The sequence below is a fragment of the Novosphingobium sediminicola genome (assembly GCF_014196525.1).
Classification (GTDB): Bacteria; Pseudomonadota; Alphaproteobacteria; order Sphingomonadales; family Sphingomonadaceae; genus Novosphingobium; species Novosphingobium sediminicola.
The window spans coordinates 1-55,797 of the sequence record NZ_JACIDX010000001.1 but is presented as its reverse complement, the minus strand read 5'-3'; the positions used below and the strand labels follow the sequence as shown (position 1 = coordinate 55,797).

At 63.3% G+C, this 55,797-nt stretch carries 51 protein-coding genes and 2 tRNA genes (1 of these 53 only partly in view); 24 read left to right on the top strand and 29 right to left on the bottom strand.

What is annotated here, in order from left to right; all coding sequences use genetic code 11:
- The 7 genes from GGR38_RS24510 to GGR38_RS00235 all read right to left on the bottom strand — a co-directional run.
- Window positions 1–333, bottom strand: the 5' end (the start) of a protein-coding gene (locus GGR38_RS24510; protein WP_183621581.1) for a TonB family protein. Its footprint begins 429 nt before the window's first position; only the first 333 of its 762 coding nucleotides appear in the window; it begins with the start codon at window positions 331–333; its stop codon lies beyond the left edge, outside the window.
- Window positions 334–428: 95 nt separating this feature from the next.
- Window positions 429–1,388 carry an FAD:protein FMN transferase gene (locus tag GGR38_RS00260; RefSeq protein ID WP_246404146.1) on the bottom strand — a complete coding sequence of 320 codons (960 nt, stop codon included), beginning with the start codon at window positions 1,386–1,388 and terminating at the stop codon, window positions 429–431.
- A gap of 29 nt (window positions 1,389–1,417) precedes the next feature.
- Window positions 1,418–2,395 (bottom strand): DUF4198 domain-containing protein, encoded by a 978-nt coding sequence (locus GGR38_RS00255; RefSeq protein WP_246404145.1) that lies wholly within the window; start codon window positions 2,393–2,395, stop codon window positions 1,418–1,420.
- A gap of 56 nt (window positions 2,396–2,451) precedes the next feature.
- Entirely contained in the window at window positions 2,452–2,928 is a 477-nt protein-coding gene (locus tag GGR38_RS00250) for a DUF2271 domain-containing protein (RefSeq protein ID WP_183621579.1), read from the bottom strand.
- An 11-nt stretch (window positions 2,929–2,939) separates the two neighbouring features.
- Window positions 2,940–3,563, bottom strand: a complete 624-nt coding sequence (locus tag GGR38_RS00245) for a PepSY-associated TM helix domain-containing protein (protein WP_183621578.1) — start codon at window positions 3,561–3,563, stop codon at window positions 2,940–2,942.
- Window positions 3,560–4,294 carry a tetratricopeptide repeat protein gene (locus tag GGR38_RS00240; protein WP_183621576.1) on the bottom strand — a complete coding sequence of 245 codons (735 nt, stop codon included), beginning with the start codon at window positions 4,292–4,294 and terminating at the stop codon, window positions 3,560–3,562. Before GGR38_RS00240 ends, GGR38_RS00245 begins: the two co-directional genes overlap by 4 nt.
- Window positions 4,295–4,296: 2 nt before the next feature.
- Window positions 4,297–6,636 (bottom strand): TonB-dependent receptor, encoded by a 2,340-nt coding sequence (locus tag GGR38_RS00235; protein ID WP_183621574.1) that lies wholly within the window; start codon window positions 6,634–6,636, stop codon window positions 4,297–4,299.
- 305 nt (window positions 6,637–6,941) lie between these two features.
- Here GGR38_RS00235 and GGR38_RS00230 point away from each other — a divergent pair, with 305 nt between their 5' ends.
- Window positions 6,942–8,201, top strand: coding sequence for an HD-GYP domain-containing protein (locus GGR38_RS00230; protein WP_281379332.1), 1,260 nt, complete (start codon window positions 6,942–6,944; stop codon window positions 8,199–8,201).
- A gap of 5 nt (window positions 8,202–8,206) precedes the next feature.
- On the opposite strand, the gene GGR38_RS00225 is transcribed toward GGR38_RS00230, so the two are convergent.
- The gene (locus GGR38_RS00225) at window positions 8,207–9,118 is read right to left on the bottom strand and encodes a LysR family transcriptional regulator (RefSeq protein WP_183621572.1); all 912 of its coding nucleotides are present in this window, start codon (window positions 9,116–9,118) and stop codon (window positions 8,207–8,209) included.
- Window positions 9,119–9,245: 127 nt separating this feature from the next.
- Between GGR38_RS00225 and GGR38_RS00220 the strand changes: the two genes are divergently transcribed.
- The 3 genes from GGR38_RS00220 to GGR38_RS00210 all read left to right on the top strand — a co-directional run bounded on the left by GGR38_RS00220 (window position 9,246) and on the right by GGR38_RS00210 (window position 14,449).
- Complete coding sequence (locus GGR38_RS00220) at window positions 9,246–10,757, top strand: amidohydrolase family protein (RefSeq protein WP_183621570.1); 1,512 nt, start codon at window positions 9,246–9,248, stop codon at window positions 10,755–10,757.
- A gap of 110 nt (window positions 10,758–10,867) precedes the next feature.
- Window positions 10,868–13,264, top strand: coding sequence for a TonB-dependent siderophore receptor (locus tag GGR38_RS00215; protein WP_246404144.1), 2,397 nt, complete (start codon window positions 10,868–10,870; stop codon window positions 13,262–13,264).
- A 48-nt stretch (window positions 13,265–13,312) separates the two neighbouring features.
- Complete coding sequence (locus GGR38_RS00210) at window positions 13,313–14,449, top strand: purine nucleoside permease (RefSeq protein ID WP_246404143.1); 1,137 nt, start codon at window positions 13,313–13,315, stop codon at window positions 14,447–14,449.
- On the opposite strand, the gene GGR38_RS00205 is transcribed toward GGR38_RS00210, so the two are convergent.
- Together GGR38_RS00205 and GGR38_RS00200 are read right to left on the bottom strand one after the other, a co-directional pair.
- Window positions 14,446–15,183 carry an enoyl-CoA hydratase/isomerase family protein gene (locus GGR38_RS00205; RefSeq protein WP_183621566.1) on the bottom strand — a complete coding sequence of 246 codons (738 nt, stop codon included), beginning with the start codon at window positions 15,181–15,183 and terminating at the stop codon, window positions 14,446–14,448. The genes GGR38_RS00210 and GGR38_RS00205 overlap by 4 nt on opposite strands.
- Before the next feature lie 77 nt (window positions 15,184–15,260).
- Window positions 15,261–16,481 carry a polyhydroxyalkanoate depolymerase gene (locus tag GGR38_RS00200; RefSeq protein ID WP_183621564.1) on the bottom strand — a complete coding sequence of 407 codons (1,221 nt, stop codon included), beginning with the start codon at window positions 16,479–16,481 and terminating at the stop codon, window positions 15,261–15,263.
- 145 nt (window positions 16,482–16,626) lie between these two features.
- Here GGR38_RS00200 and GGR38_RS00195 point away from each other — a divergent pair, with 145 nt between their 5' ends.
- From GGR38_RS00195 to GGR38_RS00185, 3 genes are all read left to right on the top strand, one after another.
- Window positions 16,627–17,280, top strand: coding sequence for a glutathione S-transferase (locus GGR38_RS00195; RefSeq protein ID WP_183621562.1), 654 nt, complete (start codon window positions 16,627–16,629; stop codon window positions 17,278–17,280).
- Window positions 17,281–17,388: 108 nt separating this feature from the next.
- Entirely contained in the window at window positions 17,389–18,717 is a 1,329-nt protein-coding gene (locus tag GGR38_RS00190; protein WP_221226943.1) for an alginate export family protein, read from the top strand.
- Window positions 18,718–18,763: 46 nt separating this feature from the next.
- Window positions 18,764–19,696 (top strand): DUF808 domain-containing protein, encoded by a 933-nt coding sequence (locus tag GGR38_RS00185; RefSeq protein ID WP_183621560.1) that lies wholly within the window; start codon window positions 18,764–18,766, stop codon window positions 19,694–19,696.
- Between the two features lie 10 nt (window positions 19,697–19,706).
- On the opposite strand, the gene GGR38_RS00180 is transcribed toward GGR38_RS00185, so the two are convergent.
- Together GGR38_RS00180 and GGR38_RS00175 are read right to left on the bottom strand one after the other, a co-directional pair.
- Window positions 19,707–20,102 carry a hypothetical protein gene (locus GGR38_RS00180; RefSeq protein ID WP_183621559.1) on the bottom strand — a complete coding sequence of 132 codons (396 nt, stop codon included), beginning with the start codon at window positions 20,100–20,102 and terminating at the stop codon, window positions 19,707–19,709.
- 99 nt (window positions 20,103–20,201) lie between these two features.
- A complete protein-coding gene (locus tag GGR38_RS00175) occupies window positions 20,202–21,803 on the bottom strand; it encodes a methyl-accepting chemotaxis protein (protein ID WP_183621557.1) in 1,602 nt (533 codons plus the stop codon).
- A gap of 267 nt (window positions 21,804–22,070) precedes the next feature.
- Here GGR38_RS00175 and GGR38_RS00170 point away from each other — a divergent pair, with 267 nt between their 5' ends.
- Complete coding sequence (locus GGR38_RS00170; RefSeq protein ID WP_168603636.1) at window positions 22,071–22,286, top strand: hypothetical protein; 216 nt, start codon at window positions 22,071–22,073, stop codon at window positions 22,284–22,286.
- Window positions 22,258–23,286 carry a DUF6976 family protein gene (locus tag GGR38_RS00165; RefSeq protein ID WP_221226942.1) on the top strand — a complete coding sequence of 343 codons (1,029 nt, stop codon included), beginning with the start codon at window positions 22,258–22,260 and terminating at the stop codon, window positions 23,284–23,286. Before GGR38_RS00170 ends, GGR38_RS00165 begins: the two co-directional genes overlap by 29 nt.
- 61 nt (window positions 23,287–23,347) lie before the next feature.
- Here GGR38_RS00165 and GGR38_RS00160 read toward each other — a convergent pair whose 3' ends face one another.
- On the bottom strand, window positions 23,348–24,754 hold the full coding sequence (locus tag GGR38_RS00160) for a glutamate ligase domain-containing protein (protein WP_183621555.1): 1,407 nt from the start codon (window positions 24,752–24,754) through the stop codon (window positions 23,348–23,350).
- A 114-nt stretch (window positions 24,755–24,868) separates the two neighbouring features.
- Between GGR38_RS00160 and GGR38_RS00155 the strand changes: the two genes are divergently transcribed.
- From GGR38_RS00155 to fabG, 3 genes are read left to right on the top strand one after another with little or no spacing between them, the layout of a single operon-like run.
- Window positions 24,869–25,696, top strand: a complete 828-nt coding sequence (locus GGR38_RS00155) for an LD-carboxypeptidase (protein ID WP_183621553.1) — start codon at window positions 24,869–24,871, stop codon at window positions 25,694–25,696.
- 38 nt (window positions 25,697–25,734) lie between these two features.
- Complete coding sequence (fabD, locus tag GGR38_RS00150; RefSeq protein WP_183621551.1) at window positions 25,735–26,670, top strand: ACP S-malonyltransferase; 936 nt, start codon at window positions 25,735–25,737, stop codon at window positions 26,668–26,670.
- 3 nt (window positions 26,671–26,673) lie between these two features.
- On the top strand, window positions 26,674–27,426 hold the full coding sequence (gene fabG, locus GGR38_RS00145) for a 3-oxoacyl-[acyl-carrier-protein] reductase (protein ID WP_183621549.1): 753 nt from the start codon (window positions 26,674–26,676) through the stop codon (window positions 27,424–27,426).
- Window positions 27,427–27,459: 33 nt separating this feature from the next.
- Here fabG and recF read toward each other — a convergent pair whose 3' ends face one another.
- Window positions 27,460–28,542: a DNA replication/repair protein RecF gene (gene recF / locus GGR38_RS00140; RefSeq protein ID WP_183621547.1), complete on the bottom strand. Its 1,083-nt coding sequence runs from the start codon at window positions 28,540–28,542 to the stop codon at window positions 27,460–27,462.
- 191 nt (window positions 28,543–28,733) lie between these two features.
- Here recF and GGR38_RS00135 point away from each other — a divergent pair, with 191 nt between their 5' ends.
- Complete coding sequence (locus GGR38_RS00135) at window positions 28,734–28,937, top strand: PspC domain-containing protein (RefSeq protein ID WP_183621546.1); 204 nt, start codon at window positions 28,734–28,736, stop codon at window positions 28,935–28,937.
- A gap of 267 nt (window positions 28,938–29,204) precedes the next feature.
- Here the strand turns inward: GGR38_RS00135 and GGR38_RS00130 are convergent, their stop codons facing one another.
- Window positions 29,205–29,951, bottom strand: a complete 747-nt coding sequence (locus tag GGR38_RS00130) for a queuosine precursor transporter (protein ID WP_183621544.1) — start codon at window positions 29,949–29,951, stop codon at window positions 29,205–29,207.
- Between the two features lie 90 nt (window positions 29,952–30,041).
- Entirely contained in the window at window positions 30,042–32,858 is a 2,817-nt protein-coding gene (locus GGR38_RS00125) for a TonB-dependent receptor (RefSeq protein ID WP_246404142.1), read from the bottom strand.
- 249 nt (window positions 32,859–33,107) lie between these two features.
- Between GGR38_RS00125 and GGR38_RS00120 the strand changes: the two genes are divergently transcribed.
- A tRNA-Arg gene (locus tag GGR38_RS00120) sits at window positions 33,108–33,184 on the top strand.
- A gap of 18 nt (window positions 33,185–33,202) precedes the next feature.
- On the opposite strand, the gene GGR38_RS00115 is transcribed toward GGR38_RS00120, so the two are convergent.
- From GGR38_RS00115 to GGR38_RS00105, 3 genes are all read right to left on the bottom strand, one after another.
- Entirely contained in the window at window positions 33,203–34,132 is a 930-nt protein-coding gene (locus GGR38_RS00115) for an extracellular catalytic domain type 2 short-chain-length polyhydroxyalkanoate depolymerase (protein WP_221226941.1), read from the bottom strand.
- A 197-nt stretch (window positions 34,133–34,329) separates the two neighbouring features.
- Window positions 34,330–35,616, bottom strand: a complete 1,287-nt coding sequence (locus GGR38_RS00110) for a HAMP domain-containing sensor histidine kinase (protein ID WP_183621540.1) — start codon at window positions 35,614–35,616, stop codon at window positions 34,330–34,332.
- Entirely contained in the window at window positions 35,613–36,308 is a 696-nt protein-coding gene (locus tag GGR38_RS00105) for a response regulator transcription factor (protein WP_183621538.1), read from the bottom strand. The genes GGR38_RS00110 and GGR38_RS00105 overlap by 4 nt, the downstream gene beginning before the upstream one ends.
- Before the next feature lie 117 nt (window positions 36,309–36,425).
- Between GGR38_RS00105 and GGR38_RS00100 the strand changes: the two genes are divergently transcribed.
- The 3 genes from GGR38_RS00100 to GGR38_RS00090 are packed head-to-tail and all read left to right on the top strand — an operon-like array spanning window position 36,426 to window position 42,083.
- Complete coding sequence (locus GGR38_RS00100) at window positions 36,426–37,889, top strand: efflux transporter outer membrane subunit (RefSeq protein WP_183621536.1); 1,464 nt, start codon at window positions 36,426–36,428, stop codon at window positions 37,887–37,889.
- On the top strand, window positions 37,886–38,953 hold the full coding sequence (locus GGR38_RS00095; RefSeq protein ID WP_183621534.1) for an efflux RND transporter periplasmic adaptor subunit: 1,068 nt from the start codon (window positions 37,886–37,888) through the stop codon (window positions 38,951–38,953). Before GGR38_RS00100 ends, GGR38_RS00095 begins: the two co-directional genes overlap by 4 nt.
- A gap of 4 nt (window positions 38,954–38,957) precedes the next feature.
- Window positions 38,958–42,083 (top strand): efflux RND transporter permease subunit, encoded by a 3,126-nt coding sequence (locus GGR38_RS00090; protein ID WP_183621532.1) that lies wholly within the window; start codon window positions 38,958–38,960, stop codon window positions 42,081–42,083.
- A 10-nt stretch (window positions 42,084–42,093) separates the two neighbouring features.
- On the opposite strand, the gene GGR38_RS00085 is transcribed toward GGR38_RS00090, so the two are convergent.
- On the bottom strand, window positions 42,094–43,326 hold the full coding sequence (locus tag GGR38_RS00085; protein WP_183621530.1) for a diguanylate cyclase: 1,233 nt from the start codon (window positions 43,324–43,326) through the stop codon (window positions 42,094–42,096).
- A 340-nt stretch (window positions 43,327–43,666) separates the two neighbouring features.
- Here GGR38_RS00085 and GGR38_RS00080 point away from each other — a divergent pair, with 340 nt between their 5' ends.
- Window positions 43,667–44,308: an HIRAN domain-containing protein gene (locus GGR38_RS00080; protein WP_183621526.1), complete on the top strand. Its 642-nt coding sequence runs from the start codon at window positions 43,667–43,669 to the stop codon at window positions 44,306–44,308.
- A 125-nt stretch (window positions 44,309–44,433) separates the two neighbouring features.
- On the opposite strand, the gene GGR38_RS00075 is transcribed toward GGR38_RS00080, so the two are convergent.
- The 3 genes from GGR38_RS00075 to GGR38_RS00065 form a co-directional block, all read right to left on the bottom strand.
- Window positions 44,434–46,806, bottom strand: coding sequence for a TonB-dependent receptor plug domain-containing protein (locus GGR38_RS00075; RefSeq protein WP_183621525.1), 2,373 nt, complete (start codon window positions 46,804–46,806; stop codon window positions 44,434–44,436).
- Window positions 46,807–47,102: 296 nt separating this feature from the next.
- The gene (locus GGR38_RS00070; protein WP_183621524.1) at window positions 47,103–48,212 is read right to left on the bottom strand and encodes a CapA family protein; all 1,110 of its coding nucleotides are present in this window, start codon (window positions 48,210–48,212) and stop codon (window positions 47,103–47,105) included.
- A 16-nt stretch (window positions 48,213–48,228) separates the two neighbouring features.
- On the bottom strand, window positions 48,229–49,251 hold the full coding sequence (locus GGR38_RS00065; protein WP_343058931.1) for a hypothetical protein: 1,023 nt from the start codon (window positions 49,249–49,251) through the stop codon (window positions 48,229–48,231).
- A gap of 175 nt (window positions 49,252–49,426) precedes the next feature.
- Between GGR38_RS00065 and GGR38_RS00060 the strand changes: the two genes are divergently transcribed.
- A complete protein-coding gene (locus GGR38_RS00060; RefSeq protein ID WP_183621523.1) occupies window positions 49,427–49,792 on the top strand; it encodes a glutathione S-transferase N-terminal domain-containing protein in 366 nt (121 codons plus the stop codon).
- Here the strand turns inward: GGR38_RS00060 and GGR38_RS00055 are convergent.
- On the bottom strand, window positions 49,789–50,667 hold the full coding sequence (locus tag GGR38_RS00055; RefSeq protein WP_183621522.1) for an alpha/beta fold hydrolase: 879 nt from the start codon (window positions 50,665–50,667) through the stop codon (window positions 49,789–49,791). The genes GGR38_RS00060 and GGR38_RS00055 overlap by 4 nt on opposite strands.
- Here GGR38_RS00055 and GGR38_RS00050 point away from each other — a divergent pair.
- A complete protein-coding gene (locus tag GGR38_RS00050) occupies window positions 50,666–51,913 on the top strand; it encodes a helix-turn-helix transcriptional regulator (protein WP_183621521.1) in 1,248 nt (415 codons plus the stop codon). The genes GGR38_RS00055 and GGR38_RS00050 overlap by 2 nt on opposite strands.
- Before the next feature lie 68 nt (window positions 51,914–51,981).
- Here GGR38_RS00050 and GGR38_RS00045 read toward each other — a convergent pair whose 3' ends face one another.
- Window positions 51,982–52,452, bottom strand: a complete 471-nt coding sequence (locus tag GGR38_RS00045; protein WP_183621520.1) for an Hsp20 family protein — start codon at window positions 52,450–52,452, stop codon at window positions 51,982–51,984.
- 165 nt (window positions 52,453–52,617) lie between these two features.
- Here GGR38_RS00045 and grxC point away from each other — a divergent pair, with 165 nt between their 5' ends.
- The 4 genes from grxC (at window position 52,618) to GGR38_RS00025 (ending at window position 54,359) form a co-directional block, all read left to right on the top strand.
- Window positions 52,618–52,881, top strand: a complete 264-nt coding sequence (gene grxC, locus GGR38_RS00040) for a glutaredoxin 3 (RefSeq protein ID WP_183621519.1) — start codon at window positions 52,618–52,620, stop codon at window positions 52,879–52,881.
- Between the two features lies 1 nt (window position 52,882).
- Window positions 52,883–53,722, top strand: coding sequence for a carbon-nitrogen hydrolase family protein (locus tag GGR38_RS00035; RefSeq protein WP_183621518.1), 840 nt, complete (start codon window positions 52,883–52,885; stop codon window positions 53,720–53,722).
- Window positions 53,701–54,222 carry a DUF1178 family protein gene (locus GGR38_RS00030; protein ID WP_425497033.1) on the top strand — a complete coding sequence of 174 codons (522 nt, stop codon included), beginning with the start codon at window positions 53,701–53,703 and terminating at the stop codon, window positions 54,220–54,222. The genes GGR38_RS00035 and GGR38_RS00030 overlap by 22 nt, the downstream gene beginning before the upstream one ends.
- 60 nt (window positions 54,223–54,282) lie before the next feature.
- A tRNA-Arg gene (locus tag GGR38_RS00025) sits at window positions 54,283–54,359 on the top strand.
- Window positions 54,360–54,416: 57 nt separating this feature from the next.
- Here GGR38_RS00025 and GGR38_RS00020 read toward each other — a convergent pair.
- From GGR38_RS00020 to GGR38_RS23955, 4 genes are all read right to left on the bottom strand, one after another.
- Window positions 54,417–54,650, bottom strand: coding sequence for a hypothetical protein (locus tag GGR38_RS00020; RefSeq protein WP_183621517.1), 234 nt, complete (start codon window positions 54,648–54,650; stop codon window positions 54,417–54,419).
- Window positions 54,640–54,891 (bottom strand): hypothetical protein, encoded by a 252-nt coding sequence (locus GGR38_RS00015; RefSeq protein WP_183621516.1) that lies wholly within the window; start codon window positions 54,889–54,891, stop codon window positions 54,640–54,642. The genes GGR38_RS00020 and GGR38_RS00015 overlap by 11 nt, the downstream gene beginning before the upstream one ends.
- The gene (locus GGR38_RS00010; protein ID WP_183621515.1) at window positions 54,888–55,331 is read right to left on the bottom strand and encodes a hypothetical protein; all 444 of its coding nucleotides are present in this window, start codon (window positions 55,329–55,331) and stop codon (window positions 54,888–54,890) included. The genes GGR38_RS00015 and GGR38_RS00010 overlap by 4 nt, the downstream gene beginning before the upstream one ends.
- A gap of 269 nt (window positions 55,332–55,600) precedes the next feature.
- The coding region (locus GGR38_RS23955) for a hypothetical protein (RefSeq protein WP_221226940.1) at window positions 55,601–55,797 on the bottom strand (197 nt) is incomplete at its 5' end.

Genomic DNA, 55,797 nt, shown 5'->3' with positions numbered 1-55,797 from the left:
CACGGCTTGCGGCAATTGCGGCATGTCGACCGTCTTGGCCACCGGCTTGCTCTCGGGCGTTGAGGGCGGCGGCGGGGCGGTCAGGTCCATCGTCACGACATGATGTTCGCGCTTGGCATGGGGGGCGACATTCATCCACACCATCGCGGAAAACAGCGCGCCGACCGCCAGCGCCGAGGCCAGCATCGCGCCGCCGCGCGGGCGTTGCGATTGCTGGGCATAGCGGGCGCTGGGAATGAAGGGAGCGTTGGGAGCAAGGCTGACCGCCGCCGCAGGAGCAAAGCTGAGTCGCGTATCCCCGTAATGGGCGGAAAACTCGGCTTCGTCAGTCACTCGGAAGGCGTACATGGAATGCCTCGCAGGGTCGTTAATGCTCGCTATTGCTAACGATTAGCAAAAGGAGGCTGTCCCGGCAAGGCTTATTGCATCTAATTCGCAATCAGATCGTTCAGCGCCGCGCTCAACACCTCGGCCCCGTCTTCCATCACCCAGCGCACCGCAAGCCCCCGCCGATCCGCCATTTCCCGGCCCCGATCCGGCCCCGACACGCTCAACGCGCTGGCCCAGCCATCGGCGATCATCGCTTGGGGATGGATCACGCTGCACGCCAGCACGCCATTATGCGCCGGACGCCCGGTGGCCGGATCAAGATTATGCCCGCCGCGAACATAGGTGCCCGACGTCGCCACCGCCAGACCATGCAGCGCGATTCGCAAGGGAGCCAGACCTGCCGGATTTTCCAGATCGACCCACCATGGCTGGCCATCGCTCTGCACGCCCCAGCCGGACAATTCGCCGCCAACCTCGACCAGCCCATGCCGCACGCCCATTGCCCGCAGCATCGCGGCCAGCGCATCCACAGCATAGCCCTTGGCAATGCCCGAAAGATCGAGCGCCACGCCGCCCGGCTGGCGCAACCGCCCCGCCGCGCCATCCCATGCCAGACGCAAAACATCGCAGAAGGGGCGCAGCGCGGCCACTTCATCATCACCGGGGGGCGTTGCCACCTGCCCGGGCGGACCAAAGCCCCAGCGATCTACCAGCCGCCCCATCGCCGGGCTGAACGCGCCTCCGCTGGCCTGCGCCAGATCGAGCGAGGCCTCGATCACATGGGCGAAATCGGGCGAGAGCGAGGCCCATTCGCCGCCGGGTAAATTGTTGAAAAGGCAAAGCTCACTGTCGGCCTGCCAATGGCTCATCTGGCGCACCAGATCATCGAGCCGCGCGGCAATAGCCCCGTGCAAATCATCGCCCGCCCAAACTGCGCGAACCCGCCAGACCGTCCCCATGGTCTGACCCGAAAGCGCCACCACGGGCGCCTTCGGGTCCAGACCGCACAGGGCATCGCCATCAATGACCGAGGGCAGGGCGACACGCACCTGCGCCATCCCTGTTGCTGGCCCCGCCCCCGTCATCATCAGGGCGCCATCACCTCGACCGTGGCGGTATAGGTCATGCGGCGCTCGGTGGCGCGCGGGGTGGCGGGGTGGTTGTCGGTGGCGCTGATAGTCATCCAATACATGCCCGCGCCGGTCCACTTGACGGTGGCCACGCCATTGGCATCGGTGATGACATCATAGCCACCCTCGGCGTCGCGATAGCGCTTGCCGCCTGGAATGACCGTCAGCTTGAGGCCCTTGGCGGGCTTGCCGTCGATCAGGAAGCGGAACTTGCCCGGCTCGTTTGACACCAGATCGTCGGGATGGGTGACGGGATCGAATTCCAGCCCCTTGCCGGTGGGCTTGAACAGGGTTGTGGTGGGCGCGCCGCGCGTGACGAAGATCTCGTTGCGGCTGATCGCTTCGGTCAGTTTGAGATCGGTGGCATTGGCCGGAATGGCATCGAGCGCCACGGTTTCCACCGGAGCGCCGCCCGGACCACCGGGACCGCGACCCTCACCGCCCGGACCACCGGGCCCGCGTCCTTCACCAGCCGGACCGCCGGGGCCACGGCCTTCACCACCGGGACCACCGGGACCACCGGGACCCATCGCGCCCGCAGGCGGACCGGGGCGGCGGCCAACGCGTTTTTCGACGCCATCGACCTTGAAGCTGCCCATCACGTTAAAGCCCTCGGTGCCGATCTTCCATGTGCCCGGCTGGGTCAGGTGAACGTCGAAACTGCTGCGATAGCGGGCGGTGACGCCATGCTCGATCTTGCCCGGCGTGCCGTCGGGCGCGGTCACTTTGACCTGCGCCAATTGCATCGGGAAATGGTCGGGGAAGAACAGGTCGTTCGACACGGCGGCATCGACGCCGGCCCAGGGATCTTCGTCCGAATAATTGGTGGCGACCGGCAGCAGCCACTGGCGATGCGCCCAAGCCGTGATCGGCAGTGCAAGGGCAGAAGCACCGGCCAGCAGGGCAAGCGACTTGAAAATCATCTTTTTGGCCATGGGGAGGCTCCTTGATGTTTTGGGGGCAGGAAGGGAGGTCAGGAAAGCGTGGGGGATCAGGGGAGGGTGACGGCGACCGCGCCGATTTCGCCGGTTCCAGCCGATTTGCCGCCGGTCTTGGCCATGGTGAAGGGCACGCTGACCAGTTCACGGCCGCCGGTTTCGCGCGCGGCCTCGACCTTGAGCGTATAGGCGCCGGGCTTCAGGTCGGCCGGCAAGGGGATCGTGTGGTGGCCCGGCGCGCGGGTGGCGCCCGAAATGCCCGCAGGCGGGGTGCCGATGTTGCGCCCGGCCACGCGCCACCATCCGCGCAGGTCCGAGAGCCATTTCGTGCCCGGATCGCCGCGATGGTCGGCGTCATACCAGATGGCGACGGTGCGTGGCTGGATGCCCGCCCCCTCGATCCAGATGGCGACATAGGGGCGGTGATATTCGGCAACGGGCAGGCGCGGCAGGTCGATCGAGATCGAACCGGCCATCGCCGCGCCCGGCGCCAAGGCCAGAACAGGGGCAAGCAGGGAGGAGGGTTTCATCAAATCTTCCTTCAGGGAACAAGGAAATGGATAAGCAGCAGCGGGGCGATCAGACCCAACCCCACCAGGGGCCATGTCGAACGGCGGCGCTTGGAATGGAGGTGCAGCAGCAGCAGGCCGGTGAGCGTGAAGACCACGCAGGCCACCGCGAAAATGTCGAGGAACCACACCCACGGGCCGCCCGCATTGCGCCCCTTGTGCAGATCATTGGCCAGCGAGAGCAGGCCACGGTCGGTCATTTCCGCCGTGATCGCGCCATCGGCCGGGTTGATCGAAACAAAGCCGTCGCCGCCCGGACGGGGCAGGTTGACCGTGATTGCATCCTCGGCCCATTCGGCATCGCGGCCCGAAACATCGATATGGACGGCCTGTTCGACCGCGCTGGCCACGGGCGCAGGCAGGGGGCCGGTGGTGGCATGATGCGCGCGCAGCAGAACCAGCGCGCCTGCCGACAATTGCCCATTGCGATCCACCACGACCGGCTGGGCGGCAAAGGCGCCCGCATGGTTCAGCGTGATCCCGGTGATCGCGAAAAACAGCATGCCGATCAGCGAGATCGCCGCGCTGATCCAGTGCCATGTGTGGAACTGGCGCTGCCACCATTGTTTGGCCGCGCCATTCTTCTTCTTGCTCATGCCGGGGTCATGTCCGTCGATAAAATCTGGTCGGCAAACCGGCGCAGGCTTTCTTCCTCGCGCCTGATCAGCCATTGGGCCATCTGATGGCGGAACCGGGCATGGCCAAGGCGCGCGGCCTCGGCAAGCCAGCGCTGCGCCACTTCCAATCGCCCATGCGCTATTTCCATTCGGGCATGGTTGAAGCAGCCGCGAAAATCACCGCCCTCGGCCGCGCGGGCATAGTGATAGGCGGCGATGTTCAGATTGACCGGAACTTCCCAGCCGTCCTCGTGGAACGACCCGATCATGTTTTGCGACTTGGCATGGCCCATCGCGGCCGCGCGGCGGAACAGGTCCAGCGCGCGCGCGCAATCCTGCTCAACACCACGCCCAAGGGTGAGCGCGGTGGCGTAATTGTAGAGGCCCCAGACATCGCCCTTGTCGGAGGCGGCGGCAAACCATGATGCGGCAAGGCGCGGGGTCTGATCCACGCCCCAGCCCTGATCGAGGCAGCGGCCCACCATGTTCATCGCGGGGGCCAGACCCGATTGGGCGGCCTGAACGAACCAGCGGAACGCGCCCTGAGGGTCGGTGTCCACACCATGCCCATCCAGCAGGCATTGCCCGTAATGCAGCGCGGCGAGCCGGTCGCCGCCTTGCGCCGCATCAAACAGCGCAGCGGCGGCGCCGGCGGGGTCCCCCGCCAGCACCGCCCGCCACTCTTCCACCGATAGCGGGGAATGGCTCATGCTCAATACTTCAGGCTCAGGCTGGCCAGCAGGGTGCGGCCTGCCGCCTGATGGGCATAGTGGCTGGTATAGGCCTGATCGTAATACAGTTTGTTGGTCAGGTTGAGCGCCGAGAGCTTGACGCCGACATGATCGGTCAACTGATACGAGGCATTGGCGTCAAAGCGCCAGTAGGAAGGCACATAGACCGCGCGCACCGTGGCGGCCGTGCTGCCATAGCTGTATCCGCCATAGACCTTGGACATATAGATCGCGCCGCCGCCGATCGTGAACTTGGGCGTGACCTTATAGGTGGTGTTGAGCGTGAAGCTGTCGAGCGGCGTGTTGGGCGCGCGCTTGCCGGTGGTGGCCGATGTGACATAGACCCCGGCGACCAGCGTCGAGCCGCTGTTGAGCATGACCGAGGGCATATGCGCCCAGCCGCCGAACAGGCTCCACTTGTCGGTGACATTGCCGCTGACGCCCAGCTCGATGCCGCGCACGCGCTTGTCGCCGATGAAGGTGGCGGCGCCCGAGTCGCTCGTCACGCGCAGATTGGTGGTGCGCGTCTGGAACACCGCCAGCGAGACCGAGAGGTTCTCGTCAAACAGGTTCCACTTGGTGCCCGCTTCATAGGTGGTGGTCTTTTGCACCTTGAGGCTGTTGGGGTCCAGGTTCGCCGTGGTCAGCGTATTGTCTTCGGTGCCCTGGGCCAGGAACGTGCCCGGAGCAACGGCCGAGGTCGAGGTGCTAATATAGAAGCTGCCGTTCGGGCGGGGCTTGTAAACCAGACCGGCCTGATAGGTGAACAGGTTGTCCACCCGGCGCTGCCACGTGCGGGCGGCGGTGAAGGGGACGGCCACGGCCGCGCTGGCATGGGTCAGATAGCGGTCATAGCGCCCGCCAAGGTTGAGCAGCAGCTTGTCGGTCAGCGTAATCGTGTCGAACGCATAGGCCGACAGCGTCGTCCAGTCGGCAAAGGTCATCGAGGCGGTGCCCGCCTTTACAACGCTGCCGGTCCAGGGGTCGAGCGGGTTGGGGTTCGATGCGCTGGTGCAGATATAGTTGCTGCCGGTGGTGGCGGTGGCGCAGGCTTGGGCGGCGGCGATGGCGGTGCCGCTGGTGTCGGCGTAATAATTGCCGATGGCCGACTTCTGCCAGTTATATTCAAGGCCCGCGGCAAACGAGTGCTGGATGCCGCCGGTGTTGAACTTGCCCGACAGATCAAGCTGTTCGACCAGACCGTCCTGCGTGCTGTAGCGCGCGTTGGAACGGCGCGCGATCGTGCCATAGGTATAGAGGTTGCCGCGCGAATCGTCGGGCTGGGTCCAGAGATAGTTCTGTTCGGTGTTGGTATAGCGCAGCGTGTTGCGCAGCTTCAGATCCTTGGCCAGTTGCGTTTCAAACCGCGCGCCAAAGCCGTCAGTGTTGGTGGTGCGGAAATCGCGGTCGGTCAGGCCGTAGAACGTGCCGCGGCTGCGCTGGACCGTGCCACCGCTGGCGGTGGTGAAGGCCGAGGTGCCCAGCGGGGCGATTTCGGTGTAGCCAGCGGGCAGCGAGGTGGCGATGCGCGTATAGGGGATGCCCTGATCGGGCAGCTCGCTCGACTGCATGTGATAGAAGTCGAGCGTCAGGCTGGTGGGGCCGGTCATGCCGATTTTCAGCGAGGGCGCGATGCCCCAGCGGCGCTGCCACACATAGTCGCGGCCCGCCACGCCCTGATCGTGATACATGGCGGCAACGCGCGCGCCGACGAAATCGCTGATCGGCTGGTTGATGTCCAGCGTGAAGCGCTTGTAATCCTTGGTGCCATAGGAAGCGTCAGCATTGATGAAGCGACGCTTTTCCGGGCGCTTGGACACGATGTTGATCGAACCGCCCGCATTGCCTGAACCATTGGTGATGCCGTCCGAACCCTTGGTGATTTCGATGGCTTCAACCGCGAATGTTTCGCGGCTGGTGGCGGCAATATCACGCACACCGTCCAGATAGATCGAGTTCTGGCTGTCCGAGCCGCGCAGGAAGGGGCGGTCGCCCAGCGGATTGCCGCCTTCGCCAGCCCCCAGCGTGATGCCCGGCACCGTGCGCAGCGCTTCGGCCAGCGTGGTCGAAGACGTGTCCTCCAGCACCTGACGCGTCACCACCGTGATCGAGCGGGGGGTGTCGACCAGATCGGCGGTTGCCTTGGGCGAGGACTGGCGCTCGGTCTTATAGGTGCCGCCCGTGACGGCGGTGTCGGTGACGGCAAAGCTGCCCAGATCGGCCTGCTGGGGGGTCTTTTCGGCGGCCAGCGCGGGATTGGCAATGGCCGGTGCGATCAGCGATGCGGCGCCGAGCAGAAGGGGTTTGCTGCCGGAGGTCATGGGCTTTCCTTATTGCGATTAAGTTGCAAGAGCCTATTGAGCAAATGCGAATGCGTTGCAATAGGAAAAATGAATAAAAATTCATGGCCTTTTCCCTCAATCAGGCCCGCGCGAAATTTAAACCGGCGATAACCAGCGCCGCCCGCGCTCTGGGCGAAAATCGCAAGGATTCAGCCCGATTCCCGCTCTTTTTCTGTGGGGCTGGCCAAGGGATTTTGCCTAGATCCCGACGCTTTGGATTTTAGAAATTTGCCGCCAATTGCAGGGGTTCGCGTCGTAACTCAGACAAAAGCCTGCACAGACCCATGCTCAAACGGATTGACCCCCATAACGCGCAACTTGGTATGTTCATCCACAAGCTGGAGGGCAACTGGTTCAGCCATCCCTTCTGGCGCGGCCGCTTTTTGCTGACCGACGAGGACCGACTCGCGCGGCTGCGTGCCAGCGATGTGGCCGCAGTGATCATCGACACGGAGCGCGGATGCGATGTGGAGGATGGCGAGCCGGTGGCGTTCATGGCGCCCATCACACCCCGGCGGCGGCGTCAGATGCTGCTGGAGGAACAGAAGGCCGCCCAGCGCCAGCCCAACGCGCTGACCCCGCGCAGCATGGCGCGCGAATTTGGCCGCGCCGAACAGGTGGCCGACATGGGCGTCAAGGTCATCTCGCGCGCCTTTATCGAGGCGCGGCTGGGCAAGGCGATCCAGCCCGAGGTGGTGGCCCCTGTGGTCGAAGCGGTGTTCGCCTCGGTCCAGCGCTATCCCCATGCCTTCAACGGGCTGATGCGGTGCAAGCGCGATATGGAATATCTGTTCCGCCATGCGCTGGCGACGGCGGCGCTGATGATCTCGCTGGGGCGCCAGATGAAGCTGACGCATGAACAGATGCATGATGCGGGCCTTGTCGGCCTGTTGATGGACAGCGGCATTGCGCTGCTGCCCGTGCCTGATGGGTGGCAGGGCGATTGGCGGGATTTGCCCGAGCGGGCGGTGCGCGAGCATGTGTTGTTCGGGCGCGATTTCGTGGCGACGGGCGGTTTTGACGAAGCGGTCGTGCGCGCCTGCTATGAGCATCACGAGCGGATGGACGGCACGGGCTATCCCGAAGGCGTGGCGGGCGAGGGGATCAGCCTGCTGGGCCGGATGGCGGCGATCTGCGATACCTATGACGATCTGGCCAATCCGTTTGACGGGGATGGCGTGTCCGACCCGGCCCGCGTGATCGAGATGATGCAGGGCGATGCGGGGGCGTATGATCCCGATATTCTGCGCGAGTTCATTGTTGCGGTGGGGGTCTATCCGGTGGGGTCGATCGTGCTGCTGGCCTCGCATCGGCTGGCGATGGTGGTGGACCAAAACCCCGACGATCCGGCCATGCCCACCGTGCGCTGCTTCTATTCGCTTAAACTGGGCCGGGCGGTGGCGCAGGAGACGGTCGATCTGGGCAATTGCTACGGCAAGGACCGCATCGTGGGCGCGGCCGACAGCGCGCTGCTTGCGCAGGCCAATCTGCCCAATCTGAGCCAGATGCGGATGAAATTGCTGGCGGCGGCCTGCGCTGGATAAACGCGCTATTCCTGATAGGCCAGTGCGGCAAACCCCTGCTGGATTTCGCCCAGCACCAGATCGGCGGCGTAGGACAGCGTGCGCGATGTGGCCGTGGTCATGGCCAGCACCAGAGGTTTCAGGATCGGATCGGCCAGAGGGGTAAAACAGAGCGTTCCGGCGCGCACCTCGCTGGCCACATCGACCCATGACAGGACGCCCACGCCGACACCTTCCTGCACCAGACTGGCGATCATCTGGATATTGTCGGATGTGAAGATGCGGTTGAGCGGCACCTGCGCCGCGCCTTGCAGAACGGCCACCTGATCGTGAACCGCCAGAGGCCGCGCGGGCAGGATGATGGGCAGATCGGCGGCCATTGAAAAGCGCGCGCGTGGCAATTGCGAAATCGGGTGTCCGGGCAGGCTGATGAAGCCCAGCGGCACTTCGGCAAAGGCCCGCACGGTCAGATCGCGGATCGATTGCGGTTCAAAACCGATGCCGAAATCGACATCGCCATCGGCCACTGCATCGCGCATCGCCGCACTGTCCAGGATGCGCAGCGCCACCGTGATGCCCGGATAGCGCCGGTGCAGCGCACACAGGACCTGTGGGATATAGCCCTTGGTCAGCGCATGGATGACGGCAATCTCGACATGGCCGCGTTTCAGCCCGCGCAGATCCTCGATCCGCGCCCGCGCATCGGCCAGCGATTTCTGCCAGTTGCCGCCCGCCGCCATCATGATCTCGCCCGCCGCCGTCAGGCGCAGGCCCGAGGGCAGGCGTTCGAACAGGGGCATACCGATCTCGGCCTCGGCGTTCAGGATTTGCCGGTCGATGGCCGAGGCCGAGACGTGCAATTCATCGGCCGCTTTGCGGATCGAGCCGGTGCGGCCCACCACCATGAAATAGCGCAGGAAACGGGAAAAGGCGGGCATGGGATAGCTCCATAAGGGTGCGCTCATTTTTGCAACGCTGCGTCTGAATCATTGCGTTTGATTGTTGCAGGTCAAGCCCTAAATTCACCGCCGAAGGGGTCAGGGGACCCTTTGACGGGGACCAATCTTGAACATTTCCGGTGGCAGGCGGCGGTTGGGCGCCTCGACCTTGCGTATGCGCCGGTCTTTGGGTCTTTGCATGCTGGCCGGGGCCGCGCTCCTCCCTCACGCGGTTCTGGCCGGAACCACCGCCGCCCGCGCCAATTCCTCTCCGGGGCGCGAGGCGGCGGTGGCGCAGATGATGGCGCGCGCGGCGCAGAGCCCGACCGAATTGCGCGTGTTTTTGCGCGCCATGCCCAAGGGCGGCGATCTGCATAATCACCTGTCGGGGGCGATCTGGGCGGAGGATTATCTGCTCTGGGCGGCGCAAGCGGGCTTTTGCGCCACCGCCGATGGGCTGAGCGTCGAGCCGCCCCCGCCGGGCGGATGCGCGAGCGAACGCCGGATCGAGCGCCGCGACGGGCAGGAATCGCCTTCCTATGCGCGGCTGGTCGACAGTTTTTCGACGCGCGGCTGGCAGGCGGGCGTGGGGCGCAATGAGCGCTCTGGCCATGCGCAATTCTTTCAGACCTTTGCCCGCTTTGCCCCGATCGCTGCCATCTCGACCGCGCCCATGCTGGCCTCGGTGCGCCGCCATGCCGCGCTGGACCGGGTAAGCTATCTGGAGCTGGATCACAACACCAACGCCTTTTCGCAGGCCATCATGGCGGCGGGCGATGGGCCGATGGGCGAGGGCGATATTGCCGACACCTTCGAGGCTGATCGCGCCTTGATCGAGCCTTTGCTGGCGCGGGCCAGCGCGGAATTGACCGGTGATGAGGCGGCGGCGGCCAAGGCCATGCAATGCGCCACGCCGCAGGCCGAAGCCGGATGCCGGGTGCGGGTGCATTATCTGTTTCAGGCCTTGCGGGCGCTGCCGCCGCGCATGGTGTTTCGCTCGCTGGTGGCCGCTTTCATGATGGCCGACCAGGATCCCCGCTTTGTCGGCATCAACATCGTCATGCCCGAAGATCACCCGCTGGCCCTGCGCGATTACCCGCTGCATATGGCGATGATCCGCTTTCTGGCGGCGCGCTATCCGCGCGTTCATCGCACGCTGCACGCGGGCGAATTGGGCGCAACGCAGGTGCCGCCCCTCCATCGCACCGACCATATCGCACAGGCCATTGCGGCGGGCGCCCAGCGCATCGGCCATGGCGTCGATATTGCCGGTGAGGAACATGCCGCCGCCACCATGGCGCACATGGCCCGCGAAGGCATTGCGGTGGAAATCAACCTGACCAGCAATGATGTGATCCTTGGCGTAAAGGGCGAAGCGCATCCGCTGGGGCTTTATCGACGCCATGGCGTGCCTTTCGTCATCAGCACCGATGATGCGGGCGTTTTGCGCGGCGACATGACGGGCGAATATGTCCGCGCCGTGCGCGAACAGGGGCTGACCTATCGCGATCTCAAACAGGCTTCGCGCAACAGTCTGACCTATTCCTTCATGCCGCCTGATGAAAAGGCGGCGGCGCTGGCCGCGCTGGACCGGGAATGGGACGTGTTCGAGCGGGATCGGGTGGCCGGGGCGCCATGAAGCCTATCAGCAAAAAATAAGCCGAACAGGCATGGGCAAGAGGACAGGGAACAATCACGGGGCGGGCGGCGAAGGGTCGCGGCCGGTCATCAAACATGGGGGCATGTATAATGAAATATCAGGAAAAATTACGGCTGCGCCGCGTGACTTTGGCGGCAGTACTGCTGACGGGATCGGTGCTTTCAACGAGTGCCTTTGCCGCCGACGAACCGGCCGAGGAAAAGAAGGAAATCGTCGTGCAGGGCTCGCTGGGCGCGTTGCCTTTGAAGGATGTCGGCACGATCTTTGGCTTCAACAAGAATTTGGTGGAAACGCCCCGTTCGGCCTCGACCATTTCCAAGGAGCAGATGGAGCGTTTCGGCGCGACCGAGATCTATGACCTTGTGGCGCAATCGCCGGGCGTGTTCACCAACTCGTTCTTTGGCGTGGGCGGGGCGCTCGATATTCGCGGCACGCCGGGCGAAATCTATTTCCGGGGCATGCGCCGTCTGGACAATCCGGGCAATTATCCCACCCCGCTGGGCGCTTCGGACCGGATCGACATCGTGCGCGGGCCTTCTTCGCCGATTTATGGCCCTTCCAAGACCGGCGGCTATATGAATTTCGTGCCCAAATCGGCGCGCGCGGGCAAGGGCAAGTTCCTTGACCATGCCGAGGGCGAGGTGAATTACACCGGCGGCAGCTGGAGCAAGAATGTGCTTTCCGCCTCGATCCGTGGTCCGGGCAAGCTTGGCTCGAAGGAATTCGGCTACAGCCTCTATGGCGAGGTTGAGGACAGCGGCTCCTATTACAACAATATGGGGACCAAGCAGACGATCCTTCAGGCCAGTTTTGAAATGGACCTGACCCCCACGCTGCGCTTCGAATTCGGCGGCATGTATCACAATTACAAGGGCCAGCAGAATGGCGGCTGGAACCGCCTGACGCAGGCGCTGGTCAACAATGGCACCTATATCACCGGCACGGCCAAGCCGCTCGACACCAATGGCGACGGCCTGATCCAGGCCAGCGAATTTACCAGCGTGGGCAATTTCAATCCCTTCTTCGTCAATCCGGCCAGCGCCACCAATGCCAGCTTTGCCGCCTATCCCTGGCTGGCGCTCAACAATGTCGGCACCGCCACGCTCAGCCGCAAGAATGTGCTGACCGGGCCGAATGACAAGCTGTGGAACAAGGCGATTACGCTGTATGCGGATCTGATCTGGAACCCGTCCGACACGCTGGAGATCAAGAACCAGCTTTTCTATGACGGCTATGACAATCTGAACGAGAACGCTTATGGTTTCTCGCAATTTCACAATTCCTATGTGATCGAGGACAAGATCGTCGCCACCGGTTCGGTGGAGAACAGCGCGGGCAAGTTCCAGCTCCAGCTCAGCCCCTCGGTGCGCTATACCGATTTCCTGCATGGCGATGATTTCACGTTTGAATATTTCCACCGCGTCGATCTGACGCAGGGCTATACCGCGCTTTCGGCCCGCCGCCTGTCGCTTGAGTGCAATTGCGATTACACCAATTACACGCGCGGCTATTACACCGATGCGGCCTTTGCGGCGCTGGCCGATCTCGATTTCAAATTCGGTCTCGATGTCACGCTGGGCGCGCGCTATGACAGCATTAACGTGCGCACCAGCAATGACCTGAGCAAGCTGCGCGTGCCGGCGGGCGTCACGCCTTCGGCCTCGGCGACCAATGGCATGTGGAGCTGGACCGCCAGTGCCAATTACAAGCTGCCCTTCGGCCTTGTGCCCTATGGCACGGTGTCGCGCCAATCGACGGTGATCGCCGGACAGGGCGCGGAAATCTACACCTCCAACGTGCTGGGCAATGCATGGACCACCGCTTCGCGCATGTGGGAGGCCGGAATCAAGGGTTCGTGGCTGGGCGGGCGCCTCTATGCCGCGATCGACACCTATAACCAGAAGCGCACCGATTTCTCGATCCAGTCCTCGACCGTCAACCAGTCGGTCGAAACACGCGGCATCGAGGCCGAAGTGCGCTGGTCGGTGGACAAGCACCTGCTGATCTCGGGCAATTACACCAAGACCAAGGTGTATAACCTGTCCTTCCTGAATGCGGGCAGCACGTTCAGCTTTCTGGGCATCGAGGACTTGAAGGGCGTTGATCCGGCGCTGATCCTTGGCGGTCAGCCGGGCGGGTTGATTTCGACCAATACGATGGAAAAGTCGCGCCGCGCAGGGATCCCGACCAACACTTATTCGGCCACGGCCACCTATGCTTTCGACAATGGCCTCGCCTTTGCCGTCAGCGCTTCGGCCTTCGATTCGGTGTTCTCGGGCCAGTCGCAGGCGGTGCGCCTGCCCGCCTATACGCTGGTCGATCTCTCGGCCAGCTATAAGACCGGGCCTTGGCTGTTCCGCGTGGTGGTGAAGAACGCCACCGATGCGACCTATTTCCGCGCCAATTTCACCGAATTGTTCGGCTCGACCATCGTCCTGCCGGAAAAGCCCCGTAGCGTGCAGGGTTCGGTGGTTTACAAGTTCTGATGATGGGGCGGGGCGTTCAGGCGCCCCGTCCGTTTAGGGAAGTGATTTATGGTAATGGCCCGTTACAAGGCTTTGTTTCTGGCGCTGATGGCTGGATTGGCGGGGCCGGTGTCGGCGGCTCCTATGTCTCCCCGCGCCGCTTTGGCCGCGATTGCCAAATGCGCGCCCGCCGCGCCCTGCGCCGCGCATCTGCCGGTGCGGGTGGTGGTGGTCACGCTGTTTGAAATCGGCAAGGATGAGGGCGACCGGCCCGGCGAGTTTCAGCTCTGGAAGGAACGGGCAAAGCTGACCCAGCGGATCCCTTTCCCGCAGGGCTATCACGACCTTTACTACAACCCGGATACGCAGGTTCTGGGCATTGTGACGGGCATGGGCAATATCAAGTCGGCGACCGCCGCGCTGGCGCTGGGGCTGGATCAGCGGCTCGATCTGTCGAAGGCCTATTGGCTGGTGGCGGGCATCGCGGGCATTGATCCGGCGGCTGGCTCTGCGGGCAGCGCGGCCTGGGCGCGCTATCTGGTCGATGGCGATATGGCGCATGAGATTGATGCGCGTGAAATTCCGGCTGGCTGGAAATATGGCTATTTCCCGATCCATGGTTCGACCAAGGTGGAAGGCGACCCGTTGGCGGGGCCCGCGCCGGTGGCGGCCAATGGCGAGATGTTCGCGCTTAACGCCGGTCTTGCCCAATGGGCTTATGGGCTGACCAAGGATTTGAACCTGCCCGATGATGCCTCGATTGCCGCTCAGCGCGAGCTGTACAAGGATTTCCCGGCGGCCCAGATGCCGCCCCACGTGATGATGGGCGATCAACTGGCCGCGATGACCTATTGGCATGGCGAGAAGATGACCCAATGGGGCCGCGATTGGGTCAAATACTGGACCAATGGCAAGGGCACTTTCGTCACCTCGGCGATGGAGGAGACGGGGATCATCCAGAGCCTCGAATATCTGACCAAGGTGGGCCGGGCGGATCGCAATCGGGTGATGGTGCTGCGCGCGGGGTCGAATTTCACCATGCCGCCGCCGGGCATGGGGGCGGCGGAAAACATGGCGCGCGAGAATGCGGGCTATTCGGGCATGACCGCCGCGCTGGAGGCGCTCTATGCCGCCGGGTCAAAGGTGGTGGGGGAAATCACCACGCATTGGCCTCGCTATGAAAAATCCGCGCCCTCGGCCCCTTAATTCTTGCGTTTGAAAAATGCCTCGGCGCGGGCGGCGAAATCCGTCCCGTCGAAGGCTGATGCGAACAGGGCCAGCGAGGCTTCGTCCTCCTGCCTTTGTCCGGCGATCACCCGCGCGATGGTGTGCAATGTGGCGGCATGGGTGAAGGCGGAATTGGCGGTGATGGCGCGCAAGGCCTCATGCGCGCTTTCGGCGATCTCCTCGATCAACCCGATGCGCAGAGCCTCCTCCGCCCCGACCAACTGGCCGGTCAGCATCAGCCGCCGAGCCTGACCCGGCCCGACCAGATCGACCAGCAGCCCTGTATCATGCAGCGGATAGGCCAGCCCCAGCCGCGCGGGCGTAATGCCGAAACGCGCGCGCGCCGTGGCCACCCGCATATGGCAGGCCAGAATCAGCCCGCATCCCCCGCCAATTGCATCGCCATCGATCATCGCCACCAAGGGTTTGGGGCATTGCGCCAGCGCCGATTGCGCCGCGTTGATCGCGCTCTGCGTTGCGGCGCGCAGCGCCAGATCCTCGCGCGCGGCCAACATTTCGGCAATATCCGCGCCCGCGCAAAACAGGCCCGGCGTGGCGGAGGTCAGGACAATCGCGCGCACATCCGCGTCATCCACCGCCTGCGCCAGCAAGTCGGGCAGCGCCTGCCACATGGCAAGGTTCATCGCATTATGGCGTTCGGGGCGGTCGATCATCAGGCGCGCGATGGCGCCTTCTTTGTCCAGTCTCAGCATGGGCGCCTCTTACCCGATGCCGCGCCCCGGCAACAGCGCGCCTATGGTCGCAGCGCGGATAGAGGCCATGCAACCCCTCAACTCATCGCCAGCACCAGATTGCGCACCTGCGGATAGACCTGCTTTTCCCATTTCGATCCGGCAAACACGCCGTAATGGCCCACGCCCGGCTGCAGATGATGCCGCCGCAGATGGGGGCGGAGCGAGGAGCACATCTGATGCGCCGCCGCCGTCTGACCCACGCCGCAAATATCGTCGCGCTCGCCCTCGACCGTCAGCAAGGCTGTTTGCCTGATCGCCGCGCAGTCAATGCGGCGGCCCCGGTGCATCATCTCGCCCCGCGCCAGCGTGGCCTGTTGAAACACCTGATCGATGGTTTCCAGGTAGAATTCCGCCGACAGGTCCAGCACCGCCATATATTCATCGTAAAAGTGGGCGATCTTCTTCGCCTCGGCCTCGCGTTCATCGACAAGCGCCTGATAGAGCTTGCGGAATTGCCCAAAATGGCGGCCAAGGTTCATTGACATAAAGGCGGTCAGTTGCAGAAAGCCGGGATAGACCTTTCGCCCCGCGCCCTTATACCGCGAAGGCACGCGCGAGATCAGATTGGCCTCGAACCAATCCAGCGTATTGGCATTGGCCAGTTCATTGACCACCGTTGGCGCCTCGCGCACATCGACCGGCCCGCTCATCAGCGTCAGGCTGCGCGGGGTGCATGGATCGCGCTCGGCGCTCATCACAGCCACCGTGGCCAGCGCCGAAACGCAGGGCTGGCACACGGCCAGCATATGGCTGCGGGGCCCAAGTTCGCGCAGGAAATGGATCAGATAATCGGTGTAATCCTCCAGCCCGAAACGCCCCTCGGCCAAAGGCACATCGCGCGCATTCTTCCAGTCGGTCAGATAGACATCATGATCGCGCAGCAGGACCTCGATCGTATGAGACAGCAGCGTGGCGTAATGGCCGGACAGGGGGGCGACCACCAGCATCTTGGGCTGGGGCGTCATCACCTCGTCCTTGGCGAAATGGATCAGATTGCCAAAGGGGCGTTCGACGGCCACTTCCTCGCGCACGGCAACATTGGCATTGCCCACGCGCACATGCGTAATGCCAAAGGCCGGGCGGCTGTGAGTGATGGCCGAAAGCTTGTGAGTCGCGCAAAGCGCATGAATCCGGCGCGGCCAGCCCCACACATCGGCCCATGGCCATAGGCGGTCGCGCGCCTCCAGCGCGAGCGCTGCCATCCGCCGCGATGGCTCCATCATGTCGCAATAGGTCTGATAGGCCTGATAAAGCATGGGTTCGGTTCCGCCAATCTTTCCGCCCGGTGCATGATTCGCATGAGTGCCGGGATGAAATAATAGGGTGATGCTGCGCTGCGTCATTGCGCTTGGCAAGAGTTTATGCTGCAAAAGCGAGAACAGCCCAGAGAGGAAGCGAGTCATGGCCAAGGCAACGCTCACCATTTCCAGCAAGACCTATTCGGCATGGTCGCTGCGCGGCTGGCTGCTGACGCAATTGGCAGGGCTGGAGGTCGATGAACAGCGGGTGGAAAATGACGCGGCCGACCGCGCCGAGCTGCTGCTGCTCAGCCCATCGGTGCTGGTGCCGCGCCTGACGCATGAAGGGGCGAGCGTCTGGGATACGCTGGCGATTGCCGAATATCTCAACGAGCTTTACCCCGATGCCCAGATGCTGCCCGCTGACCGGATCGCGCGCGCGCATTGCCGCTCCATCAGCGGCGAGATCCATTCCGGTTTCACCAATCTGCGCTCGGCCCTGCCGATGAACCTGAAGGTCCGCCATGATAAATTCCCGGTCTTTTCCGGCGCCCGCCCCGATATCGAGCGGATCGAGGTGATCTGGCAGGAATGTTTGAGCAAATATGGCGGCCCGTTCCTGTTCGGCGCCGCGCCCACGATTGCGGATGCGATGTATGCTCCTGTCACCACGCGCTTCCTTTCTTATGCGGTGGGCCTTAGCGCGCCCAGCGCCGCCTATTGCCAGACCATCGCGGCATGGGGCCCGATGATCGTATGGCGCGAGGCCGCTTTGGCAGAGGCCGAGGAGTTCGAGGATCTGGATGTCGAATTCTGAAACAGGGCTCCCGATAAAACTACGCAGGGGCCTCCCTCCGGCATTTTAGGGCTTTGGATTGTAGCATCACCTCCCTAGAGAACGCGCCCAACGGGGGGATTTCGGGGAATGAAATACACGGTTTTGGCCGCATTGGGCCTGTTATGCTGGTCGGCGGATGCGCGGGCCGAGGATGGCGTGCAGATTTCCGGCAGCATCCGCGCGCGCTATGAGGCCATCGAGGGACAGGCCCGCGCGGGCGTCAATGCCAGCGACCAGTTGCCCGGCCTGCGCACCACTTTGCGCGCCGAATGGAAACATGGCCCGATCCAGCTTGTCGGCGAAATCTATGACAGCCGCGAATGGAACGCCAATCCCGGCACGCCTTTGTCCACCAATGATGTCAATGTGATGGAACCCGCACAGGCCTATATCATGGCCAATTTGGGCTCAACATTGGGCAAGGGAACCAAGACCACGATTCAGGCCGGGCGCATGATGGCGCGCATCGGTTCGGGCCGCCTGATCGCCTCGGACGATTATCGCAATTCCACCAATTCCTATACCGGCGCGATTGTGACGACCGCGATGCCGCACGGCTATACGTCCACGCTGATCTATCTGATGCCGCATCTGCGCCTGCCCGATGATGGCGTTTCGCTGCGCGACAATCGCTTTGCGCTGGATTCGGAAAATGTGAACATCGCGCTGTCGGGCGGCTTGCTGGCACATCAGGCCAAGGGCAGCCCGTTCCTGTCCGAAATCAGCTTCATCCATTTTGGCGAGCGCGACGCGCCCGGCCACCCCACGCGCGACCGCTTGCTTAACAATCTGGGCCTGCGCGCCAGTTTTGATCCGCGCCCCGGCCATGTCGATGGCGGGGTCGAGGGCATTTATCAATGGGGCCATGTCAGCGCCAGCACTGCCGCCAATGCCGCCACGCTGACCGCCAGCGCGACCTTCCTGCGCGCCCATCTGGGCTATAGCTGGGCGGGCAAGTGGAAGCCGCATATGCTGTTCGAATTCGACCGGGCCAGCGGCGATGGCACCTCGGGCACCTATGGCCATTTCGACACTCTGTTCGGGTTCCGCCGCGGTGATTTTGCGCCCAGCGGTCTGTATAATGCGGTTGGCCGGGCCAATATCGCCTCACCGGGTCTGCGGATCGAGGTGACGCCCAGCGCGCGGGTGGATGCCTTTATCGGCTGGCGCGGATTGTGGCTGGCCGATGCTCATGACAGTTTTTCCAGCACATCGGTGCGCGATGCCACGGGCCGGTCGGGCAATTTTGCCGGACATCAGTTCGATACGCGGCTGCGCTATTGGATCAAGCCGAAAAGGCTTCGTTTTGAATTTGATGGCGTCTATCTGGCGCGCGGGTCGTTTATGGAAAACGCGCCCAATGGACGGCGCGGCGATACGCGCTATGTGTCGTTCAATCTGACCGGGTATTTCTGATTCTGGCGGCATGGTCGGGCCGCCTGTCGCAGGGGGCTGTGAAGACATGTCGGTGGGTTTGATCGCGCTGCTCGATGATGTGGCGATGATTGCCAAAGCGGCGGCCGCTTCGCTGGACGATATGGCGGCCGGTGTGGCGCAGGCGGGCAGCAAGGCGGCAGGCGTGGTCATCGACGATGCGGCGGTGACGCCTGCCTATGTCGCCTCGTTCACCCCCGACCGGGAATTGCCCGTCATCGCCCGTATCGCGCGGGGCAGCCTGTTCAACAAGCTGGTGATCCTGCTGCCGCTGGCGCTGGCGCTTTCGGCGCTGCTGCCCTGGGCGATCACGCCGCTGCTGATGCTGGGCGGGCTGTTCCTGTGTTATGAGGGCGCGGAAAAGCTGCTGGAGAAGCTGGGCGGCGAGGCGCATGGCGAGACGCCCGATGGGCCTGTGACGGATGCCAAGGCCTTTGAGGCAGCCCGCGTCAAGGGTGCGGTGCGCACCGATCTGATCCTTTCGGCCGAAATCATGGCTATCGCTTTGGCCGAGGTGGCCGATAAGCCGCTGATCGAGCGCGCGGTCATTCTGGGCATTGTGGGCGTGGGCATCACGGTGCTGGTTTACGGCGTGGTCGGGCTGATCGTGAAGGCGGATGATATCGGCCTGCATCTGGCGCGCGGCGGATCGGGGCTGCGCCGGGCCATCGGACGCGCTCTGGTGCAGGGCACGCCGCCCTTGCTCACCCTGCTGGCCAATGTCGGCACGGCGGCGATGCTGTGGGTGGGCGGGGGCATCCTGCTGCATGGGGGCGAGCAACTGGGCCTTGCCGCGCCCGCCCATTGGCAGCATGACACGGCCCATGCGGTGGAGGCGGCAGCAGGCGCGGCGCTGGGCTGGATCGTCGGGGCGGGGATCGCCGGGATCGCCGGGCTGGCGATCGGCATGATCGTTGCCGGGGCGCTGCACGGCTTGCCTGCTTTGCTGCGGCGGGCATGAAAAGAGGGGCCTAGTTCGGCAGTTCTTCCTCTTCGTCGCGGTCATAGCGATTGTTGATCTGCGTCAGGCGGTCGGTTTCCGACCGCTCGCGCTGGCTGGCATGGCGCAGCACCATTTCCTCGAAAATATCGGGATGCAGCGGGCGGTCGAATTCCAAACCCGCGCTCAGATCCAGCAGCCACACTACGGTCGCCTCCTTGGGCGCCAGCGAGGGCAGGCACAGCGTCACCTTGTCGCCGCAGCGCAGCCCTGCGACGCCCTCGACCCGCGCCCCGCCGCAGGTCAGGTTCTTGAGCAGGGTCGGTCCGCGATCCTCAAGGCTGCGATATCGGACCATCAGGTCAAAGCTGATACGTTCGGCGCGGGGGACGTAAACTACGGTATCGTCGATCGTATTGAGCAGCATGGCGTGGCTCCGGCATTTCCTCTCGGCACAGATAGAAACGGGGCTTGGAGAGGGAAATTAAGATCCGCGAAATGATTTTTTGCCCGTGCGGAGTGGGGCTTAAAACTCGGCCCAGTCGTCGGCCTCGGCGGCCGGTTCGGGCGAGGGTTTGACGGCAAGGGCGCCTTCGCTGCGCGGCACCGGGACCAGTTTGGGCGGCGATTTGGCGCGGGGTAGGGGCATCGGGGCGGGGGACAGGTTGGCCAGCGAGGCGGGGCTGCCGATCGTCGTCCGTTCAATGCGGAAACGTGCGACCAGTTGGGCCAGTTCCTGCGCCTGCGAGGCAAGGCTGCGCGCGGCGGCGGTCGCTTCCTCGGCAATGGCCGCGTTGGCCTGGGTGTTGCGGTCGATGTCGCCCACAGATTCGTTGATCTGCACCAGATTGCCCGCCTGTTCGCGGCTCAGGCTGGCGATGGTGATGGCAAGGCTGGCGATGTCGGCCACTTTGCCGGTGATGCGGGTGAAGGCCTGACCCGATTGATCGACCAGCGAAACGCCGCGCGTCACCTGATCGACGCTGGTGCCGATCAGGCCGCGAATGTCCTTGGCCGCCTCTGCGCTACGCTGGGCCAGCGCGCGCACTTCGTTGGCGACCACGGCAAAACCCTTGCCCGCATCGCCCGCGCGCGCGGCCTCGACGCCTGCGTTCAGGGCAAGCAGGTTGGTTTGAAACGCGATGCCGTCGATGACATTGATGATCTGGGTGATCTCTCGCGCCGAACTTTCGATGCTGGCCATGGCATCCACCGCCTCGCGCACCACTTCGCTGCCCTTTTGCGCCTCGTCCTGCGCTTCGGACACGCTGGCCTCGACCCGGCTTGCGCCCTGTGCGGCATCGCTGATGCCATGGGTCAGGCTGTTCATCGCGGCGGTGGTTTCTTCCAGCGTGGCGGCCTGATGTTCGGTGCGAGTGGAAAGATTATCGGACGCGCTGCGGATTTCGGCCGAACCGGCGCTGATCGTTTCGACCGCCGCCGTGACGCCATTGAGCGCGGCGTTTACCGAGCGGCGCATGGCCTCGAAATCGGCCTGCAACTTGGCATATCCGGGCGGCAGGTCGGTCAGCGAATGAGTCATATCGCCATTGGCCATGGCTTCCAGCGCGTGGGACAGGCTGGCGACCACGCTCTGGCGTTTGGCTTCCTCGGCGCGGAAATAGGCGCCCAGCGCGATGTCCATGTCCATGATCGCCAGTTTTACCAGCGTCGCGATATCCTGCGCCATCGCCCGTCCGCCCAGACGCCCGGCCAGCGATTGGGCCACCATGCCCTTGATCACATCCTGAAGGATGGTGGCATAGGCGCCGGTATACCACGTCGGCTCCAGCCCGATGCGGGCGTGGACGTCGCCAATATGGCTGGCGCGCTGGAAATAGGACTGGGACAGCCCGTCGGTGTTCTTTTCGAACAGATCGACCCAATGGGCAAATTGTTTGTCGCGCGCACTGCGAGCCGATGTGCTGGTGGGAAAGAAGCTGGCGATGGCGGGGGTTTGCGCCACGCGGCCATAGAAGCGGTCCAGCGCCGCAGGAGCGAATTTGCGCAGCGATTTGGCGATACGCGAAAAGGCGCGATAATCGTCGTGCCGAACTTCAAAAAACTGTACCCGTAATTCGAGTGTTTCCGTTCCGCTCTTCTGCTTGTCTGACCGGGAAGCGTTCATGTCTTTTCCTTGCAGTCAATCGTTTTAAACGAATTTTTTTCCAAGCGAAGAGCGTTTTAAACGAGAAGGTGGTCGGGATTGAAAATCCTTTACAATAAGGGCGTTTAATATCTTTGGATGCGTTTTACGGGTTATTGCCCAGAACGGTGAAATTTAGCCCCTCGTCGAAATACGATGGAATACCGAGTTCGTTTTCAGCCGAATGTAAAAAGCCAAGGGTTAATCAGGCGCAGCGACAAAGAGTGCAGACTTGCGAAGGGGAACCTAATGGCCCTGCCATCCAAATCGGCGCCATGCTGGCAAAAGTTGGCCAATGGTGGATTGAAAAAACTGCGAACTACAAATCTTGGCGCACAAATGCTCAGCCAGCGACTGGAGATGAGCAAGCTCACGCCTGCGCAAAAGGCTGATGAAGTTTATGATTTCTTTGTGAAATGGGAAAGAGGACTGGCCAATGAAATCGCACAGCTTAGCTCCATCTGACTTCGCTGGCGCGATGGCCGGGCGCATCAATGCGCTGGTCGCGCTGGACGATGCAATTGCTCTTATCCGCGCGGGCGCGCCGCTGGCCATTGCCGGGCGCAAGGAAGCGCTCGATCAATTGCCCGCAGGCAACTGGATCGGTGGCACCACGCCCTATTTCCTGACCGCCGAGGGCGGCGAAATGATTGATGCCACGCGCGTTTTCGTGACCGATTTTTCGGGCCTCGGCGCGGTCACCTCGCATCATTACGACGTCGATGCCCTTCAGGATATTACCGAGGAAGCGCCCGAGCATGGTTTTGCTCTGGCCATCCTGCCGTTTCAGTCGCAGGCCCATCAGCGTTTCGCCAAAGAGGCGGGCCAATATCCGCTGGCCTTCCTCAAGCCCACGGTGGGCTGGATCGCGGGCTTCGATCTGGGCGAGGAAGGTTCGTCCGCCTATGTCTATGACGGTTCGGGCAGCGGCGCGCTGAGCGATGGCGCGGCGGTGCTGCAAATCCATCTGCCCGAGGGCATGATGCCGATCGTAGAGATCGTGAACATCTTTTCCGCCGATGGCGTGGACACGCTGCGCTTTGAAGAAGCCAGCTTTTCGCCGCGCGATGTGATTGTGAACGGGCAAAAGCGCCTGTTTGCCGATTATATCCGCGAGCGGGGGGTCGAAGGTGGGCAATTGCCGCTGGTGGGCGATTATTCGGGCGCGCGGATCAACGCTTCATTGCGCGCCGTGGGGGAAACCACGGTGGATCTCTATGCTCCAGTGTTTCCCGGCATCGACTACGCCTTTGCCGCTCCGGTGGAGGATTATCCTTCCGCCTTTGCCGCGCAATTTGCCGCCCATGACCATGATGGCGCGATGTGGTCGTGCAATTGCATCCTGAACTATCTGTTCGGCGGTTTGGAAGGCAAGACGGTGGGCGGCGTGGCCGGTCCTGTCACCTTTGGCGAAATCGCCTATCAATTGGTCAATCAGACGCTGGTGCAGGTGCGCGTCATCTGAAGCCCTGCGTTTGATGCGAGAAGGGGCGTGGGCTTTCTCCCCCCGCGCCCCTTTTTGCGTCTTATCTAATCTGTTCCAGCAGGTTTTTGGCAAACAGAGTGAGCGTATCGTCGCGCGCACCCATCACTACGATACGGTCGCCGGGGCGGGCCTCCTGCGCCAGATAGGCCGCCACATCATCGCGCGCGGGAATATAGCGCGCCCGATCCCCGATCAGATCGACGATCCGCTGCGAACCTTGTGTGCGGTCCACCGTCCCGCCGAAATAGACCGGATCGCACAGGATCACCTGATCTTCACCTGCCAGCAGGCGCGCAAAGGTCTGTGCCAGTTCATGCCCCATCTGGCGCAGCGGGCCATAGCCATGTGGCTGGAAAAACGCCAGAATTCGTCCCGGATGAGCTTTCAACGTGTGCAGCGTGGCGCTCACCTTGTCGGGGTTGTGGCCGAAATCGTCGATCACGGTGATCCCGCCCGCGCTGGTGCCGACAATGTCGAAGCGCCGCGCAAGGCCGGTGAAGCTCTCGATGGCTGCCACACCCTGCGTCAGCGCCACGCCCGCCGCATCCGCCGCCGCCAGCGCCGCCAGCGCATTGGCCAGATTATGCCGCCCCGGCACGCGCAGCGTCAGCCCATAGGTCGCCCCATCGCGCCGGTCGATCAACGTAGCGGCAATGGTCGTGGGTGTTTCCACAATCGATCCGGCCACGATGCCAATATCGGCCTGCTCGCTGTCCAGTCCAAATGTCACCACCCGCCGCGCCCGCCCAATCAGGGCCGCGCTTTCCGCATCGTCAATATTGACCGCGGCCACATCGGCTCGGGCCAGAAAATCGCCAAACAATTCGCGCAATTCCTCCAGACTCTTGTGATCGAGGCTGACATTGTTGAGCACCGCAACGGTGGTATTATAGAGCGCGATCGAACCATCGCTCTCGTCCACCTCGGACACGAAGACGCCGCCCGTGCCCACCCGCGCGCTGGCAAAGGGCGCATCGGGGGCGACGAAATTCTTCATCACCGCGCCGTTCATGATCGTGGGATCGCATGCCGCCTGCGTCATGATCCAGCCCGCCATGCCGGTGACGGTCGATTTGCCGCTGGTGCCGCCAATCGCAATGCGTGCGGGGGCGGCGTTGAACAGGGTGGACAGCAGCTCGGCCCGGCTCATCCGCGCACAGCCTAATTCGCGCGCACGCACGACCTCCGGCACGCTATCCTCCACCGCCGCGCTGGCGACAAGGATCTGCGCCCCATCGCTCATCCCGCTGCCGTCCTGAGGGAACAATTCAAACCCAAGGCTTTCCAGCCATGCGAATTTTTCCGGCGTGCGCCCCTGATCCCGGCTGCGGTCCGATCCGGCCACCTGCGCCCCCATGCCCCGCAGGATCAGCGCCAGCGGCAACATGCCCGATCCGCCAATGCCACAGAAAAACCACGGGGTCGAAATGAGCGCGTCTTTGTCCATCCGCGCGGGTTAGGATGTGGCGCGAACAGAAGCAACCGGCGTCTTGGTTCACCGCATCGCGAAAAGCAAAAAACCGGTTCCCACTTTTTTGCGCGATGCTTTATGCCTCGCTCTATGACCCGAATTGCCATTTGCGCTCCCGCTTGCCCGATCACGCCCGAGGATGCCGCCCTCGTCGAAGCCATCGCGGGCGATTATGGGGTGCGCGTGCATGTCCACCCGCAATGTTTCGCCTCGGCGGGCCATTTCGCGGGGGATGATGCCACGCGCCTTGCCGCTTTCCTCGATTGCGCGAATGATCCGGGGTTCGATGCGGTCTGGTTCGCGCGCGGCGGCTATGGCAGCAACCGCATTGCCCAAAGCGCGGTGACGCAATTGAGCGCGGCAGCGGCGCATAAGCGCTATATGGGCTATTCGGACATGGGCTATCTGCTGGGAGCGCTCTATCGCGCGCGGGTGGGGGTGGCGTGCCACGGGCCGATGGTGGCCGATGGCCGCCGTATTGGCGGAGAGGCCGCGCTGCGCCGCGCGCTGAGCTTTTTCGCCGGAGAGAAGCAGGGCCTCGAACCCTCGCTGGCCGGGGAGAAGCATCCGGTGGTGGCGTTTAACCTGACCACGCTGGCCATGCTGGCGGGGACGCCGATCATGCCGGGGCTGGCGGGCCATGTGGTGATGATCGAGGAGGTCAGCGAGTATCTCTATGCCATTGACCGGCTGATGTTTCATGTGTCGGCCCATCTGGGGGGCGTGGCCGGGGTCCGGCTGGGGCGGGTGTCGGATGTGCCCGACAATGACCGGCCCTTTGGCGCCGAGGCCTCGGAAATCGTGGCCGACTGGTGCGCGCGCCATGCCATTCCCTTTCTGGGCGGGGCCGATATCGGCCATGATGCGGATAATCGCATCGTTCCGTTTGGCCTTGCTTCTGGCGCTCATCCGCAATAACCCGCGCCCACTTTGCATTTATCAGGGATTATCGCGCAATGCGGGCTTTCGTTTTTCCGGGTCAGGGCAGCCAGAAGGTTGGTATGGGCGTCGAACTGGCAGCGGCCAGCGCCGTGGCCCGCGAAGTGTTCGAAGAGGTCGATGACGCGCTGGGCCAGAAGCTCTCCGCGATCATGGCCGAAGGGCCGGAAGACGCGCTGACGCTGACCGAGAACGCGCAGCCCGCGATCATGGCCAATGCGATTGCCACCTTGCGCGTGCTGGAGGCCGAGGGCGGCATCCGTCTGGCCGACAAGGCCGATTTCGTCGCGGGTCATTCGCTTGGCGAATATACGGCGCTGTGCGCGGCGGGGGCGTTCTCGCTGGCCGATACGGCGCGCTTGCTGAAACTGCGCGGGCAATCGATGCAGGCGGCGGTGCCGGTGGGCGTGGGCGCGATGGCGGCTCTGCTGGGTGCGGATATTGAAAAGGCGTCCGCTCTGGCGGCGGCGGCGGCTGAGGGCGAAGTCTGCACCGTGGCCAATGACAATGATCCGGGTCAGGTCGTCCTTTCCGGCCACAAGGGCGCGATTGACCGCGCCATTGCGCTGGTGAAAGAACATGGCATCAAGCGCGGCGTGGCGCTGCCGGTGTCGGCGCCTTTCCATTGCCCGCTGATGCAGCCTGCTGCTGACGCGATGGCCGAGGCCTTGGCCCGGACTGCGCCGGGCGCGCTCTCGGTCGCGCTGTTTGCAAATGTGACCGCCGATGTCGTGACCGATCCGGCGCTGGTGCAAAAGCTGCTGGTCGAACAGGTCTGCGGCCGTGTGCGCTGGCGCGAAAGCGTAATCGCCATGCAGGCGGCAGGCGTTTCCGAATTCGTCGAACTGGGCGGCAAGGTGCTGGGGCCGATGATTGGCCGCACCATCAAGGACGTAAAGATTACCAGCGTGGTGACGATGGCCGACATCGAAGCGCTGCTGAAGGAGATTTAAGCGATGTTTGATCTGACGGGTATGACCGCGCTGGTGACGGGCGCGAGCGGTGGCATCGGTTCTTCGGTGGCGAAGGCTTTGGCCGGGCAGGGCGCGCGTCTGGCGCTGTCGGGCAGCAATCAGGCCAAGCTGGAAGCCTTTGCGGCGGAACTGGCCAAAGGCTCTTCAGCCGATCACATTTGTGTGGTGGCCGATCTGTCGGACAAGGACAGCGTGGAAGGGCTGATCCCCGCCGCTGTCGCCGGTTTGGGCAAGCTCGACATTCTGGTCAACAATGCCGGGATCACGCGCGATAACCTCGCCATGCGCATGAAGGATGATGAATGGGATGCCGTCATCCGCATCAACCTTGAAGGCGCCTTCCGCCTGATGCGGGCCGCCGCCAAGCCGATGATGAAGGCCCGCTTTGGCCGCATCATCAACATCACCAGCGTTGTGGGCGCCACGGGCAATCCGGGCCAGATCAACTATGCCGCCGCCAAGGCTGGCCTTGTCGGCGCGTCCAAGAGCCTCGCGCAGGAACTGGCGAGCCGCAATGTGACGGTCAATTGCGTGGCTCCCGGCTTCATCCGCACGGCGATGACCGATGTGCTGCCCGATGCGCAGAAGGACGTGCTGAACGGCCGCATTCCGATGGGCCGTATGGGCGAAGGGCAGGATATTGGCGCAGCGGTTGCCTTCCTTGCGTCCAAGGAAGCGGGCTATGTCACCGGCCAGACGCTGCATGTGAATGGCGGTATGGCGATGTTTGCCTGATTATGCGGGGCGGGGCGTTTCAGACGCTCCGCCCTATTCTTTTCTGACGCTGCCCTCAGCCACGTGCCATTGCGCCGCCTTGCCGTTCAGCGCGTCAAAGGGCGCCAGTTCGGTTCCCGTCATCCACACCTGCGCCGCACCCGCCTCCAGTCTTTCAAACAAAGCGCCCCGCCGGATCGGGTCGAGATGGGCGGCGACCTCATCCAGCAGCAGCAGGCGCGGGCGATCCGCATCGCCCGACAGATCCGCATGGGCCAGCGTAATGGCGATCAGCATCGCCTTTTGCTCGCCGGTTGAACATTCGGCGGCGGCCTGATTTTTGGCAGCCATGGTCACGCCCAGATCATCGCGATGCGGCCCGGTCAATGTGCGCTGGGCCGCGCGGTCGCGGCGGCGATGATCGCGCAGCGCCTGCGCCAACCCGCCCACGTCAATCGGCCCGCCTGCCTGATAGGTGAGCGCGGGGCGCGCAAAGGGCGAGGGGGGCAGCGTTTCGAGCTTGGCATTAAGCGCCTCGATCAACCGCGCCCGCCCGGACGCCAATGCCCCGCCCGCCTCGGCAATCTGCGCCTCGATCGCGTCGAGCCAGCGCGCATCAGGCTCCTGCGGGGCGGAGAGCAGGCGGTTGCGCTCGCGGATCGCGGCCTCGGTGCGCGCGGCATGGGCGGCATGGGCCGGGTCCAGCGCCAGCGCCAGACGGTCAACAAAGCGCCGCCGCCCGCCCGGTGAATCCATAAACAACCGGTCCATCGCCGGGGTCAGCCAGAACAGGCCTAGCCATTCGGACAGCGAAAGCGCGCTGGCATCCGCGCCATTGACGCGCACGATGCGGCGGCCCGGCTTATCCGGCGCGGTGCCCGTGCCCAGACGCACCCCCGCGCCATCGCGCAGCAGGTCCGCCGAGACCGCAAAGGCGCCATCGCCCGCCTGCCCCGCCATATCGGGCAGGGCCGCACGGCGCAGGCCGCGCCCCGGCGCGAACAGCGAGATGGCCTCAAGGATATTGGTCTTGCCCGCCCCGTTCTCGCCCACCAACAGGTTGAACTTGCCCGTCCCCTCCAGCGCGGTGGCGCGGTGGTTGCGGAACCAGCCCAGACGGATGCGATCAAGCGCCATGGGCCGGGCTGTAGCCGGATTGAGCGGGCCATGCCAGCCTTGGTGAAAAATGCGAAGGCTTGGGATTTTGCGCCATGTGGGATCTCGGGTAAAGGGCGGATTTCGGGCGTTTTCGCCAATTGGCACGGGCCATGCAATTCACCCGGCATAGGCCGCGGCAACCGACCAGCCCCGCGCCAAGGAGAAAAGCCATGAACAATTACGATCCGATCCGCCCCACCAACGGCTTCATGCTCGACCGCCGCAACAAGAAGATTTTCGGCGTCTGTTCGGGGATCTCGGCCTATTTCGGCCTCGACGTTACGCTGGTGCGTGTGGCTTTCGCGTTGGGGGCGATCCTTGGCTTCGGGTCGCTGTTTCTCGTCTATCTGGCGATTGCGTTGATTGCGGATTGATGGGGTGGAAGATGCCTCCGGCGGGCAAAGGGTCTCGACCCTTTGCAATCCCGTTACTGTCTATGTTGCGTTTCGGGTTTGGCCGAGGGTGAAATTTGCAGCGTTGGAATGGTAAAGCCTGCGGCGCTTTTGGCGTCACTTCACCGCGCCGCAGGCTTGCAAACCCCAGCCCTAAACATCACGTCACCAATCAAGCACCACCCCATTAATGGGATTGCAAAGGGTCGAGACCCTTTGCCCGCCGGAGGCAAACTTCCCTTAAAACCCTTAAACCTCCGCCGCCTTGGCAAAGGGCGAAAACGCGGTGTCGGTATCAAACACTTCCACCCCTTCGCGGCGCTTGAGGAATCCGACCACCCAGTAGGTCGCGGGCGTCAGGATCACTTCCCAGCTGACCTTGATGGCCCATTGGGTCCATGCCACCTGCATGACCTGCGCCCCGGTCCAGCCATCGGCGGCGTAGAAGGCGAGGGGGTAGAACAGGGCGCTGTCCACCGCCTGACCAAAGATGGTGGAGCCGATGGTGCGGGTCCACAGTTTCGAGCCGTTGGTCATGATTTTCATTTTGGCCAGCACGAAGGAATTGACGAATTCCCCCGCCCAGAAAGCCGCGACCGAGGCAAAGACGATGCGCGGGGTTTGGCCGAACACGCTTTCATAGGCGGCCTGTCCGGTCCATCCGGCGTCTGGCGGCAGGGCGACGACGACCAGGCTCATGAACACCATGAACAGCAGCGCCCAGAAGCCGACCCAGATGCAGCGGCGAGCGTTGGCATAGCCATAGACCTCGGTCAGCACGTCGCCGATGATATAGCTGATGGGAAAGAACATCACGCCTGCGCCGAACGGCCATGGGCCGATGAAGGGCAGGTCGACTACCGCGCGCTTGCCCGCCCCGATCAGGTTCGAGAGCAGCAGGATGGTGACGAAAGCCGCCATCACATAGTCGAAATAGCGGAAGTGGCGGCGCGCGCCTGCGCTGCCTTCGAGGCGGAAGAGGGGGGAGTGGCTCATGACGCCAAGCTAACCTGCAATATTGCGTTTGCGCAAGAAAAAGGGCGCCCCGGATGGAGCGCCCTTTGGTTCATCAATCCTGACCCATCATTAGAAGTTGAAGCGTACGCCCCCCGTGAAGCGGCGGCCGAAACGTTCCCATTCGGTGGTGTAATTCTGGCTGAAGGTGGCCGAACCGCCGCTGGCTTTGATCAGCCCGCTGGGGTCGACAAAGCGGCGGCCGGGCTGGTTGAGCAGGTTCGAGGCGTCGAAATAGATCGAGAGGCGCTTGTTGATCTGATAGCGCGCCGAGAAATCCATTTCATCGTCCGCCGCCCAATAGCTGTCGCCGCCCGCCGAGAGATCGTCACCGATGGCGTCGAGCCATTTCGAGCGATACTGATATTGCAGGCGCAGGGTCAGGCCATACTTTTCGTAATATCCGCCAAGGTTATAGACCATGTCCGAGGTGTTGGGCAGGCGCACCTTGCGCGCGGTATAGTTGCCATAGGCCGCCTTGGTCACCGAACTGTCGTTCAGCATCATGTTGGCGTTGATGCCAAAGCCGCCCATCCAGTCAGGCAGGCCCGCCTTTTGCGTCCATGGTTCGAGGCTCTGCTGAAACGCGACTTCAAGGCCCATCAGGTGGCCGCTGCCCGCATTGTTGATGCCCGAGAAGGTGTAGTCCGAACGGTCCACCCCGCCGCTGTTGAGCGACTCCGAACCATAGGTGCGCACTGAGGTATAGAGGACGTTCTCGACCTTCTTGTAATACAGGCCCGCCATCAGGAAGCCGCTGGGGCGTATGTACCATTCGAAATAGGCGTCCACGCCATAGGCGCGCTCGGGCTTGATGGCGGGATTGCCGCCCGAGATGCGGCGGTCGCTGTCGTTGATGACCACGTTGGGGCGCATCTGGTCATAATCGGCGCGCGCGGCCCCGGTGGTGAAGGACAGGCGCAGCTTCTTGGTCTGATCGACGTTATAATTCACATGCAGGCTGGGGAAGGCCAACAACTGGCTGGATTTGGCGTCGAGATCGCGGGTGCTGGTGACGCCCGTGGTGCTGGTGATGGTGCCGGTGGCGAGGCCGCTGTTGGTGATGTTTTCAAGGCGGACGCCGGCAAGGATGCTGCCCCAGTCATAGCGCAGCGTGCCCATCAGGAACCCGGCATAGACCTGTTCGCGCACGCGGTAATTGTTGTCGGTCACGGGCGTGCGGGCGTAAAGCTGACGGGCCTTGTTCGATGCTTCGCGCATCTTGGCCGTGTCGAAATAGTGGAACGTATAGCCCATCGCGATCTTGCCCATGAAGGGCTGGTCGCTCAGGAAGCTGCTGTAATTGGCCAGACCCAGCGCGGCCAGGTTCGAGGCGCCCGACACCGAGATCTGCATTTCATTGGCGGTCTTGGTGCGCTGGTCATACTGGAAACCGGCTTTCAGCGTCAGATTGCCGCCCAGAAACTCGGTCTGCTTCGACAACACCGCACGACCGGTATAGGCGCGCGTCATGTCCACCGCGTCCAGCACCGTGAAGGACGAGGCAGGCTTGGTGAACGTGTCTATATCGGTCACGCGCGTACCCGCCGAGAGCAGGCCGCCCGAGCTGTTGGTGGTGTAGAGGTTCAGCGTCGAGATATTGGGATTGGTGTAGTCATAGGACACCGTCGGGCGCGCGGTCAGCGTGCTGGGGCTGTCCCATGTTGCCTCGCCCACGACCGAGCGGTCGTCCTTGCTCTCGGTGTAATTGCCCGCCCAGTTCAGTTTCCAGCCGCCGTCGAATTCATGGCTGCCTTCCAGCGTGTTGGTGAAGATCGACTGGCGATAGGCGCGCAGGGTCGAACGCTGGCGGATGTCGATGCCATAGATCGTGCCCTTGGTGGGCGTGTTGCCCGAGCAGATGTCGGCATAGGCCGAGGTGGCGTAGGAGGCCTTGACCGAGGTGTCGCAGGCCGCCGTGGCGTTGCTGAGCGAGGACTGCTTGTCATCCATGTCGAAGCGGTAATTGTCGCGCGCTTCGTCATCGCTGAAAATGGTGTAGATGCTGCGGAAAGAGATCGTGTTGCGCTCGTTGGGCTTGTAATCAAAGCGGCCCGATACCGACCAGTTCTTGCGCGTCAGGCGATAGAGCTTGTTCTCGCTTTCGGCCACCCAGATGCGGTTGGCATTGCCGGGGCGGGCGTCCTGCGTGACGTTTTCCCAGTCATTTTCGAAATTGTCGGTCACCATGTCGCGCTGGTAATAGCTGCCCGAAAGCAGCACGCCCAATTCGCCTTCGCCCACCTTGAAGCGGTCGGACAGGACCAGCGAGCCTTCATATTCCGGCCGACCGCCATATTCCTGCTGGCCATAGCCCAGCTTGCCATTGGCATGCAGGCCGTCGAAATCAAAGGCCGAGCGCGTGACGACATTGACGTTGCCCGACACAGTTTCGCCCGGCATTTCGGGGGTCACGGCCTTGTTGATGATGATCTTGCCCGCAATGGCCGAGGGCACCGAGTCAAACCGGCTGTCGCGCCCTTCGGGGCTGACCACATTGATGCCGTCGAAGGAAAGCGTGGTCCAGTTCTTGGGCCCGCCGCGCAAGCTGATGTAGCGCGCCTGCCCCTGATCGCGCTCCACCGCTACGCCCGGCAGGCGGCCTGCGGCCTGCGCGATGTTCTGATCGGGCAGGCGGCCCACCGCATCCGAGGCCGCCACGGTCACCAGCGAATCGGACAATTGCTGAACCTTGAGCGCGGCGGCTTCGGATTCGGCAATCGGGCGCGCGCCCTGCACTACGATGGATTGGCCATCATCGGCGGCGGCGGCATCGGGTGCGGGATTGGCTTCGGCGGCCTGTGTGGCCATCGGGATGAAGAGGGCCGAGCAGAGCAAGGCAAAGCGCGCGCTCCGCATGGCGCGGCGCGCGGTGAATACAGACGTCATGGATATGCCCCGTTATTTGGTCAGAACTCGAGCGGGGGGCTAGGGACGGATTTTGACAATTCTGTTCCGATCCCGTGACAGAGCTTGTCACATAAGGTGATTTTATGATCTTTATATATCTTTGATTTTATATGTTTTTTATAGTAAAGGCGCAAGGTGGAGCATAAGGCTGCGATCCACCTTTGCGCAATGCGACCATTGTCGCTATGGGGAGGGCGTCGGGCGGCGATCCACCCGTTGACGACATGCGCGCCCGTAGCTCAGCTGGATAGAGCACGAGCCTTCTAAGCTTGGGGTCACAGGTTCGAACCCTGTCGGGCGCGCCAATTTTCAAAGGGTTATGTTCAACTGGTCAAGCGCTGAACCATGGCGCGGATGACCGACAATTGCGCCCCGCTCTGCGTCTGGAAATTCAGCCCGCTATAGCCCCACCAGTCCCAGCAGCCCTGTGGATTGGATGGAAAAGTGCTCTTGTTGACCTGGGGATAGAGCGTGATGATGCGATTGGTGTCGGCCCAGGCGTTGTAGCCCAGCCGGTTATAGACGGCATCGCCCACCAGATCGGCGCTTTGCAGACAGCCGTGAAACACGACGTGCACCGCACAGGGCGCTCCGCCATCGCGGCAGGGGGCGGGCACATAGACATAGCCGGTGGAGGCCATGCCGCTGCCGACGGCGCCGGTGAACTCGCTTTGGTCAAAGGGGATGGGCTGGGCCGAAAGCGTGGTCGATTTGGGGCGCAAGGAGCCATAAATATGCGAGAGGATCGCACCGGGCTGGTCATAGAATTTCGCGCCCACCTTGCATTCATTGACATAGGGCGCGGCATTGGCCCCGCAAATGCTGCCGAAATTGCCCGACAGGAACGCATGGCCCGCAGGCGTATCATGGACATAGCGCAGGCTGGCCGCAGGCACGCGCGCGGCCACATAAAAGTCGCGCACCGCATTCATCGCGCTTTGCTTGACCACAATGTCCTTGGTGCCGCTGAACAGATAGACTTTTTGCTTGGCGATATTGGATACCGGATCGACCGTGCCCAGCGCGGCAAAGCTGCTGGCCGCGCCATAGGAGGCCACGCCGCTCGGCGAGCCCTGCATGCAGGTGATGATGCCGCCCAGATTGACCCATGCGCAATTGTATGGCCCCCCGGCGACCACGCCGACGCCGATCACGCTGGAGGAAAAGGCGACATCATATTGCACCGCCATAAACGCGCCCGAGGACAGGCCTGATACGGAAACTCGCGCCGCATCGGCATGCAATGCGGGCAATTTATCGGCCGCGAGTGCTGGAGCGGATGCAAATGAAAGCAGGATGGAGAAGGCTGTTCGACCCATGCGCATGATGACCTCCTGAAAAAAGGATCAAGGTTGCAGGTAATTCGATTCGCCGTTCAATCCATCCTCTTATGCTGCCAGAGTAACATTGGTGCATGACAGCACAAATAAGGGATTGCGCCATGCCTCTATTAACTGAGCGCTGCGGCTTCCTCCCATCGCGCGGGCAGAGTGATGCGCACCCGCAGACCCCCTTGCGCGCGGTTTTCCGCTTCAATCGAGCCCTCATGCACGATCACCGCCCGCTGCGCGATGGCAAGGCCGAGGCCAAAGCCGCCCGTCTCGCCCTCGCCCCGGTGAAAGGGTTCGAACAGGCGGGCGATCTGGTCGGGAGCCACGCCGGGCCCTTCGTCCTCGATGGTGACGACGATCCGCTCGGGTTCCTCTGACAGGGTCACGCCGATCACGGACCCGCTCGGCGAAAAGCGCAGCGCATTGCGCAACACATTTTCAAATGCCCGGCGCAACAATTCGGCATCACCCGTCACATCGGCATGGAAACCCTCGGGCATGCTGGCATGGCGCGACAGGTCGATACGCACATTCTTGGCCTCGCTTTCAAAGCGAACATCGGCCAGAATATCCTCAATCAACGCGCGCAGATGGACGAAATGCTCCGGGCTGGCGCTCGCGCTTTCCAGCCGGGATAGGGTGAGCAGACTGCCCGCCATGGCATCGAGGCGGCGCGCTTCCTGCTCGATCCGGTCCAGCGCCGTGACCGCCCCTTCGGGCTTTTGCCGCGCCAGCGCGATGGCCAGTTGCAGCCGCGCCAGCGGCGAGCGCAATTCATGCGACATATCGTCGATCAACTGGCTGCGCGAGAGCACCAGTTGCTCGACCTTTTCGGCCATGCCGTCGAAATCGCGGGCCAGATCGGCGATCTCATCACGCCGCCGCCCCATCCGCGAGGCCAGACGCACGCCCAGATCACCGCGCGAAAACCGGTCGAGCCCTTCACGCAGCGCCCGGATCGGCAGCGAGAGATAGAGCCCCAGAATGGCGGCAAAGATCAGCCCCGAGACAATCCCGCTCAGATAGAAGATCAGCGGAGGCGCGATGCTGGCCTTGTCGAACTTGCGCGGCAGGCGGTAGAAAATGCGCCAGCGGCGGCCGTCGGGCGCGGTGGCCTGCGTGGTGGTGGCGCGCACGCCGGCCGGCGCCCGGCTGCCCTCGGGCACGATCACCAGCGTGGTCATCGGCCCGTTGAGCAGGCCCGCCGGGATTGCCTGCGGCCCTTCATGGGTGATGATTGCGGCGGCCATCTGTTCGAGACGGGGGGCGGCATAGCGTTCCAGATTGTCGGCCCAATAGGGGTGATTGCGTTCGAGCACGACGAACAACGTCCACAATCCCGCCAATTGCGCCGAAAACACCAGACAGAAAGCGGTGAAGATCTTCCAGAACAGCCGCCCCTTCATGCCGCCTGCTCCAGCCGCCAACCGATCCCGCGCAAGGTGGCGATGCGTAAGGCCTCGCCGCTCGCCCGTTCCAGCTTTTGCCGCAGGTTCGAGATATGCACGTCGATCGAGCGATCATAACTTTCCCGCCGCCGCCCCAGCAGGCGCAGCGAGAGTTCATCCTTGGTCGACACCCGCTCGCCCGCGCGGATCAGGATTTCGAGCAGGTTGAACTCGGTCGCCGTCAATTCCAGCGGCGCGCCATCCCATCCGGCCCAGCGCCGCGCCGCATCCAGCGAGAGCGCGCCCAGCCTTAGATAATCGCCATTGGCCGCCCGCCGCGCCGGACGGCGCAGCACCGCCCGCAGCCGCGCCACCAGTTCGGGGGGGAAATAGGGCTTGGCCACATAATCATCCGCGCCCAGCTCCAGTCCGATCACCCGCTCGGTATCGTTGCTTTTCGCGGTCAGCATGATGACCGGCACATCGCTGGTGCCGCGGATATGGCGCAACAGGTCGATGCCGTTGCCACCCGGCAGCATCACGTCGAGAATGACTGCATCATACAGGCCCGACAGCGCCGCCTCGCGCCCGCCCGCCACATTATGCACCGCGCGACAGGCAAAGCCTTCGCCCTCCAGATACTCGGCCAGCATCTGGGTGAGGGCGGCGTCATCATCGACCAGCAGGATGTTGAAGGCGGGTGTTTCCATGTGCTTTTGCTTTTGACGGTTTGCATCGCGCTTGTCCCGCCCGATTTACACAAACCTTACACTTCACTTGCGAAGTCCTGACCCGCAAGGCGCGCGCGCGCTGGCATAAGCAGAGCCATGATGCGACGTATTCCATCCTTCCTGACGCTGCCGATGGCGCTGCCTGTGCTGGCCCTGCTGGCCGGTTGCAGCGCGACTTCGGTATCCCGGCCCAACCTGATGCTGCCCCAGCGATTCGCCGCCGCCCCAGAGGCTCATGCGACGAGCGCGGAGGGGCTCGACCGCTGGTGGCTGCTGTTTTCCGACGATCAGCTTGCCGTGCTGGAGAATGAGGCGCTGGCCCATGCTCCCGATGCGCGCTCGGCGCTGGCGGTGCTGGACGAGGCGCGGGCGACCCGGTCGAAGGCTTTGCTGGCCTATGACGTGCAGGGCAATGCCTCCGGCTCGATCACACGCGGCCAGACCACGATCAGCGGGATGAGCGGGGCAGGGGCTTTCCTGATGACCCCCACCGGCGCCACCACCACCAGCGCGGGCAGCTTTTCGCCCTCGTGGGAAGTGGACCTGTTCGGTCGCCGCGATGCCGCAAGGCAAGCCGCCGATGCCGATCTGACCGCCGCCACTTTCACCTATCACGCCGCGCTGCAAAGCCTGACCGCGCAGGTGGCCACCAACCTGTTTCAGGCGCGCGGCCTCTCGCTGCAACTGGCCGAGGCGCGCGACAATCTGCGTGTGGCGCGCGAACTGGCCGATATCGGCCAGCGCAAGGCCAAGGCCGGTATCGGATCGCAGGTTGACGCCGACAGCCTGCTGGCCGACCGCGCCACCGCGCAGGCCAATGTGGTCCAGCTTGAGGCTCAGCTTTCCGTTTCGCGCCAGACCTTGCTCGTCCTGATCGGGCGGGCAGGGGCGGCTCCTGAAATGCTGGCGGTCGATGGCGCGCTGGGCGCCCCGCCCGAAGTGCCCGAGGCGACGCCCGCCACGCTGCTGGTCCGCCGCCCCGATGTGATGCAGGCCGAGGCGCGGCTGCGTTCGGCGATGGGCACGCTGCGGCTCGATTCGCTTGCACTTCTGCCCAAATTCACGCTGCAGGGCACCACCAGCATCAGCGCGATTGCCGGGCCTGCGGGCTATACCACCTCGTTGTGGTCGCTGGCCGCCGGGGTGGCCATGCCGGTGTTTGACCGCGCGCGCCTGCTGGGCGAAAGGCGGGCGCAGCGCGCGCGAGCCGAGCAGGCCGCCATCGCCTATGAAAAGGCCGTCCAATCCGGCTTTGGTGAGGCGCAAAACCAATTGGCCACCTATGGCGCGGATCGCGCGCGCCTTGGCCTGCTGATCGAGGCGGAGGCGCGCGCGCATCATGCCTTTGACGGCCAGAATGCGGGTTATCGCGCGGGCGTGGTCGATCTGACCGCGCTGCTGACGGCGGAGCGCACATGGCGCAATGCGCGCACCTCGCTCTCGGCCCTGCGCGCCACGACGCTGAGCGATGGCGTCAATGTTTTCAAAGCGCTGGGCGGAGGCTGGACCCCGCTCGACCCGAACCATCCTGTGACTTCTTTCCCGGATCAAAAGCCATGAACGCCCGTCCGCTTGTCCTCGTTGCCCTCGTTGCTCTGGCTGCATGCAGCAAGACCGAAGCACCGCCCCCCGGCGCCGACACGCCCCGCGCGGTGCCTTTCGCCATGGTCACGCGCCAGCCTCTGGGAGCGGGGATCAATGTCAACGGCCGCCTTGTCGCGCGCGAAGAAGCCGCCGTTTCCAGCCAGCTTTCGGGCTATCTGGTGGCGCGCGTGCTGGTGGATCAGGATGCGCTGGTGCGCGCAGGCCAGCCTTTGGCCGAACTCGACGCTACGCTGCTGCGCGCCGATATTGCGCAAAGCCGTGCTGCGCTGGCGCAAACCCGCGTGGCCGCCGACAAGGCCGATCAGGAATCCTCGCGCGTCAATGTGCTGGACCATACCGGCGTCCTGTCCGATGAAGCCATCGCCCAGCGCCGCCTTGCCGCCCGCACCGCCCATGCGCAGGTGGATCAGTCGCAGGCGCAATTGTTCGCCCAACTGGTCAAGCAAGGGCTGATGGTGATCCGCGCGCCGGTTTCGGGCCGCATCCTGACGCGCACGGTTCGCCCCGGCGATGTCGCCTCGCCATCGACCGTGATGTTCACCATGGCGCGCGATGACCGCGCCGAACTGGACGCGGAAATCCCCGAGGAAGTGCTGAGCGGCATCCATGCGGGCGATCATGCGCGGGTGCGCCTTGCCTCGGGCCGCTGGGTCGATGGCACGGTGCGCCTTGTGGCCGCGCAGGTCGATGCGCAGACGCGCCTTGGCCGCGCGCGCATCCTCTTGCCGGTGGACCGCGAAATCCGCCCCGGCGGCTATGCCCGCGCGGAACTGGCCGGAAAGCCGATGCCGGTGCTGGCCGTGCCGGAATCCTCGGTGTCCTATGACGGCAATGGCGCCTCGGTCACGGTGATCGAGCCGGGCGACAAGGTGCGCCGCGTTGCCGTCAAAACCGGCGCGCGCGGCGGCGGCATGATCGAATTGACCCAGGGCCCGGCCGCAGGCGCGCGCGTGCTGACCGGATCGCAGGACTTTGTGTTGGACGGCGAAAAGGTCCAGCCGGTCCAGAAGGGGCGTTGATTCCATGAAGATTTCCGCATGGGCGATCCGCCACCCCATTCCCGTGGCCGTCATCATGATCGCGCTGACGCTGGCGGGCATTGCGTCCTACATGATGCTGCCGGTCAAGCGCTTTCCCAATGTCGAATTCCCGGTGGTTTCGGTCACCGTTACGCAAAGTGGCGCCGCGCCCAGCGAAATGGAGCAGCAGATCACGCGTCCCATCGAGGACGCGCTGACCGGCATTGCGGGCCTGCGCCATACGACATCGAGCGTGCGGCTGGGTTCCTCCTCCACCAGCGCCGAGTTTGAAATCGGCACCGACATGCAAAAGGCGGTCGAAGATGTGCGCACCGCCGTGGAGCGCACCCGCCCCGTCCTGCCCCAAGGCATTGATGCGCCCAGCGTACAGCGGGTCGATATGTCCTCGGCCCCGATCCTGACCTATGCGGTCAGCGCGCCGGGGATGAGCGCGGTCGATCTGTCATGGTTTGTCGATGACACTGTCGCCCGCGCTTTGCAGGCCCAGCGCGGCGTGGCGCAGGTCAAGCGCATTGGCGGCGTGGCGCGCGAAATCAACGTCAATCTCGACCCTGACCGGATGACCGCCCATGGCGTCACGGCTTCCTCGATCAGCACCGCTCTGGCGCAATTCCATCGCGATGACAGCGGCGGCCGCGCCGAGGCGGGTGGGCGTGAACAGACGATCCGCGTGCTGGGCTCCTCGGCCACGGTGGATCGCCTGCGCGAATTGAACATTCCGATCAGCGCCACGCAATATGTTCGCCTTGGCGATTTGGCCACGATCACCGACAGCCATGCCGAAGAACGCGGCTTTGCCCGCCTCGACGGCCACCCGGCCATCGCCTTTCAGGTCAGCAAGACCACAGCCGCCAGCGACGTTTCGGTCGAGGACGGCGTGGACCGCGCGATTGCCAAGCTGAGCGCGGAAAACAAAGGTATAGCCATAACCAAGGTCGTTTCGACTGTGGCCGATACGCGCGCCTCCTATCAGGCCACCGTTCATGTGCTGATCGAGGGTATGTTGCTGGCCGCGCTGGTGGTGTTCCTGTTCCTGCGCGACTGGCGCGCCACGGTGATTGCCGCGCTGGCCATGCCCTTGTCGCTGGTGCCGACCTTTGGCGCGATGATCCTGTTCGGCTTCAGCCTGAATATCATCACGCTGCTGGGTCTGACTTTGGTGATCGGCATTCTGGTCGACGATGCCATTGTGGAAATCGAGAATATCCAGAAGCGCATCGAGGGCGGGGCCTCGCCCTATCGTGCCTCGCTGATCGGGGCCGATGCCATTGGCCTTGCAGTGGTGGCGACGACCGCGACGATCATCGTGGTCTTTGCGCCGGTCTCTTTCATGGGCGGGCAATCGGGCCAGTTCTTCCGCGAATTCGGGTTGACCGTGGCGGTGGCGGTTTTCTTCTCGCTGCTGGTGGCGCGTTTCGTAACGCCCTTGATGGCGGCCTATTTCCTGAAACCCTCGACCCATAGCGAGCCGCCCCACCGTTTGCGCGGCGCCTATCCCAAGGTTTTGGACTGGGCGCTGGCCAATCCCAAATCGACGGTGGGCATCGGCATCGGCGTGTTTGTCGGCGCACTGGCGATTGCCGCGACCATCCCCATCGGTTTCCAGCCGACCGGCGATCCGGGCTATTTCTACCTCTCGATGCAGGGGACGGCGGGCGCCACCCATGACACGATGGACAATGCCGTGCGCGATGTGACCGCGCGGCTGCGCAAGATGCCCGATGTCCAGCGCGTCTTTGCCCAGGTCGGTTCGACCACCACCAGCGGGCCGGGCGGCGGCGGCAGCGGATCGGATCTGCAGACCGGCACGCTGACCGTGGTGCTGCGCCATGACCGGTCGATGACCACCGATGCGTTCCAGCGCTCGATCACCGGCCTGTTGCGCCAGATCCCCGAAGTGCGTCTGAACAATCAGGGCGGCTTTGGTGCGGCGGGCGTCGAGGTGGTGCTGGCGGGCCGCGACGGCGATGCGCTGGCGCGCGCTCAGGCGGCGCTGCTGCGCGAGATGCGGGGCATGAAGACCACGCTTGACCCGCGCCCCGCGCCGCCGCCATCGGCGCCTGAACTGATCATTCGCCCTCTGCCCGATGCGGCGGCGCGGCTGAATGTGTCCTCGCAAGCCATTGCGCAGGTGGCCCGGATCGCCACGATTGGGGATATCGACGCCAATGTCGCCAAATTCTCGACGCTCCAGCAACGCCTGTCGATCCGGGTGCGTCTGCCCCATGATGCGCGGGTCGATCTGGACCAGATCGGCAATCTTCAGGTCCCCACTCTCAATGGTAAGATGACGCCTTTGCGCACGGTGGCCGAATTGTCGATTGCCTCCGGGCCGGGCCAGATCCAGCGCTATGACCGCGAACGCCGCGTCTCGGTTCAGGCTGACCTGAACGGCACCACCATCGGGCAAGCGCTGAATGAAGTGTCCAAGCTGGACGCGATGAAGCACCTGCCGGCCGGCGTGCATGAGGCCAAGACCGGCGACAGCGAGGCCATGGCCGACCTGTTCGGCGGGATCGTGGGGGCGATGGCCTCGGGCATTTTGATGATCTATTTCGTGCTGGTGATGCTGTTCCACAGCTTCTTCAAGCCGATCACGATCCTTTCGGCTCTGCCTTTGACCATGCTGGGGGCTTTTGTGGCGCTCAAGGTCACGGGCATCGCCATCACGCTGCCGGTGCTGATCGGGATGCTGATGCTGCTGGGTCTGGCGGCGAAGAATTCGATCCTGCTGGTCGAATTCGCCATTGAGGACGAGCGCGCGGGTCAGCCCCAGCGCGAGGCGATCATGAACGCCTGCCGCGAGCGTGCGCGCCCCATCGTGATGACCACGGTGGCCATGGCGGCGGGCATGTTGCCCACGGCTTTGGGCCTTGGCGAGGGTTCTACCTTTCGTCAGCCCATGGCGATTGCGGTCATCGGCGGGCTGATCAGCTCGACCATGCTCTCGCTGGTGATGGTGCCGGTGGTCTATGAATTGATCGACAGTCTGGAAATGCGGCTGCGTCCGCGTCTGGCGCGTCTGATCACCCCGCGCGAGCCGGGCGATGATGACCCCATCGAGCCGGGTCAGGTCACGCTGGTCAGCGCCACCCCGGATCGGGCCTGAGGGTAAAACCTCAGGCGGCCCATCTCCAGGTATTGCGGCCCTGTTGTTTGGCAAGATAGAGCGCGGCATCGGCGCGGGTGACAATATCGCCCACGCTGTGGTCGCGCTCTGAACCGATGGCCAGACCCGCGCTGGCGCCGATGCGGATGATCTGGCCGCGATAGCCGTAGGTTTCCATCATGGCGCGCAGCACCCGGTCCACCGCGCGGCGCGCATCGGCGCCATCGGTGTCGCGCAGGATGACCGCGAATTCATCGCCGCCCAGGCGCACCACCGCATCATTGTTGCGCACCAATTGGCGCAGCCGCCCGGCGGCTTCCACCAAAATGGCGTCGCCCGCGGCATGGCCATAGGCGTCATTGGCCTGTTTGAAATGGTCCAGATCGAGCATGATGATCCCGACCGTGCTCAGATCTGCCGCCGGAATGGTTTTGACATAGCGCTTCATGCCGCGCCGGTTCAGCAATCCGGTCAAGGCATCGGTCGATGCCTTCTTCTCCAGATGCACGACCTGCGCGCGTTCTTCAGTGATGTCGATCACGCTGCCGATCACCTGTTCGGGGCGGCCATTATCGTCCAGCAGCATTTGCCGGTGGCAACGGAACCAGCGCACCGAGCCATCATGGATGCGGATGCGATATTCGGTGACGCTGCGATCCACCGCGCCCGACAGCAGGGGCCGCAGGCTGGCCGCGCGGCGGTCTGATGCATCGACCAGACTGGCGAGTTTGTAATAGTTCTGCGCTGTGGCCTGATGGCCGCCCACCAGTTGGATGAAATGCGGCGAAGGGGTAAAGCGGCGCGTGGCAATGTCATATTGCCAGATCCCGCAATCCATCATCCCCATGGCCAGCGAGAGCTTGGCATTGGCCCGGGCCAGCGCATGTTCGGCCAGTTTACGCTCGCTGATATCGACGATCTGCGAAACGAAGAGCTGCGCCTTGCCATCCCCGTCGCGCATCGTCGCCACGCTCAGCACACCATAGGCGATGCTGCGATCCTTGCGGTAATAGCGCTTTTCCATGCTGTATGTGTCGATTTCGCCGGCCAGAACGCGGCGGAATTGCGCCTCATCGGCGTCGATATCTTCGGGATGGGTGATCGCGCGGAAATCGACATCGGTGATCTCGGCCTGATCATAGCCCAGCATCCGGGCAAAGGCGCTGTTCACCGCCAGCAGGCGACCGTCCGGATCGACCAGCGCCATGCCGATCGCGGCAACTTCGAAAGCAATGTCGAACATCGACCGGGCCGAAGCCGACGATGCGATGCCTATAGTATGCGCGCCCATTTCCCTACCATGCGACAATTTACCGAACTGCCGATAGAACAACTTGGTTATCGCACGGTTAAGGCAAGGTCATCAGGGTTTGGTTCTGTCTTCGCCGCATCGCTCAAGGCAGGCTCATTGCATTTTGCAAAGTCCCGCTATGGTCGCGGGCGATACCGCGTATATGCATAGTTTACCTTGCCTTGATGGCCCTTATGGCCTTAGGCGCGCGTCTGAATGGGATTGCGGCGATGGAGTTTGCGGCGGCGGATAAACGCCGCGCTCGCCATCGTGTGAAGGCAAAGGGATCAGCATGTTCAGTTTCTTGAAGCGTTTTTTCGGCAACATGGTTCGCATGGCGCAAGGCCAGCCCATGGAACCGGGCAAGACGATCGCGCCCGAAACGCCCGCTTATGATGCGCCCGCCGCCGAAACCGCTCCGGTGGAAGCCCGGGGCGCGCCGGTGGCCGCCTTTGAAATGACCCCGCCCGCGCCCGTTTATGCGCCCACGCCTGCTCCCGCCACTATTTCGGAAGAATTCCTGCGCGGCTCTGTCTTCGATGATGACGAGGAAGAGGAAGTGCTGCCCGGCGACAAGCCCAATCTGGGCATGGTGCCCAGCATCGGCAATCCCAATGCTTATATGATCGGTCTGGTGGGCGAGGATCAGCATCGCGAGGCGGTCAACAGCCTGACCGAGGGCATGCCGATCACGCTGCAGCTTGAACCGGGCAATCCGCATGATCCCTCAGCCATTGCAGCGGTGGATCGCTATGGCCGGGTGATCGGCTATATCGGCCATGACTGCTGGCTGCGCGAGGCGGTCTATGGCGGGGGTTCGGGCTTTTCGGCATGGGTGCTGGCGGTCGAAATGGGCGACCGGGGCTTTCGCGAAGTGGTGCTGGAGGTCGAGCCGAGTGAAAGGCCGCTGCGCGAAAGGGCCTATCAGGGCTGAGCGCTTTACAATTTAGCCTGTCCGTCGGGTCTGGCAGCGATGCCGGGCCCGTTTTTTATGGATCGTATGGTGCGGGCACAAAAAAGCGCCCCGCCGGTTGGGCGGGGCGCTTCCCTGACCGCTGATTACCAGTTCAGGCTCAGCCTTGCATAGAGATAGCGACCGTTGAAGCCCCACGGCGCATAGTAGGGGAACGCCACGCCGCCATTGGTGGCCAGCAGATTGGCAGGCGTCTTGGTCGGATAGATGTCGAACACATTGTTCGCACCGATCGACAAGGTGGCCTTTTCAATCAGCTTATAGCGCGCTTCCAGATCGATGATCGTCTTGCGGCCGGTGCTCAGGTCGCCAGCGGCCGTCGAAGCGGGCTGGATCACATTGCCATAGTAGGACGCACGGGCCGTCGCGCCCAGCTTGTCAAACGACCAGTCGACCGAACCGACGAGCTTTTCGCCCGGCGTGCCTTCGGTGATCGTCAGGATGCGCTGGCGCGCAAACAGCGTGGCCGTGGACGAGGTGGGATAGCTGTCAACGGTGATCTTGTTGATGTTGGCAGCCGCCGTCAGGTCAAACGTACCCACCGAAGCGGTGCGCAGCTTGTAATGGCCCACGATGTCCACACCCTTGGTCGTGGTGTGCAGACCGTTGATGAAGAAGCGGGCGGCCTGAACCGCATAAGTCACCTGATCGGCAGCCGACAGGGTGATGTTTTCCGACAGGCCAAGCTGGTCGCGGATCTTGATGATGTAACCGTCGATGGTCAGGTCAAACCCGCCCTTGCGGAACACCGCGCCCGCCGAATAGTTCACCGACTTTTCCGGACGCAGAGCCTGACCGCCCAGCGAGCGGGCAATCGCGCTGCTCGACGGGAAGGTGCCGGTTTCCACGATGGTCGAGACCGGGGGCGTGCCCGTGGTGGTCAGGACCGAAGCGGTCGAGGTGAAATACTGCTGTTGCAGCGAAGGAGCGCGAAAGCCGGTCGAAACCGTGCCGCGAAGCGCGAACCAGTCGGCCAGATCGGCGCGGGCCGAGAACTTGCCGGTGGCGATGTCGCCAAAGTCGGAATAGTGCTCGCCGCGCACCGCACCGCCAAAGGTGAAGATGCTGGGCAGCTTGGCTTCGAGGTCAAGATAGATCGCATTGCTGATGCGGCTTGCCTTCAGGGCATTGCCCGCCTGGAAGCCGATGAAGCCCTGCGCGCCGCTGGTCAGGCTGCTGGATGCGCCTGCTGCGCGGTTGTACGAGGTCGGCTCACCCGCGATGATGCGATAGCCTTCGCGGCGCACTTCCACGCCCCACGCCACGTTCAGATCCGTCCCGCCCAGCTTGTAGAGCTTGGACAGGTCCATGCCGCCCAGAGCCTGATCATAGATCAGCGCGCCGTCATAGAAGCTGGTCTGCGAAGCCGCGCCATAGGTCGAGTTCAGCGAGTTCTGGGTGCGATAGTCCAGACGGTTGCGGCCATAGGAAGCCTTGATCGTCGCGTTCCATTCGCCCATCTGGCCGCGCACGCCCGCCGTGATCGTCAGGTCCTTGGACAGAACCTTGATCTGGGGCAGGAAGCCGTCGGGATAGATCGCCAGAACGTTGTTCGCGTTGCTGGGCTCACGCGCAAAGGCCGAGCTGGTGCTGTCGCGGAACTGATAGCCGCCAAAGGCAAACGCGGTCCAGTTGGTGTCGCCGATCGGCAGCGCGGCGTTGACATAACCGGTGCCCTGCAGAACCTTGGGATCGCCGATGCGCGAACGCACGGTGTTGGGGCTGTAGCGCGTGTCGAGGTCCGAACGGCCGGTCAGGTTGCGGTCGAGATATTCGCCCGTGACGGTCAGGAAGCCGCCATTGTTGCCCAGCTTGAAGCCCTGCCATGCGCCCAGCGTCAGCGTGCCGCCATCCGAGATGTGACGCGAGGAACGCGCGCCGTTGAACTGCGTGTCATACTGGCCATAGGACGCGGTTGCGCCGCCGCCATGGCTGGCTTCGCGCAGGCGCAGGTTCATCACGCCCGCGATGGCGTCCGAGCCATACTGGGCCGAGGCGCCGTCGCGCAGCACTTCGACTTGCGACAGGGCGAGGGTGGGGATGGTGTTGAGGTCAACCGCGGCCGAACCGCGACCCACCGAGCCATTGACGTTGAGCAGCGCCGAAGCATGACCGCGCACGCCGTTGATCAGCACCAGCGTCTGGTCGGGCGAGAGGCCGCGCAGCGTGGCGGGGCGGATCGAGTCCGTGCCGTCGGTGCCCGCAGGGCGGGGAAAGTCGATCGAGGGCGCGACAGCGGCCAGCGAAGCGCCCAGTTCGGTCGAACCCTGACGCGAGAGGCTGTCAAGCGACAGGACGTCGACGGGGGCGACGGAGTCCAGCTTGGTGCGGTTCTGGGCGCGGGTGCCGGTCACGACGATGTCGCCGTTGTTCTGGTCTGCGGCCCATGCGGGGGTGCTGACGGCCACCGCCAATGCGGAGCCGACGCCAGCCAGAAGGGCTTGGCGGAAGTGGGTCATAGGAATGTCCTCATTCACTTGGCGAAGAAATTTATGTTTTTTCGATCACCTGTCGGGGGGCGACAGGCGACCGGGATCTTCCCTAGACCCCGATTGTCCCGCAGGACAACCAACAAAACATGGATTGTAACCAAGGAATCAGGCCGCAAGCGGAAAAAGGCGTACAAGGTGACATTTTTGCCGCATTTTTTGGCTATTTGTCCCGCATTCTATCGTCTTTCTGCGTAAAACATTCTTTGTAATATGGATAGAAGCAGAGCTTGCATGAACGCGGTGACAGGTTTGTCGCGCCTTGTTCAGATGAGAACGATGGTGTCGCCCTGCGCCTCATAGGTGGCGTTCAGTCCTGCTTCTTCATTGCACCAGCGCATATAGGCCAGCACCTTTGCAAAGCGCGGATCGCTGGCGGACAGCGGCTCGGCCTGCGCATCGTCATTGATGAAGGCGGGGCGAAAGGCGGTGCGGGCGATGCCCTCGCGCGTCAGGTCGCATTCCACGATCAGGGTCATGCGGCTGTCAGGCGGGAAATTATACATGCTCTCGAAATTGGGCTCCCATTCCGGGGCCAGTTTCTGGATTTCCTTGAACCCCTTGGATTGCGCATGTTCGCGCGTCATCGGCAGGTCGATGGCGAAATTGCCCAGACTGTAGAAGATCGGACGCCCGCGATAGATGTCCACGCCTTTCAGGATATGGGCATGGTGCCCAAGGATGATATCGGCCCCGGCGTCGATCACGGCGCGGCCCACCTCGAACTGATAGTCGGCAATCGTGGCGGGCACGAAATGGATGCCCCAATGCAGCGAGGCCACCACCACATCGGCCTGCGCCCGCGCGCTGCGCACATCGGCAAGGAAAGCGGCCAGATCATCGGCATGGGCATAGGTGTGGATGCGGGCAGGGGTGCCGGGCTGGTCGATCTCGATCTGTTCATACAGCGTGTGGGCGCGCATGGGCACGCATCCGGCGCGGCGCTCCTCGGCCCAGAAGCCGGGTGGCAGGATCGAGCAGGCCGCCAAGAACGCCACCCGCACGCCGTTTACCTCGCGGATGACGGGGCGGCGCGCCTCGGCGATATTCTGCCCCACGCCCACCACGTCCAAGCCCGCCGCGCCCAGATGGACCAGCGTGTCATTCAGCCCTTCGGGTCCCCAATCCATACAGTGATTGCCCGCAAAGGAGATCACATCATAGCCCGCCTCGGCCATCGCCTGCGCGGCGGCGGGGATGGCGCGATGGGTGTGGCGCACCTGGGGCAGGCGAAAGCCCCTTTCGGAAATCACGCATTCCAATTGGCCAAAGGTGATGTCGGCCTCTTGCAGCAGCGGGGCGGAGGGGGCGAAACATTGCGCGGGGTTGGGGCGGTTCGGGCCAATATCGCCCGTTGCCCGAAACAGGACCGTCATGACAAACTCCGTTGATTCAGGGGCGACGCAGACGGGGCCCCACCGAAAGCAGCAGCACCGCGATCAGCAGCAGCGCGGCCCCGACAAATTCGGCCCCGCTGGGCCATTTGCCGCCATAGAATTGGGCAAGGATCACCGTGCCGCCCACGCCCGCCAGAATGCTGGCCGAACGCTCCAGCGGCACGCAAAAGCTGTTTTCACGCCCGTCGAGCAGGATGAGGCCTGAAAACACGCCTGTGGCGCAGACCATCAGCCCGGTCAGGATCATCGCGGGCAGATGCTCGCTGCGCCATGCATCAGTAAAGCCCCAGAGCAATTGCGCCCCCGCGCCGCCCGGTGCCCGATCTGTCCATGCGATGGCCGCCAGCGAGAGGATGGCGATGGGAAAGGCGACCAGCTTTTCCTCGCTGAAAAAGCGGCGCAGACGGACCGGATCATCGTCCTTGGCCACGCGCGTCATCACCCAGAGGCGGCCGAAATAGCCCGCCGTATAGATCAGCAGTGTGAGAAGCGCCAAACCCGGCAGCGCCAGCCCGCCGCGCGCGCTGAGCGTATGAAACAGCGCCAACGCCACCAGCACCAGCGCGCCCCACGACCACCAATGCACCCGCCGCCCCAGCAGGAGATCGACCAAGGGCGCGATGATCAGAATGTCGCCCCGCATCAGCAATTGCATGAAGGGGATCGAAACATCGCGGAACGTATAGGACAGAGGCACCGTGGTCAGCACAAAGACCGTGCACAGCCCCGACCAGAACGTGGCCCGCGTTGCCCCCGGCAGCCACAGGCCGCCCACGCGCACCCGGTGCATCAGGCGGCCCCAGCCCGAAATCCAGATGAAGCCATAGGTCGAGACTGCCGCGCTGATCAGCATCACCGGCAGGATATGCAGGCCGGTCAGCGGATGGCCATGGCCATCCATACCATTGGTGGCCAGATAGCGGGTGAGGATGACATAGGGCAGATAGGAAAGCAGATAGGACAAAGTCACCAGTTCAATTGCCGAGTGTTTTTGCCGGGTCATATGGCCCTTCGTCACATGGCCCTCCCTTGCCACCGCTTGTTATGGCCTCAAGGATAGGCAAGGGCGTGATTTCTTGCAAGCGCTTTCAGTGTCGACGTGCGCGATGGCGGCCATCACCCAAGCGCACTTGACAAAACGACCCCGATGACGGCCAAACCACCCTCACAGAAACCCAAGCAGGATAGGCACGATGAGCTCCTCCGATTTCCGCCCGATCGTCTATCTCAAGGATCGCTGTCCGTGGTGTTTGAAATTCCGCCTGTTCCTGCTGGAATCGGGCCTGCGCGGCCATTTCGATTTTCGCGAATTCGTCCCCGGCGATGATCGCGAGGCCGCGATCCGCGAAGAACTGGCCCCGCATTTCGCCAAGCCCAGTTTCCCCACGGTCCAGATCGCGCCGGGCGTCTATATGCGCGAATCCGAGGATCTGATCGCCCATTACGCCGCCGCGCATAGGGTGGATATGGACGATCTGCCTACGCTGGACCAATATATCCGCGGGCCTCTGGTGCGCATTGCCGAATTGCGCGCCGAGATCGCGGAACTGCGCGGCTAGGCCTGAAGGAAGGTCCGCAGGTCGGGCATGAAGGCGTCGAAGCGGTCGTGGTGGGGCCAATGGCTGGCCCGGTCATATTCGATCAGGCGGGCGTCGCGGAAATGCCCGATCTGGCCGTTTTGCGCCGGGTTGGGCATGAAACTCTCGCTGCCCTGAATGAACAGCATCGGGCAGGTGACCGCCTGCCACAGGCTCTCGATCTCCTCCTGCTGAAAATCGACCAGCGGGAAGATGTTGAGCCGGGGGTCGAATTTCCAGCGATAGGTGCCATCATCCTGCGTGCGCAGGGCATGGTGGGTCAGATGGTGGACCTGCTCCTCGTTGAGATGCCCGTTCTTTTCGCGCATCCTTTCGCGGGCCTGCGCCTCGCTGATATAGGAGCGGGGACGGCGGCTGGGCGCGGCGCGATGCTGGGCCACCCATTCGCGCAACCGCGCCGCAAAGGGCGTGATGGCCAGCAGCGGATCAGCATTGGCGGGCACGCTCAGCCCTTCGATATTGACGAATTTGGCCACCCGTTCGGGATAGAGCCCGGCATAGCGCGTGGTGATCATCGCACCGAGCGAATGGGCGCAGATGGTGACGCGATCCTGCCCGATTTCCTCGATCAGATTGACGAAATCGAAGATGAAGCCGGCCATATTATAGGCCGCATCGCCTGACCAGTCGCTGTCACCATGGCCGCGCAGATCAGGCGCGATGACATGCCAGTCCGCCGCCAGTTCGCGCGCAATCCAGTCCATCGAGCGGGCATGATCGAACCCGCCATGCTGAAGGATCAGCACCGGAGCATCGGGGTTGCCCCAGTCCAGATAGTGCAGGCGCAGGCTTTGGCTGGTGAAATAATGCGAGGTGGGGGATGGCGCCGGGGTCATGTGTTTGCCCATGGGCGCGGGGCGGCGGCGCGTCAACCGCGACGAATGGGGCGATCATGGTCAGGGTTACCGCCCGTGTAACCCATTGCAAGGCGGACGGCGGGGGATTAGGCTGAACGCCTTGTTTGGGGAGGAATCGGGGATTCTGGGGCAAACTCTGGCCGAAGCGTTTCTTGCCGCGCCTTTTTCCGATGATGGGTGGGATAAGGCTCTGCGTGCCCTTGCCAGCGCCACGGGGTCCTCGCGCGGACATCTGATCGCGATGAACCAGCGCCATGCGCGTTTCAACTGGATGACCGACGCCCCGCTCGATTACGGACAGATGTTTGTCGATATCGAGGCCTATAAGCCGGAGGTGAATTACCGCATCGGCGCAATGGGAGCGCCCATGGCCGTCACTTTCGAGGCCGATTATGACGCCTTTCGCCGACAGGCGGGCACCAACGAAGTCTATCTGAGCCATGCGCGCGATCTGGAGGGCGAATTCGGCTGTCAGTCCGTGCTGATGCGGGGCGAAGGTTCGATGATCGGGCTGGCGATGCTGCATGGCAATGCCGACGGGCTGTCCACCCCGGATCAGCGCGCGGTCTTTGGCGCCTGCCTGCCCCATGTGTTGGCCGGGGTGCGTTTGCAAAATGCGATTGATCATCAAGGGACCGAGCTGCTGCGCGGCTCGCTCGACATGATGCGCACGGCCGCGATGCTGATCGACGGGGCGGGGCGGGTCTGCGCATGGACCCATCCGGCCGAGGATGTCTTGTCGGGCGGGTTGCTCTTCATCGCGGACGGGCAGTTGCAGGCCGCCCATAGCGGTTTCGACACCATGCTTCAGCGCGTTGTGGGGGCCGCCATCGCCTCGCAACCGGTTCCTTTGCAGGATCTGTGGGTGCCCCATGCTTCGCCGCCGCTGCTTGTCGAGGTCAATCCCTTGCCCCTGCGGCCGTGGAGTTTCGGCTTTGCCCCGGCCGCGATCATCACTTTCCGCTCGCCCCTGCGCGGCGATATGCTCGATGGCGGGGTGCTGGCTCAGGCGCTGGGCCTGACGCGGGCCGAGGGCGATGTGACCGCGATGGTGGCCATGGGCCAGACCCGACAGGCCATCGCCGCCGCGCGCAGCACCAGCGTGCAGACGGTTACCGCCCAGATGCGCTCGATTTTCCAAAAATGCGGCGTGCGGCGTGAGGCCGAACTGGTGGCCATGGCGCTTCAGATCGGGCAATTGAGCCGCAACGCCCGTGAAATATAGGTGCGAGGCATAAAAAAGCCTTCCGCGCAGGGTGGACGCGGAAGGCTTTCTTGGGAAGCGCGTGAAAATCAGGCCGCGTTCTTGCCTTCCACCACGGTGAGCGGGGCAGGGCCGGTCGTGCCGATGGCGATCTTCTTGGGCTTCATCGCCTCGGGCACTTCGCGGATCAGGTCGATGACCAGCAACCCGTCTTCGAGATTGGCGGCCTCGACCCGGACGAAATCGGCCAGTTCAAAGCGGCGCTCAAACCCGCGCTGGGCAATGCCGAGGTGGAGGAATTCGCTCTGCGCGGCGCTTTGTTCGTCATGCTTGCGGCCCTGAATGATCAGCAGGTTCTGCTGTGCGACGATGTCGATATCAGCGGGCTTGAAGCCGGCGACGGCCAGCGTGATGCGATAGGAATCCTCGCCCTTGCGCTCGATGTTGAAGGGGGGATAATTGTCGCTGGCGCCTGCGCGATTGGCGTTTTCCAGCAGGTCGAACAGCCGGTCAAAGCCCACCGTGTTGCGGCGATAGGGGGTGAAGTCAAAACGGGTCATAGCAAAAATCCTCGTGCAATATGAGCAATTTTCGGTTCGTTGAAAGCCCTTGTCGGCGCTTTGCATTTGTGGTCATGCCCGGTGCGGCGCATGACACGCATCTTGAGATATGTTAGCCGCGACCTATTTCAAGACCCCGACAGACGACAAAGAAGGACTTGCCCGATGACCACCCCCAAGGTCGAGATCTATACCCAATGGGGCTGCCCCTATTGCGTGCGCGCCAAGGCGCTGCTGGACAGCAAGAATGTGGCCTATACCGAGATTGACGTGACGATGGACACCGCCAAGCGCCGCGAGATGGCCGAGCGCAATCCGGGCGCGCGCACCGTGCCGCAGGTGTTCGTCAACGATCAGGCCTTGGGCGGCAGTGACGATATTCACGCGCTGGACGCGGCGGGCAAGCTCGACCCGCTGCTGGGCCTGTAACATGGCCCGCGTCGCCCTGCTTCAGATGACGAGCGGGATCGATCCCGACGCCAATGCCGCCGCGATTGCGGATGCCGCGCGCGCGGCGGCGGCGGGCGGGGCGACGATGCTGTTCACGCCGGAAATGTGCGGCCTGATCGACCGCGACCGCGCGCGCGCCGCGCCCCATATCGTGACGCCCGAGGAAAATCCGGTGCTGGCCGCGGCGCGTGAAGTGGCGGCGCAGGAAGGCATCTGGGTCGTGCTCGGCTCGTTGGCCGTGCGCGTGGATGGTGAAGAACGCGCCGCCAATCGCACCTTTGTGATCGACGCCAAGGGCCGGATCGCCGCGCATTACGACAAGATCCATATGTTTGACGTGGACCTTGCCACGGGCGAAAGCTGGCGCGAGAGCCGGGCCTATCGTCCGGGAGAACGCGTGGTGACGGTGGATACGCCCGCCGGGCGGCTGGGGCTGGCGATTTGCTATGACCTGCGTTTCCCCGCGCTGTTCGAGGCTTTGGGCCGGGCGCGCTGCGATCTGATCGCGATTCCGGCGGCCTTTACCGTACCGACCGGGGCGGCCCATTGGCATATCATGCAACGCGCCCGCGCCATCGAGGCCAGCGCCTATGTCATCTCCGCCGCGCAGGTGGGCGTTCATCAGGATGGCCGCGCCACCTATGGCCACTCGCTGGCGGTCGATCCTTGGGGCGATGTTCTGCTTGATCTGGGCGGCGATGTGGCGGGTCTTGGCTTTGCAGAGATCGAGCCGCAGCGCCTTGCCGAAATCCGCGCCCAATTGCCCAGCCTTGCCAACCGGCGTCCGATTGCCGCGCCATGCCCGATTTCCCCGCCATGATTGTGTTCGATCTTGTCTGCCGCGACCATGGGCATCGGTTTGAGGGCTGGTTCGCCTCGTCGCAGGATTTTGAGCAGCAGCAATTGCGCGGGCTGGTTTCCTGTCCGCAATGCGACAGCCATGATGTGATCAAGGCCCCGATGGCCCCGCGCCTGAACCGCAAGGGCAATCAGCAGGCCGCCGCGCCGGTGCCGGCTCCTGCCGCCGTGCCCGCCGCCGCGCCCGCCGTGTCGTCAATGCCGCCTCTGCCGCCCGAAGCGCGCGAGAAATTGCAGGCCGCCATCACCGTCCTTGCCCAGGCGCAGGTCGAGGCGATCAAATCCTCGCGCTGGGTCGGCAAGAATTTTGCCGAGGATGCGCGCGCCATGCATTATGGCGATAAGGAACCCGCCGTCATCCACGGTCAGGCCAGCCCCGAAGACGCCAAAGCATTGGTCGAGGAGGGGGTCGAGATCATGCCCTTGCTGATCCCCGTCGCTCCGCCCGATCAGATTAACTGAGCCTTTGTGTGCACCGGTGGTTGCCAGAGCGCGCCCGCGCCATTATGGCCTTCCCCGCGTGCATCCGTAGCTCAGCAGGATAGAGCATCAGATTCCTAATCTGAGGGCCGTGGGTTCGAATCCCGCCGGGTGCACCATTTTTTCAATTACTTAGTGTGCATGATCTGACTGTAGGAAGTGCTTAAGGTAACGGTCTAGGTATCGCGCCGCAGAATCACTTTAGTTAAATCGCTGCTTAAGATGCGACGAAAAATGCTTCCTTCGCGCACCGGAGGGTAGAGAAACCGCTCTTTTGGGATGCGGTGAAGGGCCATGCGGGCTTTCCGGTTTTCGACGGTCCCGACCTGTTTCACCTTGCGGCGGGCGGCGGTGGGCAGGCGGATGATATTGCATTGGCCTGCTGTATCGGTAGATCTGTTACTGGCCATGGGAGCGCCTCCCCATGCTGTCATTGTCGCGCTTGGATGGCCTGGCGATAACTGCGCCAGCATCCAGTGCCAAAGCTTTGTCGGCAAGCGTTTCAAGGAGCGCTTCAAGCCCGGCAAGGGCGCTTACCTGGTATGGATGTAATTCGCTGTCCTGAGCTATTGCAAACGCGAGATTGCCCGCCGCCTTGATGTCGGCGGCCAAGTCATCCAACCCCCACGTCTGAGTTGCCAGCGCGTTCATGCGTCCACCTTTGGGTCCAGACGGGCTTCATCGGCGGCGATCTGGGCAAGGGCTGCATCGGACAGTTTGCTGCAACGCAGCTGGCGCCGCTTCCAACGCAGGGCCATAATGCCCGGCGCTGGAATGCAGCATTGCCGATCAATCGCGGCATTCCATCTATCCAGCACGGCAAAGCTGGCACTGTCGCGCAGGATCTTCAACCGGCGCAGCCTTTCGTCATCCACGATCCAATGGGCCCGCGCACGATTCACGTTTTCCATGCCCATTTGCCACATGATACGCGCATCGGTGTCGATCCGGCGCAGCCAGGTCTTACTGGCCGCCGGCTCCTCGCCCTCGGGCAGGGGCGCCAGCAGAGCGGCGATGAAGCCGGTGGACTTTTGGTTGAATTTTCCGGTCGCACGGGGGTGCGATCCGCTGTTATAGGCGGCATCAGTCATGACGTTGTTCCTTCGAAACACGTTGCGGTTAGGGCCGGAGGGAAGCGGGAACTTCCCTTCGGCCTGCAACTCTGTTATCGCAGTTTCTATGGACGGTCAAGAAACTCCGATAACAAAGAAACGGCGCGGCCCGAAGCCGACTGGTCAAGGCCAGCTTATCGGTGTGCGGCTTCATCCAGCCGACATCGCGGCCCTCGACGCCTACATAGCCGCCCAACCCGAACCTCTGACCCGCCCCGAAGCCATCCGCCGCATCCTGCGCGGGGCCATTACGGCCAAAGCCTGAAAGCGAAGCCGTTGGCGAAATTCAAAGCGATCCATTTTGGCCCTTTGCCAGTTGACCGGATAAACCGAACCTTAGGCACCCAACTTGAGGTGCTGCCGGTTTGATGGACACCGAGATAAGGTGTTTTCATCGAACGGAGAGCATCGATGCAACGAAGGAAGTTTAGCCGTGAGTTCAAGC

Excerpts from the sequence above, each read along its gene's own strand:
- GGR38_RS00260 (WP_246404146.1), bottom strand. The coding sequence starts at position 1,388 with ATGGCGCAGGTGCGTGTCGCCCTGCCCTCGGTCATTGATGGCGATGCC.
- GGR38_RS00255 (WP_246404145.1), bottom strand. The coding sequence starts at position 2,395 with ATGGCCAAAAAGATGATTTTCAAGTCGCTTGCCCTGCTGGCCGGTGCT.
- GGR38_RS00250 (WP_183621579.1), bottom strand. The coding sequence starts at position 2,928 with ATGAAACCCTCCTCCCTGCTTGCCCCTGTTCTGGCCTTGGCGCCGGGC.
- GGR38_RS00245 (WP_183621578.1), bottom strand. The coding sequence starts at position 3,563 with ATGAGCAAGAAGAAGAATGGCGCGGCCAAACAATGGTGGCAGCGCCAG.
- GGR38_RS00240 (WP_183621576.1), bottom strand. The coding sequence starts at position 4,294 with ATGAGCCATTCCCCGCTATCGGTGGAAGAGTGGCGGGCGGTGCTGGCG.
- GGR38_RS00235 (WP_183621574.1), bottom strand. The coding sequence starts at position 6,636 with ATGACCTCCGGCAGCAAACCCCTTCTGCTCGGCGCCGCATCGCTGATC.
- GGR38_RS00230 (WP_281379332.1), top strand. The coding sequence starts at position 6,942 with ATGCTCAAACGGATTGACCCCCATAACGCGCAACTTGGTATGTTCATC.
- GGR38_RS00225 (WP_183621572.1), bottom strand. The coding sequence starts at position 9,118 with ATGCCCGCCTTTTCCCGTTTCCTGCGCTATTTCATGGTGGTGGGCCGC.
- GGR38_RS00215 (WP_246404144.1), top strand. The coding sequence starts at position 10,868 with ATGAAATATCAGGAAAAATTACGGCTGCGCCGCGTGACTTTGGCGGCA.
- GGR38_RS00210 (WP_246404143.1), top strand. The coding sequence starts at position 13,313 with ATGGTAATGGCCCGTTACAAGGCTTTGTTTCTGGCGCTGATGGCTGGA.
- GGR38_RS00205 (WP_183621566.1), bottom strand. The coding sequence starts at position 15,183 with ATGCTGAGACTGGACAAAGAAGGCGCCATCGCGCGCCTGATGATCGAC.
- GGR38_RS00200 (WP_183621564.1), bottom strand. The coding sequence starts at position 16,481 with ATGCTTTATCAGGCCTATCAGACCTATTGCGACATGATGGAGCCATCG.
- GGR38_RS00195 (WP_183621562.1), top strand. The coding sequence starts at position 16,627 with ATGGCCAAGGCAACGCTCACCATTTCCAGCAAGACCTATTCGGCATGG.
- GGR38_RS00190 (WP_221226943.1), top strand. The coding sequence starts at position 17,389 with ATGAAATACACGGTTTTGGCCGCATTGGGCCTGTTATGCTGGTCGGCG.
- GGR38_RS00185 (WP_183621560.1), top strand. The coding sequence starts at position 18,764 with ATGTCGGTGGGTTTGATCGCGCTGCTCGATGATGTGGCGATGATTGCC.
- GGR38_RS00180 (WP_183621559.1), bottom strand. The coding sequence starts at position 20,102 with ATGCTGCTCAATACGATCGACGATACCGTAGTTTACGTCCCCCGCGCC.
- GGR38_RS00175 (WP_183621557.1), bottom strand. The coding sequence starts at position 21,803 with ATGAACGCTTCCCGGTCAGACAAGCAGAAGAGCGGAACGGAAACACTC.
- GGR38_RS00170 (WP_168603636.1), top strand. The coding sequence starts at position 22,071 with ATGGCCCTGCCATCCAAATCGGCGCCATGCTGGCAAAAGTTGGCCAAT.
- GGR38_RS00165 (WP_221226942.1), top strand. The coding sequence starts at position 22,258 with ATGAAATCGCACAGCTTAGCTCCATCTGACTTCGCTGGCGCGATGGCC.
- GGR38_RS00160 (WP_183621555.1), bottom strand. The coding sequence starts at position 24,754 with ATGGACAAAGACGCGCTCATTTCGACCCCGTGGTTTTTCTGTGGCATT.
- GGR38_RS00155 (WP_183621553.1), top strand. The coding sequence starts at position 24,869 with ATGACCCGAATTGCCATTTGCGCTCCCGCTTGCCCGATCACGCCCGAG.
- fabD (WP_183621551.1), top strand. The coding sequence starts at position 25,735 with ATGCGGGCTTTCGTTTTTCCGGGTCAGGGCAGCCAGAAGGTTGGTATG.
- fabG (WP_183621549.1), top strand. The coding sequence starts at position 26,674 with ATGTTTGATCTGACGGGTATGACCGCGCTGGTGACGGGCGCGAGCGGT.
- recF (WP_183621547.1), bottom strand. The coding sequence starts at position 28,542 with ATGGCGCTTGATCGCATCCGTCTGGGCTGGTTCCGCAACCACCGCGCC.
- GGR38_RS00135 (WP_183621546.1), top strand. The coding sequence starts at position 28,734 with ATGAACAATTACGATCCGATCCGCCCCACCAACGGCTTCATGCTCGAC.
- GGR38_RS00130 (WP_183621544.1), bottom strand. The coding sequence starts at position 29,951 with ATGAGCCACTCCCCCCTCTTCCGCCTCGAAGGCAGCGCAGGCGCGCGC.
- GGR38_RS00125 (WP_246404142.1), bottom strand. The coding sequence starts at position 32,858 with ATGACGTCTGTATTCACCGCGCGCCGCGCCATGCGGAGCGCGCGCTTT.
- GGR38_RS00110 (WP_183621540.1), bottom strand. The coding sequence starts at position 35,616 with ATGAAGGGGCGGCTGTTCTGGAAGATCTTCACCGCTTTCTGTCTGGTG.
- GGR38_RS00105 (WP_183621538.1), bottom strand. The coding sequence starts at position 36,308 with ATGGAAACACCCGCCTTCAACATCCTGCTGGTCGATGATGACGCCGCC.
- GGR38_RS00100 (WP_183621536.1), top strand. The coding sequence starts at position 36,426 with ATGATGCGACGTATTCCATCCTTCCTGACGCTGCCGATGGCGCTGCCT.
- GGR38_RS00095 (WP_183621534.1), top strand. The coding sequence starts at position 37,886 with ATGAACGCCCGTCCGCTTGTCCTCGTTGCCCTCGTTGCTCTGGCTGCA.
- GGR38_RS00090 (WP_183621532.1), top strand. The coding sequence starts at position 38,958 with ATGAAGATTTCCGCATGGGCGATCCGCCACCCCATTCCCGTGGCCGTC.
- GGR38_RS00085 (WP_183621530.1), bottom strand. The coding sequence starts at position 43,326 with ATGTTCGACATTGCTTTCGAAGTTGCCGCGATCGGCATGGCGCTGGTC.
- GGR38_RS00080 (WP_183621526.1), top strand. The coding sequence starts at position 43,667 with ATGTTCAGTTTCTTGAAGCGTTTTTTCGGCAACATGGTTCGCATGGCG.
- GGR38_RS00075 (WP_183621525.1), bottom strand. The coding sequence starts at position 46,806 with ATGACCCACTTCCGCCAAGCCCTTCTGGCTGGCGTCGGCTCCGCATTG.
- GGR38_RS00070 (WP_183621524.1), bottom strand. The coding sequence starts at position 48,212 with ATGACGGTCCTGTTTCGGGCAACGGGCGATATTGGCCCGAACCGCCCC.
- GGR38_RS00060 (WP_183621523.1), top strand. The coding sequence starts at position 49,427 with ATGAGCTCCTCCGATTTCCGCCCGATCGTCTATCTCAAGGATCGCTGT.
- GGR38_RS00050 (WP_183621521.1), top strand. The coding sequence starts at position 50,666 with ATGTGTTTGCCCATGGGCGCGGGGCGGCGGCGCGTCAACCGCGACGAA.
- GGR38_RS00055 (WP_183621522.1), bottom strand. The coding sequence starts at position 50,667 with ATGACCCCGGCGCCATCCCCCACCTCGCATTATTTCACCAGCCAAAGC.
- GGR38_RS00045 (WP_183621520.1), bottom strand. The coding sequence starts at position 52,452 with ATGACCCGTTTTGACTTCACCCCCTATCGCCGCAACACGGTGGGCTTT.
- grxC (WP_183621519.1), top strand. The coding sequence starts at position 52,618 with ATGACCACCCCCAAGGTCGAGATCTATACCCAATGGGGCTGCCCCTAT.
- GGR38_RS00035 (WP_183621518.1), top strand. The coding sequence starts at position 52,883 with ATGGCCCGCGTCGCCCTGCTTCAGATGACGAGCGGGATCGATCCCGAC.
- GGR38_RS00030 (WP_425497033.1), top strand. The coding sequence starts at position 53,701 with ATGCCCGATTTCCCCGCCATGATTGTGTTCGATCTTGTCTGCCGCGAC.
- GGR38_RS00020 (WP_183621517.1), bottom strand. The coding sequence starts at position 54,650 with ATGGCCAGTAACAGATCTACCGATACAGCAGGCCAATGCAATATCATC.
- GGR38_RS00015 (WP_183621516.1), bottom strand. The coding sequence starts at position 54,891 with ATGAACGCGCTGGCAACTCAGACGTGGGGGTTGGATGACTTGGCCGCC.
- GGR38_RS00010 (WP_183621515.1), bottom strand. The coding sequence starts at position 55,331 with ATGACTGATGCCGCCTATAACAGCGGATCGCACCCCCGTGCGACCGGA.